Raw genomic sequence first — 54,301 nt, 5'->3', positions numbered from 1 at the left:
AGCACCGCGACCGGCACATCCAACGGGTCCGGCAGGAACGTTCCCAACCAGCGCACCGTCACCAGTTGTAGGCCGTACCCGAGTTTCGAATAGTCACTGCGGCGCCGACTGATCAGCTCCAGATCGGCGTCATCCAGAAAGGCGAATCGGTCCAGGTCCTCACGGGTCGGAATCCCGGTGAACCGCCCAAACGCCCGCGCCTGTTCATCGGATAGGAACTCCACCGGCACAGCCGCACACCGTACGCCCAGCAATCAGGTCCTGGCGTGACTTTTCGTTCCGTTGTTCCTCACGGGCCGCGATACGGTGTTATCGCTTTTCTTGAGCATGCCCATCACGAAGACGTTGGGGTTGTCCCAGCCTTCCCGAAGGGCGGAGTGGGAAAAGATGAAGCGAACCGGCTCGGCCAGCGATAACAACCGCTCCTTGTCCTTGAGGATCAGGTCGTAGGCGTCGACGTCCTTGGATTGGCCCTTTTCGTCACCTGTCGTGTGCACTGGCCCGTCGACCGCATGCCTGGTCTTCTTGTCGATCGAGAAGTAGCCCTCGTGCACGGCATGCACGTTGTCGCGGCGAAGATACGCCCGGTATGCCGCGGATGCGACGTCGAACTCGAGCTCGCCGAGAGTCTCATCGACGATCGCGGCGTACTCCTCCTCGAAGGTCCGGGCATAGTCGCCGAGCGTGTCCTCGCGGTCGTAATCGCGGTACTTCGCCACCTCGTCAATGAAGAACAGCGATAGCACCTTAACGCCTTGGGTGAACAGCTCCCGTTCCTTATCGAGGTGCGCCCGAATCACCTCACGGATCTGAATGCGGCGCTTGGCTTCTTCGGTGACGTCACGGTCAGAGAGCTGTCCAGCGATGACGACATCACCGTTGCTGAGTTCGATGACGTCGCGGTTGGCGTCGATGTCGGTGATGAAGAGGCCCTTGTACGCCTCGATGCCATTGGAGATGTCATGGAGGTTGGTACGCACATCAAGGCGCTTAACCTGGCGCGCGATCGGCCCACCTTTGGTCTGTACCTCGATCTCCACGCGGGCCCGCGGTTTTGCGCCCTTGGCGATCTCGATGGCATCGAGGTACAGGTAAGCCGTCGTGCCGGCCAATCCCTTCACAGTGATGCCTCGCACCGCAATCTTCTTGACCAACTTCTGGTTGTAGGCATCGAGCGCGTCGAGGCGGTGAACTTTGGTGTGCTCGACCTTGTGAGTTGCCGAGTAGCGCAGCACCATGAGTGCATTGAATCGCGACAGTGCTTCCAATGACTTTGGTGCACTGATCTTTTGCGGTTCGTCGATGATCACGATGGGACGGTTTGCGCTGATGACATCGATGGGACGCCGCGACTGGAAGTCGTCGAGTTCGTCGTAGATGCGGCGGTTATCCTTGCTCGTCGAATTGAACGCCTGAATGTTGATGATCATCACCTGCACCCCGGCGTCCGAGCTGAACCGCTCCAACTCATGCAGCTGGGCAGAGTTGTAGATGAACGACCGAGGCTTACTGCCGTACGTCTGCTGGAAGTGCTCGGCCGTCAAATCGATTGACTTCTTCACCCCCTCGCGAATTGCGACCGACGGGACGACGATGATGAATTTCGACCAGCCGTACCGCTTGTGCAGTTCCATGATCGTTTTGATGTAGACGTAGGTCTTACCGGTACCGGTTTCCATCTCGACGTCGAGATTAGGAGCACCCGGAGCGGCTTTGCTGTCCACCAGCTTGTCCGACAGCGGCAGGTTTCGCGACCGTTGAACGTGCTGAACGTTCTCTAGCCGCTGCGTTGGTGTCAACGCGATCTCGGCATTTCGCAGACCCGAGTCCGAAGTCGCACTCGGGTCAAAAAGCATCGGAGCCGTGGCCGGCTTCGCCCTGCCCGGATCGATCCGATAGGAAACACCATCATGTTTCGGCTGTCCGGCGAAGACCTCGACAACCGCGTCCACGGCATCGGTCTGATACTGCTGAATCTTGAACTGAAGCTTCATCAGTGTCAGATGGCCTTCACATCCGTCGCCGGGGAGATCTCATGGAAGATCTGTTCCGCATTGATCCGAGCGTCGTCGGAGGCGAAACCGGAGTCGCGGAATACCGCCCGCAGCGGCTCACGCTTCGCGATCGCCCGCACCAGCTCCGGGCTCACTTCCGAATCGAAACAGGCGACGAGAGCGTCGTCCTCGACGAGGTAGACCTCATGGCCCTCGAGCTTCTCCACGCTGATGGGCATCGTCAGTTCGAGACCCCAGTCGAGCAACACCTGGAACAGCAGATCCTCACCCGAGCGGTCCGGCTTCACGCTGTCCCCTAAGCCGGAAAGGGTCTGTTGCTCAGTCTCGTCGGGAGTACGCAGCACGTCCGTCAAGTTTGTTGTGTCCACCTTGAGAACTCGAAACCCTGGAGCGACAGAGTCCGCGAGAATCCCGGCCTCGTCGACGAGCTTGGCCCCCGCCCGCCGCAGTCGTTCCTTCGCTACTTCCGCAATCGTCGTGTATCCGGCCTGGGCTGCACCTGAGCTCTCTGCCACCGATTCATCAAGCTGAACCAGGATGAAACGCCGGTGTCCCCCATCGAGGGCATTCAGCGCCATCACCGCGTGCCCTGTGGAACCGGAACCTCCAAAGAAGTCGAGGACCATAGCGTCCTTCTTGCCTTGAGTTACGGCGTTAATCCACTTGCACAGCACGCCGATGTCCTTGGGGTTGTCAAAGACGTCGGCGCCCATCAGATCGATCAAAGCTCCCGTCGCACTCGCACGCTCCTGTACGACGAGCGAACGAATCGCCTGATCTTCCTGCTCGTCCAGATACATCTTGCGGCGCGGTGTCGTCGTCTCGTCAGGACCGAAGATGATTCGTCCTTCTGCCAGCATCTGATCCATCGTTTCCCGCGAGTAGCGCCAGCCATTCTCGTGCATCGGAACAGGCCGTCCTGTAACTGGATGGAGTAGCTCGTACTGGAGATTCGCCCGGGGGTTCGGACTCGCGAGTGGTCCACGGAGGAATGCGCGACCAGATTCATCGATCTCGGTGTACGACTGGAGCCCCTTTTCAGTCTCCGGCTTGGACTTCCACCACTCACGCAGAATTGCCGTAGCCCTCGCAGCGTCCTCGCCCGAACGCGCCCACGCATCACGCACTGCCGCGACGACCAGCCCATAGCCGCTTTTCGGTTCCTTCCAGCGCACGTCGTCGGCAATTAGTCGATTCCGGTCACGACCGTAGACGAGCATGTAGTCCAAGCCGCCCCCAGCAAAGCGCGCGTCATTCTTCGCTCGGCCCTGCCAAACGATATTCGCGAGGAAGTTCTGAGCGCCAAAGACCTGATCGAGTAATTGCTTGAGCCCAGAGTGCTCACGATCATCGATCGCGGCGATGAGCACGCCAGTCTCCGAAAGTAGGTTGCGCGCCAGCTTCAATCGGGGATACATCATGCTCAGCCAGTCGGAGTGAAATCTCCCGTTCGCTTCGGTATTCGCGACTAGCCGAGCCCCGCGCCCATCCACTTGGCCCGAGCGCAGCAGATACTCGGCCGCCGTCTCAGCGAAGTCGTCGGCGTAGACCCAATCAGCGCCGGAGTTGTAGGGCGGATCAACGTAGATCACATCCGCTCTTCCGAGATACGACTCCTGGAGGAGTTTGAGCGCATCGAGGCTATCGCCCTCAATGAACAGGTTATGCGCATCGTCGAAGTCGACCGACTCCTCACGCGCGGGCCGAAGAGTCTTCGCAATGGGTGCGTTAGCGATGAACAACGCTGCGCGCTTGCCGGGCCAGTCGAGTTGGTAACGTTCCTGCGGGCCTTCGACAACATGATCTGACAGTTCCTGGCGCAGCAGGTCGAAGTCGACGGCCTTCTTGGGATTCCCCTCGGCGTCGAGCTTCTCGGTGATGACGTTGGGGAACAGCTCGGCGAGCTTGTCAATATTGGCCTCGGTCATGTCGGGCGATGTCATGCGAAGTTTCTCCACCTGCTACCTCTGCTGTTCCAGTTCTGCTTGCTTCGTTTTCAGGGCGCGCCGAAGCTCCACCTTGCGGTTGAGTTGCGGCTCGGCGCGGAGTTTGCGCTCAAGGGAGGCGACCTCGCGTTCGAGCTTGCGCACGGCCTGGAGTCTGGCAGCAACGTCTGACAATTCCTCTCCTGGCCGTGCTGATACCGGGGTCAGCGGCGTAAGGAGTGCGGTGTACAGGGACGGCAGGCTGATCGCTGTGGGTAGTGGCTGTCGCTCTGCGTCCTGGGGTTGCCAGTCGGTCGTGTAGTAGGCGCCGAGCTTCGGCGTAGCGGGGCCGGCCTGTTTGTGCGATGCAGCCATCCGGACTCGCTGGTCGTCGCCTTCGCCCGTGACTATCTCGAAGATGATGGGGGTCTTGACCGCTTTGTCGATGGCGGCGAGCACGGACTCGCCAACATCGTCGCCCTTTGTATCGATCTGGAAGACTTGGATTTCGGGGACGTCTGCGTTGCCGGGCAGGTTGATGGTGGATTGGGCGAGCTTGTAGGCCCAGGTGATGCGCTGGACCTCGGTGACGAATTTGTCACGCACCGCACTGGGGACGGTGCCGTGTTCGTAGAACTTGGTCTTCGGGACGGTACGACCGAATTTGGCGGCGACGGGCCAGCGGTAGAGCAGGGCCGTCATGTGGTTCCTTCGGTGGTGTCGACGATCGCGATGAATGCGGTGAGTTCGAAGTCGTCGAGGCCGGCGATTGCCTGGGTGAGCGCGGTCGTGTGTCCTCCGCTGAAGAGGCTGTCGATGTCGCGTTCTTCGGTGACGTCGATCATGGATCGGATTGCTGCGGTGAGCAATTCGGAGTACTTGCCCATCTCTGCACCTTCGTGCGTGGCCGCGTTGAAGACGCGGGTGACCTCGGTGACGGGTTCCTCATGGGGCCGGCATCCTGTGCGAATCAGGTCGAGCAGGTGTTTGGCCTCTGTGTGGTCGGCGATGACGTTGCCGTTGTCGTCGAGGTAGACCAGGTAGTGCGGGTGAAGCCGGTTGCCCCGATTGATGTTCTCGTTGGCGTCGACGTTGCGCAGCGCGAACAGCACACCGGGGTGGAGGCCTCTTGAGGGGTCTGCGGGGAGCACGGCGTGAAGTCCCTTCGGCGCGGTGGCCAGATCGCCGGACTCCTTGAGGTATCCCAGCAGGTCCATGCGGAAGTCGTTGAGACCGAGATCGGTGATGGACACACCGGTGCGGACATCTTCGAGTTCGATGACTTCGTCTTGGAGTTTGCGGAGCTGCTCCTTCCGGAACGCGGCATCGCTGCCTTCAAGGGTGAGGACATTGTCGTCGGCGGTGCCGGCGAGGTCGGCGATGACCATGCGGTTCTCGACGCGTTCCTTTAGGTTGATGTATTCGTCGAGGGAGATGTCGGGCCAGAAGTTCACGAGCTGGATCTGGGCGTTGGTCGAGCCGATGCGGTCGATGCGGCCGAATCGTTGGATGATCCGTACCGGGTTCCAATGAATGTCGTAGTTGACGAGATAGTCACAGTCCTGGAGGTTTTGGCCTTCGCTGATGACGTCGGTGCCGATCAGCACATCGAGTTCGCCGGTGTCTTTGGGCATGGTGAGGTGGCGTTGTTTGGACTTCGGCGAGAACAACGTCAGGACCTGCTGGAAGTCGTAGCCGGTCCCCAGCGTTGTTTTCGCGGCGTGGGCGCCGCCAGTGACGAGCGCGGTGTGTAACCCGGAGTCGCTCAATGCCGGCGCGAGCTGTTTGTAGAGGTACTCGGCGGTGTCGGCGAACGCCGAGAAGATCAGTGCCTTGCGATTCAACGGGTTGAGGGGGTTGGCGGCCTTGTCCTCGATGAGTCGTTTGAGCTCCCGCAGCTTGAGGTCGTGATCCGGTGTGACCCTGCGCATCTCGTCGAGTAATTCACGGAGGGTCTCGCGGTCGTTCCAGAGATCGCGCTGCCAGGATTCTACGTCGATGTCGTCGAGGTCGATCTTTATCTTCTCGCCAAACGAGAGGGCCTCGACGTTGGCGTCATCCTCGTCGTCGACATCGAGGTCCAGGCCGGAGAAATCGACGCTGAGGTCGTTCAAGGATCCCGTTCTTGACTTGAGCCGGATCAGAGTGTTGTCGACTGCCCCTTCAATTTTGGCGAGGGTGAGCCGGAACGCCTCGACCGAACTCTCCAAACGCTTGAGCAGGTTGACCGTCATGAGCTTTTTCAAGCCCTGCTCACGGCCGAGCTGCCCGATATTGGAGCGCGCAGTGCCGCCCTTGACGTTGTAGAGATCTTCGTACTTACCGATCCGGCTTGGGAATACGTAGGCCAGCGGCGTGTAGACCGCCAGGGTGAGCACCTGAAGCTGTCCGAAGATTTCGTTGAATGCGGGCACATCGGGGAGGTCGGAGAGCGGCTCACGAATCGACCGCGGCGGGAGCCGTTGTGGGAAAGTGCCGATCTCGGTGGTGTCGTAGAACGCCTGAATGTGCTTGCGGGACCGTGCGATGGTGACCGAGTCGAGCAGTTCGAAGAAGTCGAAGTCGAGCATCTGCAAGATACGGTCGGTGGTGCGCGCCTCGGGGTCGAGCTTGGACCACTCGTTGAAGACGCGCTGCGCGTCGCTGAACACTTTCTCGACCGTCGTCGAGATGTTGAGATGCTGGCTTAGGTTCTCCGACCTTCCTTCGTAGGCAAGCTGGAGTTGGTTCTTCAGGTCGTTGAAGCGGTTGTTGACCGGTGTGGCCGACAGCATCAGCACTTTGGTCTTCACGCCCTCGCGGATGACTTGACGCATCAGCCGCTGGTAGCGCGACTCTTTTTCTTCTGCGTAGTCGGCGTTGCGGAAGTTGTGGGACTCGTCGATAACGACGAGGTCGTAGTTGCCCCAATTGATTCGGTCGAGCCGCAGCCCCAACGATTCACCTCTGGTGCGGGAAAGATCGGTGTGAGCAAGGACGTCGTAGTTGAACCGGTCGCGAGCGAAAATATTGGTGGTCAGATTGGCGTTGTAGTTGGTCCAGTTCTCCGCAAGCTTCTTCGGTGCAAGCACCAGGACAGACTTGTTGCGCAGCTCGTAGTACTTGATCACTGCAAGCGCGGTGAAGGTCTTCCCGAGTCCCACGCTGTCAGCGAGGATGCAGCCGTTGTAGGTCTCCAGTTTGTTGATGATTCCCGTCGCCGCGTCCCGCTGGAAGTTGTACAGGCTCTGCCAGACCTGCGTTTCCTGGTAGCCGGTGCGATCATTCGGCAGGACGTCCTCGCTGACGTCTTCGAGAAACTCCGAGAACAGGTTGTACAGGATCAGGAAATAGATTCGCGCCGGTGAGTTTTCGGCGTACACGCTCGCGATGTGGTCGTACACCGCTTGGGTGACATCTTCGAGCTGCGTGGGGTTGTTCCAGATCTGATCGAACAGGGCGGCGTATTGCCGTGCCATGGGAGCTTCGTCGAGCTTGGTCACGACGTTCGACACCGCGTTCCCACGCTCGTAACCAAGGTCGGCAGACGTGAACCCCTGGATCGGCTGGTAGGCGACCTTGTCATCCACAACGGCGAACTGCTGCATCGGTGCACCAGTCCGGTTCGACCGGAAGCGAACCTTTCGGCGCACCCACTCCGCACATTCACGCGCGATAGCCCGCTGCGTCAGCTTGTTGCGCAGACGGATCTCGAACTGAGAACCGTAGAGCGACGACTCCCCGTTGGACCCCGGCGGAATGAAGAACTGTCGGCGTTCCTTGGGCAGCTGATCGGTAGCCGCCGCGGCGACAAACGACGGCGAGGTGAAGACGAACTCGAGCTCTTCGACTCGCTCCAACTCCTTGCGCAGCGCCTCAAACGCGAAGATGGAAAATGTCGATGCAGCGATACGCAGCTTCGACCCAACCTGCACCTCAGCCTTGAGATCGTCGCCGAGGAGATCGTTGACGTTGTCGATGATGTGCACGTTCAGTCCTCCGCGGCCGTAGCCCCGTTACGACGAACCCAATCGTCGACCTCGGCTGCCTGGAACTTCCACAGGCGCCCCAGCTTGTGAGCCGGCATGCCCTTCTCGGCGATCCAGGCGTACACGGTGTCCTTGGTGACGCCAAGGTGGGTAGCAATGTCGTCGGCTGACAGCCACGGCTCGGGCACGGGCGAACCTCCTGGCTGACAGCTAATCGACACCTCGGTGCATGGGCGAGATGAGCTTATCGGGAAGAGAGCCATTTGGACCGGTTTTGACCGGGTATAGCGGGTGAAGCCCGTTGCGCGCCGGGCTTGGGTTGGCGAACGCCGGCGAGGAGACGGAGGAGAAGTGGGCAGTCGTTATCGTCGGTCCAGCAGAACGCTGAGGTTGGCCGATAATCACCTTCGTCTGCGTGCTGCACGGTCCCGTATAGGCGTGACGGTGCCAATCGGAGTCTCGCCCCGACTGGCCTGAAGCTGTGCGTTGAGCTCTGCGATCACGGTGACGGCGGCCCGGTTTCTGCGTTCGAGGTCGCTGTTGTGTTCGCGCAGCCTCGCGACGCTCTTCTTGAGTTCAGTGACCGTGGCCTGTAGTCCAACGAGCTCGGCGTCACGAGGAGCGGGTTCCTTGCCGACGCTGGCGTTCCAGTCTGCGATTACCTCAGTGGCACGGTTCATGGTTGCGCGGCTGACGCCGGCTTCGATGTGCAAGTTGGCTTTCGTGAGCCGGCCGTCGGTCCGATTGGACTTGCCCGCCAGCAGGCGCTCCATTGCGTCGCGGAGCTTCTTCTCGGTTGCCGGACTGACGCTGGTCACTTCGGCTCCTGGTGGGTGATTTTGCGGACGTCGGCGAGCTGGGTTTCGAGGCGCTGGCGGTGGACGGGTGCCATTCTCTTGTCCTTGAGCTTGTCGACGAGGTCGGATTCCTCGCGCAGCCAGATGGGCAGGTGTTGGTCGGTGATGACCGAGTTTCGGCAGGTGGCGGGTTGACACATGCTCGGGATCGGGCCGCCGGCTTTCACGGCTGCGGATGCGCCTTCCAGGCATAGCGCTTTGGCGGGGTCACCGAGGCAGTGGTTGAGGGTGCCGAGTCGGATGGTGGCGAATTCGTCGCGTAGCAGGGCTCGGAGCATGCGTTCGTTGCCGATGGCGACGGTGGTCTTGGCGCGGTCGGTGATGTCGGCGAGGCCGTTGGCGAAGGTTGTTGCGCCGGGGCCGCGCAGAGCGTGGTCGCCTTGGGCGTGACGTGCCCAGTCAGCGACGAGTTCCCCGGCGGCCGCTTCCTTGGCGTGGTGTTCGAATTCTTTGGCCCATTCAGGCGTGGGCGCCGCGTATCCACTCGTTGTGGCGTTGGCAAGTGCGCGAACGGCATTGTGTTTGAGCGTGATTCCTAACGCGATTTCGCCGTCGGGCTCGTTGGCGGTGATCACGGCCATGGTGCGGCGAAACATGTGAGGCGCCAGCGGAGTCGCGGGAATGCGCTCCAAACCGTTCTGGGGTGAATGGTCGTTGACCCACGCGACGAACGATCGGATCTGTTCGTATTGGTCGAATCCTGTCAAGTCGCGGTGCACGCTTTCGCGCACAGCGCCGAAGAGTCGGTTCTCGTCGAGGGTGATTTGTTCAGCGACTTTTAACGCCGTCACGACTGGTTCGCTTACCCACCAGCGTTGTGGTGTTCCACCGTGTGGTTGCATCTTGTGCAGTGTGCTGGTGACGGCGGGGGCGCCGTAATGTGTTCCGATGGCCCCGGTGGCGAGGCTTTGAACTTCGCTGTCACGCATCATCGTCATGATCGCGACGAAAATGTATGCGGCGTTGCGCAGTTGGGTGAGTTCCTTGCTGACGATGATGCGGTCGAAGCCGCTTATCCAGGGTCCGTGTGTGCTGTCGGGCCGTTCAACAGCCGCGGGTTGGACCGAGCTGTAGCCGTATCGAGTGGGCACGCCTTGGCCGATCGCCTGACGGACGCGAAGTTGCCGAGCAGGTCCGCGGTTGCCGTAGAAGTTGGTGCCGCTCAATCCAGGTGTCGTGCAGAGACCCAGGCCGTCCCAGTTGATGTCTCCCGCCCGTGCGCGTCCCAAGGTGTAGATGTGCAGGGGAACAAAGGCTTCAGGTGATGACAGCCAGGCGTCAAGCGCGTCGTCGATATCCCGTGTTGAGGGACGGACCTCCCGATACTTGGGCCCACGCGTATCGAGGAGCGTAATTTCATCGCGAGCAGCAGTGATGTCGGCGGCGAAAGTGTCGATGTAGGTCCAGCAGGCGCGTACCAGTGGCCAGAAGGTCTCCGGCGGGATGACGGGCGTCTTGACTTCGCCGCTGGATCTCGCAGCCCACGGGCTGACCTGGACGGAGAGTCCGCCGTTGGGCAGGAGTCCCCGGAAATCACCGAGGTGGCGCAGGAGGTCGTTGGCGCTACGGCCGGCAGAGAAGGATCGAGCCTTTCGCGAGGCGAGGTAGGCCTCACCGTCAGCGTGAGTCCATGCTGAAAGCTCCTCGCTGAGTCCGGCCGTGGCGGCCCATTCCGCGAGGTATCTCAATTCGGTGAGGACATGTCGGATCGACTTCAATTTGTAGGGCCGATTGGAGCGATAGATTCCGGCTTGTCTGACAACGGGGTGGACCGGTTGCAGCATGGCCATCGCGAGGGTCTTGGCGACCGGCACCCACCCGTCGGGATACACATCGAAACGCAAATGTGCCTGTGCAGCATTGAGGTTCGGTGCGAGACCGCTAGCGGTGAGATCCCAGCGCGGGAGGTCCCCGAATCGGGGGTCAGGCCCGTCGGTCACGCGGCGGTCAGCAGGTAACACTGGCTCGTCGGGGTCGAAGCCTGTCAGTGCCGGCCAAGTCTGCGGCTGGGGTGGATTGGTCATTGTTCGGCCCTTTGTCCAAGCGGGCGGTGCAGATGGATGTCCGCCTGGCGGGCAGCCTCGATCTGCTCGGGTAAGAACTCGGCGACGATGGCGTCGATGTTGACTCTCTGCTGGCCGTAGATCTCGCTGAACACCCTCGGTGGCGTGTTGTTCTCGATGGCGTCCAGTGCCTCTCGGTAGGCGATCAGGCGCGGCAGGTGATCGCGGAACACGATGGCGTTACGGCATTGCAAGCACATCGACGGTGAGGCATGGCATAGCGAGCCCTGATCCATGAACGGTGCGTCATAGGGATCTCGGCAAGCAGCGATCGTCAGTTCCTGCTCAGGGGGCGTCTCCGCGGCGACGGTGGCGGCAATTTCGGCGAGCTCGGGATCTGTCGGTGATTCGGCGACCTCGGCTGCCGTCGCGGCCACGAATGTTGGTCCCTGTGAGGCGCGTTGCAGGACCTTCTGCTGCGCACGCAGCACCGTCTGGGCGGCGATCGTGTGAACGGTCGTGGTTTGCGCGTAGTGGTCGCGGAAGACCTCGACGGTGTGGTCGTCGCCGGCAGCGCCGGCGAGGGTGCCCAGCAGAGCCGCGCGTGCGCTCTTGACCGTCTTACGGAGCCGGCGCATGTCGTGGGGTTGGCTGATCGAGAGGCTGTGGCGCTCAATCAGATTCTTCAGCGTGTTGAGTTTTCCGAAGTGGTGCTCCCGGATCACGTAATGGGGATACTCGTGGTCGAGCCGATCACGGACAGACCGGCATCCGGTCACCCAGAACAGCGGTTGATCCGGCGTCAGCGCGTGGGCGTGGCGCATGGCATGGGCAGCTCGCCGCAGAAGGTCGCCGGCCTTCCACCCCCACGGCTGGTCCCGCGGCGAGGCCAGAGTGTGCCATCGGATCCGTTGGGCACGCGCCTTTGTCGCCCGAACCCGCACGGACTCCACGCCGAACTCGATGTCCTCGCGGCAGAGTCGAGCGCTCTCTTCGGGCGACCATCCGGTCTGCAGATGCAGTAACACCCGGATGGCCAGGAGGTACTCGGCATCGGGAGCCAGGAATGCGCCGACGGCTGTCAGCAGTGGTGGGGCCTTGATTCGCGCGGCGGCGCGCCAGACTCCGGACATGCGGTCGATCTCTAGCGGATCCAGTTGGCGTCGTGATCCGGCGAGATGGATGTGGAACTCATCCTTATAGGGCACGTTGCGTAAAGCCCACAGCACGTTCTCCACGCTGTTCCACCCGTGGATCCGCGGATCGTGGCCGCCGCGAAGTAGGGCGTCGCCGCGCGTCAGACGGTCCTCTGTGTCGCGCACGATCTGCCGGCAGGTCTGCTCGAGTTGGAGGCGCTCGTCGTTGCTGAATTCGTCGAGAGGGAGTTCCTGCCATGGCCGTCCGTCTAACACCTGGCCGTTCGCCCAGTCCGCCAGCACACCTCCGGGGATCCCGTTGGACTGCAGGTAGCGGGCGACCTGATTGCGAAGTTCCATGCCCAGGTCTTTGGCTCGGACGCTGGGCGGGGGGAACTCGGCGACCATCGCCGATTCCCAATCATGTAGCCGCCGGGCCACGTCCGCGCCGTCGCCGGACAATGTCAGGAATCTGTCCGCGTCGGCGGTAAGGAAGTTCCCGACACTACGAACCACGCTGGATTGGCGGGACACTGTGCCAGGTGATAGCGATGCGGTCTCGGCGCATTCCTTCCATGCGTCAGCCAGTTCAGCCACGAGCCTTGTCGCTACATACCGGCGTGGATCAATTCGAGATTGTTTCAGCGGACCACCCGGCGGAAACGTCACAATACGCGGCTGGCGGTCGGAATCGTTCACGGCCGTTGTGCCTCGATTTGCGCGAGAACGTAACTGGCGTAGTCACGTTCGTTGTCGCTCCACGACTCGAAGGCACGTTGAATGAGCTCGTCTGACTCATCGACATAACGCAGATAAACCATCGTCGTGGACGGGCTGGCATGCCCGAGCAGACGCTGCAAAGTCAACAAAGGGTTGTGAATGATGTGCTCGCTGATAGTGCCGAACCCGTGCTTGGGACGCGATCGTTCGAGCTGCGCAGCACGCGCCTGCAAGCTACGCAACATCACCACGGCAAACGTATGGCGCAAGTCATGTGGCGTGACCGCCACCGACATCATCGGAACCTGGCCCTCGAAGTTCGCCAGCCGGTCGTTGGCCTCCTCAAAGTATTGGTGCCACCGCCGCTGCGATGGCGGCACGCCGCCTCGACCGACGAACAGCGACAGTGGCTCGATCCCGCCAGGAGTCACCTTCACCAGTACGCGTCGCGTCTCTGGCGGAATCGTCGCGAACTCGTCGCGCCGCTCGTCACCATTAAGCGTGTAGACCAGCTTGCCCGCCGGCAGGTCAACGTCGTGGACCACCGCCATATTCGGCAGTTTCCGGCGCAAGCTCGCCTGGGCCTTCCGCACCAGCGATTTCCGTTCCGTGTTTCGGTACAGCTCAACTGTCTGGACGGTGGATGCCGGAACATAAACTCGGCGTCGACGGCCGTTCTTCGCGCATGCCTCCAGCACGAGTGAAGTGCCAGCCCCCTCCGATCGGACCTCGACGTCCAGCAGGGTGCTCCATTCGGTGAGCCTCATCCCCGTGGTCAGTGCCAGCTCGGCGGCGCACGCGTTTCGGACCGTAGACCTGCCGCGGTAGGAGCGATCCAGCTCTCCCGTGGGCAACTCCCCGCCGAACCCAACATCGCGCAACGCGACCCACTGCGCGTGAGAAAGCGCCCGAACATCCATCTCAGTCCGAGGAATCCGCGGAGTCACCACCGACCGGCTACCGACCTGAATCCACGGCAAACTGTCTCTGCGCCCGGTTTCGTACAAGTACGTGAAGAGAGCTCGAATCACCACCAATTGCCGAGCCCACGAACGCGGCGAGACCCCGGAAGCGAATCGGTCCGCCCGGTAGGCCACCAGGTCGGACTCCGAGACATCTAGCACCCCAACGCCTCTCGTCTCTAGGAAGCGGCCGAATTCGAGCGCGTCGCGGGCGTAGGAGACAACAGAGTTCCGACGTAGATTTTGCGAGTACAGCCCCAGGAATGTGCACCAAGGTTCCACCGGGCGCATCGAATTGTCCACCAATACCGGAGTCCCGTCGGGCACTCGTGGCGTCGAGATGGCGTCGGAGCCGACCGCCTTCAACCTGTCCGGCCGCGACACCAGCGACCAGTCAGCGAAGTACAAATCCACCGGAAGCGTCCCCCTCAACGGCCCTTCTGTAGTCAGGGTTGCGGGCACTGTAACGGGGTGGCGCATGGATCCGAGTGAGACACGCCCAAATACAGCGCATAACGTTCACCGGGACTGGGACCTTCATGACCCGACTGCTGCAATCCGGACTGATCAATCCGGAAGATCTGGCACGCAAGTACGCGAACGAGTTGCACTGCAACGAGATCATGCTCCTCGCGTACTACATCGCCGCCGTCAACATCGAGACGACCTACCACGCGTTGACGGGCGAGGACTACTCGCCGTTCGAAGGAATCGTGCTCGCCGACACGTTCCAGATCACCGAAGACGGCGACACCTTGGACACCGTCATGTTCCCGCAGAACAACGACCGGATCGTCAAGCAGATGGGGATCCCGATCAATGTGGTGATCGGGAACCCGCCCTATTCGGTGGGGCAGACCAGCGCGAACGACATGAACGCAAACCTCGCCTACCCGACATTGGATGGCCGAATCGCGGCAACGTACGCGAAGCGGTCGACGGCGACAAACAAGAACAGCCTCTACGACTCCTACCTGCGGGCATTCCGCTGGGCAACCGACCGGATCGACGAACGCGGAGTCGTCGCGTTCGTGTCCAACGGCGGCTGGCTCGACGGCAACACCGCCGACGGCATCCGCCTGTCACTGACCGACGAATACGCCCGAATCTACGTCTACAACCTGCGCGGCAACCAGCGCACTGCAGGCGAACTGTCACGCAAGGAAGGCGGCAAGGTCTTCGGGTCCGGCTCACGGAACACCGTCGCAATCTTCATCGGAGTGAAGGACTCGACGCACACGGGGCCGTGCGAGGTGTACTACCGCGACATCGGCGACTACCTCTCCCGAGAAGAGAAGCTCGCAATCGTCGACCGCGGAACGATCGGCACGGTCGATTGGCAGACGATCACACCAAACACACACGGCGACTGGGTGAATCAGCGTGACGAGACGTACCTAGCGTGGCCGATCATCGGAGACAAGACAGGCGGGGTACGAGTGTTCGAGAGCTACTCGGCTGGTCTGAAGTCGAACCGCGACACCTGGGTCTACAACTACTCACACACTGCGGTCGAATCGAACGTGCGCCGAATGATCGACTTCTACAACACCCAGGTCGATGGCTTCATCACGCACTGCGAGCAGAACCGGATCACCGAACGGAAGGGCGCGGTCGACGAGTTCATTAACGCCGACTCGTCGAAGATTAGTTGGGGCGGCAGCATCAAAGACTCCCTTTCTCGCGGCAAGCGGTTCGCGTTCAATGCGGCGACGATCGCGCCTAGCGCGTACCGACCATTCCAGACTCAACACGTCTACTTCGACCCGCAACTCAACGAGCGGCGGTACCAACTCCCGTCGATGTTTCCGACGCCGCACCACAAGAACCTCGGCATCGTTCTCACCGGCCCAGCGTCCCACTTCACGTTCACGCCGTTCATGACGGATCTGCTGCCGAACCTGCACATCCTGGACACCGCCCAGTTCTTTTCCCGCTACACCTACTCCAAGAGCGAGTCCTCCGACGGTGGCTTCGACTTCAGCGACGGCGCGGACGCCGACGAGTACGGCTACCAGCGCCACGACAACATCACCGACGCGATCCACAAGCTGTACAGCGACGCGATCGGCGAAGTCACCAAGGACGAGATCTTCTACTACGTCTATGGCCTACTTCACGACCCCGCGTACCGCGAGAAGTACGCAGCCGACTTGAAGAAGATGCTCCCGCACATCCCGACGCCGGCCGACCGCGGCCGGTTCGATCAGCTGAGTGAAGCGGGCCGACAGCTCGCTGAACTTCACGTCAACTACGAGGCCGTCGAGCCGTACCCGCTCGATGTCCAGATCAAGGGCGACCCGGCCGACCGCGAGACCTGGCGTGTCACGAAGATGAAGTGGAAGACGAAGGGCGACTTCACGACCATCGTCTACAGCCCGAAGATCACCATCGGAGGCATCCCACCCGAGGCCGAGCGCTACCAGCTCGGCAGCCGCTCCGCGCTCGGCTGGATCATCGACCGATACCAAGTCAAGACCGACAAGGCATCCGGCATCGTCAACGACCCCAACGACTGGTGTGACGAGCACGACAATCCGCGCTACATTGTCGACCTGATCAAACTGGTAACCACCGTCGCTATCGAGACGACGAGGATCGTCGGTTCCTTGGAAGTCTGATCCGAAGCAAATTGGTCGCGTACACCCCCATTCCGGCGTGTCTGGAACGCCGTCCGTTCGGGGACCGGCTAACGGACACTCGACAGCCTCGGCCACCAGCACACGGCGACGTGCGGGAATGGCGAATCGACGGTGTCTCAATAGGGTGGTCCGCAAATATTCTCACAGAACCCTGGCTATCCGTTACAGTCGAACCATGGCCGCCACGCTCGTCGGCTACTGCCGATGCTCCACCGACTCCCAGGACCTCACCGCACAACGCGAACGGCTTCGTGAACTCGGTGTCGCCGAGGACCGGGTCTACCTCGATCACGGGCTCACCGGCACCAACCGCGCACGTCCAGGCTTGGACCAGGCGCTCGCCGCTCTCCGCGAGGGCGACACCCTCGTCGTCCCGAAGCTCGACCGCCTGGCGCGGTCGGTTCCCGACGCCCGAGCCATCGGTGACGACCTCGCGCGACGCGGAATCAGACTTTCCCTCGGCGGCCAGGTCTACGACCCCACCGACCCGATGGGAAAGATGTTCTTCAACATCCTCGCCACCTTCGCCGAGTTCGAGGTCGACCTGCTCCGCATGCGCACCCGCGAAGGCATGGCCGTCGCACGGGCCAAAGGCCGGCTCAAGGGGCGAAAACCGAAACTGACCACCAAGCAGTGTGCCGAGCTCCGCCGGATGCACAGTACGGGCGACTACACCATCACCGACCTCGCCGAGCTGTTCCGGATCTCCCGGCCGACCGTCTACCGCACCATCAACCGCGACCGAAGCGCGAACGAGAAGGAGAAGGCATCGTGACCGCGGAACCCCTGCCGCTGCAACCGGATCCGGACGATCCCGCCCAAATCCTCGCCCTGTTACCGAACCGGTGGCACAGCCAGTTCCTCGCCGAGTACCGGTCCGGGCTCGACGCCGCCCGCGAGGTCGGGCAATGGCCCCAGTTGCGTGCCCTGCTGCACCGATGGCGACTGCGCGCGACCGCATACGCCGATCCCGGATTCGACGCCGCAGCACGAGCCGCACGCAACCCCCACCCCGAGGACCTTGTCCCGTTACCGGGGTGGACCGACAGGCAGTGAGCTACCGGCCGAGACTGATCGGACGCGCGCAACACCAGTTCGTCGACCTGATCGACAACGACACTGCCTACGACGCCTTCATGGAGCGGATCATCCGGCTCGTCGACGCCCCATGGGATGCCTGGCCGGTCTATCCCGACGGTGAACTGTTATACCGAGAAACCCAGTTCGGCGAGCACGGCCTCCTATCCTTCCGCGTCGACGACACCGCCGAACTTCTGATCATCTTCAACATCCTCTGGATCGGATAACGCTCTCGGCAGGTTTGGGAGGTCCCCGTCGGCGCTACCACGTTCGGTCCGTTCGAGGTATGGACCGCGAGCGCATGTGCGGATCAGGCTCGTTACCGTTGGATTTTCCGCGATTACTACCGCGACCCCCAGTTCGTCGATGTCGAGCGCGTTGGCGACGATCGTGGCGTGTGTTTCACGATCATCGGAGGGGCGCTCGATGTGCTCGTTGCGGTCCATGCCCGCACAGTACGACGGCACCCGGACAGTTCGTTCGCCGCCGGAACTCCCGTCGCGGTGCACAACTGGCCCGTCTCATGCGACAAGCTGCACTTCCGCCTCTGCCCTCTCGCCCCCTGAAACCTTGCTCTGACCTGCGTGGAGAACGTCAGCCCAGGGGTTCGCGGTGTCGTTCCGGCGACACCGCCGGAAATCACGTTCGTACCGTTGTCGCCAGTTCGTCAACACGAGAGAAGAGGAATGCTGATGGAGCTGGCACAGCGCAACTACGAGGACCTGGTGTTCGTGATGCAGCGGGATCGTGACCGTTGGGCGGCATCGCCGGTGAACGGCGACGGTGGCCGAGTGCTCGACGATGATCTCGAGGCCGCAATCCTGTCCCTGACGAGGCTCGGTCTCGACCGGCAATTGCTGCTCGCGATCGCGGCGGGCCGTATTCGGGTCTTCGACCCTCGATGGCCCGGCGCCGAATTCCGGCGGATGGTGGTGGAACGCTTCGTACGACGTCGTCGCTAGGGTGGTGGCGGATGCCTGTCGCCGGGGTGGTCGAGTGGTTCCGATCTCGTTCGCGCCTCGATCCAGGTCGGTGGCGGCCGCCACCCATCCGGGCGCGGCGCTACGGCGGCGGCGGGCAGCCACGTCACGATGTCGAGGCCCTGGCCGCCGCCACCCATATGGTGGAGCCGGAATCGAACCCGGATGAGGTAGGTCCCGTTGTCCAGCCGCAGCCATTCCAGTGCTTGACCGGGGTGTGGAGGGTCGATCCGGAAACCGCTGGATCTCTCGCCGGTTCAGAACTGTTGCCCTGGCGTTCGGAAACTAGGTCGCATAGTGGTCGGGTGGGCGGATCGCACGTGCCGGCACCCACTGTTCGAGCATGATCGTGGTCCGGCCAATTTCAGCGCGGACATGGACGCGGGCGAGCCATTGGCCATCGATCAGCCGGATCCATGCCACTTGCTCGCCAGGCATCGAACCGCCCAGGCGTAGGCCGAGTGTCCGGACGACCAGTGGGACCTCGTCTGCTCTTTTGCCGTCGAATGACAGTGGCAGCGCGCGGCCGAAGTCGACGACGACCGGTCGGGGTGGGTTGAACTTCCGCCACACGCGCTCGTACATGCGTTCGATACTGCCACTCTTGTTTGCTCCGCGCGACGGCCGAACGCGATGTGACCGAACGTCACGCGGAACCCGGGCGAGCGTTGCTCGACCCCGCGGCCCCCGGGCGTTACCGCTTGCGTGCGATAACGATGAGGTATTCGGCGTCGTACCGGGTCCGGCCGGGTTGCTCGGCGCGATTCCATTCGTTCAGGAAGTCGAGGAAGTCACGGTCGAGATCGGCGACGCGGTCCGGGTCGGCGGCGTTGTGCCGGTAGACGGCGATCGTGGGGCCGTAGTTGCGCTTCCAGAACTCACGGAACTCGGCGGGGTCGGCAAAGCGGTCGATAGCCACCGTTCGGTAGCGGAACTCGAGAGCTGCGACGCGATCTCCGAACAAATCTCGAACGTGCTGCTCGTCACCCCACAAGGGGGCTGGGGACGCGCCGGGCGGGGCCGGCGGTGCGTATGGCGCCATCGTCTTGAACAGGTTTCCGATCAGGCCGCGCGGTGTCCAATTGATCATCGCGATCGTGCCGCCGGGCCTGGTGACGCGCAGCATTTCGTCGGCGGTCAGTTGATGGTGTGGAGCGAACATTGCCCCGACGACCGACAGGACGGCGTCGAAACTGTTGTCGTCGAACGGCAGATCCTCGGCGTCGGCCTCGACCCAATCGAACTCGACGCCACGGGCAGCGGCGAGTCGACGCCCGGCGACGAACAACTCGGGTGTCAGATCCGACGCGGTCACGACGGCCTTCCGCTCCGCGGCCGGAATTGCGGCGTTCCCGCTGCCCGCCGCCACGTCGAGCACCCGTTGGCCGGCATGGATACCGGCCGCCTCGACGAGCTCCGCGCCGAGGGTCGGAATCAATTGTGCCGCTACCGCCGGATAGTCACCGGAAGCCCACAATGCGCGGTGTCGTGCCTTGAGCGCACGGTCGGTGTCTGCTGGGGGATGGATCGTCGTCATGTCGATGTCCTCACGCTCGGGTGCTGATGCCACGTCCGGCACACCAGTAACGACGAGACCTGGGAGGAAAGGACGCACCCAGCCGGAGCAAGCAGAGCAGTGCGTCCATTCGGAGGTACGTGCGTCGGTACCTACGTCAGCAACTGCACATGGAGGCATCATGACTCACCAGATCAGCACCTTGCCCGAGGACTGGACGCGAGCAATGGCAATCGTCGCTCATCCCGACGATCTCGAGTACGGCGCGGCGAGCGCGATCGCCCGCTGGACCGCAGCAGGGAAATCGATCGCGTACGTGATCGCCACCGACGGGGAGGCCGGCATCGACGGCCTCACACCAGCGGAAGCCGGCCCGCTACGGCAGAAGGAGCAACTCGCCAGCGCCGCCCTGGTCGGGGTGGACGATGTGACGTTTCTCGGACACCGCGACGGCGTGGTCGAGGCCGGAATCGGCCTGCGCAGCGATATCGCCCGCCAGATCCGGCGATTTCGTCCCGAGGTGCTGATCACCGCGACCTACGAGCTCACCTACGGAATGACGGCCGGGCAGCGCATTGTGAACCAGGCCGATCACCGCGCTGTGGCGGTCGCGGTATTGGATGCGGCACGAGATGCAGGCAACCGCTGGATCTTTCCCGAATTGCTCGACGAAGGCCTCGAGCCCTGGGCTGGTGTCCGCCACGTCTATCTGATGGGGGCGAACCAGCCTTCCCACGCTGTCGACGTCACCGATCATCTCGATGCCGGCATCGCATCGTTGCGCGCCCACGCCGCTTACCTCCAAGGGCTCGGTCGAGACTTCGACCCCGCACAATTCCTCCGCACGATGACGGCCGCAGCCGGCACCAGCATCGGCGCGCGGCACGCGGTCGCGATGGCGCAGATCCAGTTGCAGGGCGTGTGAGGTCGCAAACGAGGTGCGTCCGTCGGGCTCGGGCGTCGTCTGTATCGGTGTCAGCAAGTTCAACGAATTGAGGAGTGTCGTGATGGAGAGTGTCGAGAAGGAAGCAGTGTCGGGGGCCCCGGCCTCGGGGAGCGCGTCGTCGTGTTGCACGGTTGCGCGTCAGGCGACGTGTTGCGACAGCAGCGCGAAACCGACCTGTTGTGGCCCGCAGGCCACGACGGGTGGTGGGTGCGGCTGCCAGTAGCAGCGCATGACGGGACATGACAGCGGCGCGGGCCAGATGGCCCGCGCCGCATCGTCTTTCACAGGAGTGTGGCCCCGGCCTGCCGTGCACCGGGACGGCGTAGGTGCCCGGTCAGTTGGTGCCGGTGCAGGCGCAGGAGTCGTTGCGGGGTTGGTAGTCGTGGACGTGGCCGCGGGTGTCTTGGTCGATGTGGCAGCAGGCGGCGAGCTGCCGGCGTAACGCGGCCCGGCCGCGTTGAACGCGGGACTTCATGCCGGACACCGAGATTCCCGCGCTGGCCGCGGCGGTGACGTGGGTTTGCGCCTCGAGGTCGACCATCCGGACGGCGTCGGCTTGCTCGTCGGGCAGCGTGGCGAGCATCGGCTGCAGGCAGGCGGACAGTTCGCGTTGCGCGGCGTCGGCGCCGTCCGGGCTGTCGGCAACATGGTCGGGAACGGTGTCGACGGCGAGTTCGCGGCGGTGCGGCGCGGCGCGGTAGTAGTCGGTGATCGCGTTGCGGGTGATGGAGAACATCCAGCCCAGGATCCGGTCACGGTCGCGGAGTTCGTCGAGTCCTTTGGCCATACGCAGGAATACGATCTGCAGGATGTCGTCGGCGTCCTCGGGGGTGGCGACACGGCGGACGATGAACGCACGCAGGTCGCGGGAAAAGTCCCGCCAGAGCTCATCGAGGCTGGTGGCTTCGATTGCCGGTGTGGTGGCGAGGGTTGTCGATTCCGTCATTGTTCGTGTCCTCCGGTGTCCAGCATCCTCGGGACGGCCGGCGTTGACCATCCCCGCGTGGGTTCTTTCTCTACCGACGATGCCGGGCGGGTATGGACGCATCCTGCGTCTCTTCGACGGTTGCGACGTCTGTCCGGGTGTGACGGTTTCCGGATCGATCCTCGGCTTTCACCCCCGCCGGGGTGTCGATTTCGGCCTTCGGTTTCGTCGTATCGGTAGGCGACCGTGGTGAGGAGGTGAGCAGGATGTTGTCGACGCATTTGTTGTCGGGTCTGACCAGTGACGAGGTCGATCTGATCGTGGCCGAGGAACTCGATCTGCTCGACGCCGCGGCATGAGGCGTGTCCTCCGCAGCGATCCGACCACCGACGGTTGACATCCCCGCCGGCCCCCCGGGCGAATTCGTTTCGTCCGGGGATTCTTGTGTCCGAAAACTGTTGCCGAACAGTCGGTTTCGAAGCGGCTCGACCCGGCGCATCCAGACGCCGCTTCCCCGCCTCACCCGATCGGGATGAAGCGGGGAACCAGGGTGCGCGTGCTGGTCAGCGGATGCCGCGCAGCTTTGCGAGTGCCGGTGTCGCGACGACCGCCGTCCAGAGCAGGACGGCGGCGAGGAGAGCAGCGGCGGTGTCGGCGAGGGTGGCGGTGCCCAGGACGTGTCCGCGCAGGGCGTCGGTGGCATGGGCGACAGGGTTCAGGTCGGCGGCGGTCTGCATCCACCCGGGCATGGTGTCGATCGGCGCGAACGCGCTGGAGACGAACATGAACGGCATCATCACCATCATCCCGGCGAACTGAACGACATCGGGGCGGCGCATCCGCTCCCCGATCATCCCGAACAAGGCGCTCATCGCCGCCGCCAGGACGACCAACACGACGACCGCTGCAAGGGCGTCGACCGCATCCCCGTGGAACCGGAACCCGAGCAGGACCGCGGCGATCCCGAGGATCGCGGCGCGGGCGAGGGTGAACACGGCCTCGTTGATGGTGCGCGCCAAACCCGGCAACGCGGAGCGCATCGGAAGAGCGGCGAACCGGTCGTGGAGCCCGTTGGTGTGGTCGATCGCGGCGGACACCCCGGCGTTGGTGCCGGCCATGACGGTTGAGACGGCGAGCATCGCCGGGGTGAGGAAGTCGATATAGCTGACACCGGCCGGGAAGGTGGGGCTGTCGGCGACGCTGCGGAACACCTGACTGAACAGGACCAGCATCGCCATCGGCATGGTGAGCGAGAACATCAGCAACTGCGGGACACGGGCACTGGTCCGGAGATTCCGGACCACCAGCGCAGCGAGCTGGTCGAGCATCGGCTGACGTCGGTCGGTGATCGTGATCATCGGTGGGCTCCGGTCAGTGCGAGGTGGGTGAAGACGTCGTCGAGGCTCGGTGAAGTGACATCGAGGTCGGTGACCGGGATCCCGGCGCGGTCGAGCCGCGACACGATCGCGGTGGCGGTGGTGGCGTCGTCGACGGTGACCGTGACCCGAGCGGTGTCACCGTGCCGGTCGGGGTCGGTGTCGGGCCGGAACGGCAGGTCGACGAGGTGATGGGTCGGGACGGTCGCGGTGACGCGTTTGCCGCCGACTATGCCTTTCAGCTGTGTGGCTGTGCCGCGGGCCGCGACGCGGCCGTGGTCGAGGACGACGATGTGATCGGCGAGCCGGTCGGCTTCCTCGAGGTATTGGGTAGTGAGCACGACAGTGGTGCCGGTGCCGGTGAGTTCGGCGACGACGTCCCAGAGTCCGCTGCGCGCAATCGGATCCAGGCCGGTGGTGGGTTCGTCGAGGAACAACACCGACGGGGAACCGACGAGGCTGGCAGCGAGATCGACCCGGCGGCGGGACCCGCCGGACAATTCGCCGACGCGACGGGCGGCGAGCGCGTGCAGGTCGAGCCGGTCGATGAGGGCGTCGGCACGGTCGCGTGAGCGGCCGCCGAGCCCGGTGAGGCGCCCGATCAGTTCCAGGTTCTCGCGCGCGGTGAGGAAGTCGTCGAGGCCGGCGTATTGGCCGGTGACCCCGATCCGCCGCCGAACCGTGGGAGCGTGGGTGACGACGTCGAGGCCGTCGATCAGGACCCGCCCGGTGGTGGGCCGCACCAGTGTCGTCAGCGTCCGGATCAGGGTGGTCTTGCCGGCGCCGTTGTGGCCGAGCACCCCAAGAGTGGTGCCGGGCGCGGCGGCGAGGTCGACCCCGTCCAGCGCCCAGGTGGTGCCGTAGGCGACGTGCAGGTCCTCGACGAGGACCGCGACCGGGCCGCTCACTTCCCGGCCCTGCCGCGTCGATACCCGCGAATACTGTTGTGGTTCATCGGAGTTTCCTTTCAGATCACGCATCCGGCCCGGGTGTCGGACTGGTGCTGTCTGTTCAGACGACTCACTCCGACGATGGACGCACCCCGCGGCGGGTGGGGATGCTCGCCAGTCCGGCGAGGGCGGCGGCACCGGCGATTGCGGCGAGGATCAGGTAGGCGTTGGTGTAGCTGCCGGTGAGGTCGGACAGCACGGTCCCGGCCCAGGGGGCGAGTGCCATGACGATGACGACGGGGGCGGACAGGAGTCCATTGAGGCGTCCGTAATGTGTTGCACCCCAACGATCGGTGACGGCGGTGGCGTGGATGAGGGTGAAGATCCCGCGGATCAGCCCGGCACCGATCGCGACCCCGATCAACGCGACGACCGTGTCTGCGGCGCCGAGCAGTGCGGTGCTGACGGCGGTGAGGGCGAGAATCACGACGATCCGCGTTCGTGGCGTGCTGCGGGCGGCGATCGTGAGGTAGCCGAGCCGCCCCAAGACTTGCCCCGCGCCACCGAGTCCGAGGGTCCACGCCGCCAGCGACGGCGAGAAACCCTTCTCCACCAGCAGCGGGACGAGGTTGAACACCCCTGCGAACGCTGCGAACGCCCCGAGCGACAACGCAACCACCAACGCGAGGAAGGCGCGACTACGAGTGGCGTCACGGTGATCGACCGGATGCCCGTCCATCGGCGTGGGCGGGTGCGGCCAGGGGCCGCGCAGCCCGAACCAGTGCGCGGGCACGGTGATCACCGCGAGCACGACAGCGAGGGTGAGATAGGTTGTGCGCCAATCGGTGTGCGCGGCCAGTGTGGCGGTGATCGGGGCGAACACGGTGCTCGCCAACCCGGCCGCGAGGGTGAGGATCATCAGTGCGGTGACGTAGCGGGTGCCGTACCAGCGGGTCAACGCGGCGAACGCGGGCGGGTAGAGCACCGCGCCCATCGCGATCCCGGCGGTGATCCAGCCGGCGTAGAACACGAGCAGGGTGGGGGCGGTCGCGACGACCATCAGCGCCGGCACTGCGAGGACGGATCCGGCGGTCATGATCGCCCGCGGCCCGATCCGGTCGATGACCCGTCCGACCGGGATCCCGGTGAGCGCGGCAGCGAACTGGGACAGTGAGAACGCGGCGGTCAGCACCGGCAGCGACCAGCCGGTATCACCGGCCATGTCGACCGCGAGGACCGGGAAGGCGTAGTACAGGATGCCCCAACTGGTGATCTCTGTGACGCAAAGGACCGCGAGCACCCGCCGCAGACCGGCCTCGCTCAACGCGGGACCGGTCTGCGACATGGTGGTGGTGACTCCGGTCATCGGGGTCAGCGCACCGACAGGGTGATCAATTGCGGCTCGATCGCGGCGGGAGCGGAGCCTCCGCAGCAACCGCCGCCTGACGCGGCGGGGTCGGTGGCGGCGTTCGGGTCGTCGAACACTCCGGCGCCGCCGCAGACCCCGGTCTCGGGCAGCGTCAGCTCGACGCGCGCGGCGGCCTCGTGGTCCCCGGCGAGGGCGGCGGCGATGCTGCGGACCTGTTCGTAGCCGGTCATCGCCAGGAACGTCGGGGCCCGGCCGTAGCTTTTCATCCCGGCCAGATAGAGGTTCGGTTCCGGATGGGTGAGTTCGGCGACGCCGTGGGGGTAGACGGTGCCGCAGGAGTGCACGTTCGGGTCGATCAGCGGCGCGAGCTGCACGGGTGCCTGCAGGACCGGGTCCAGGCCGAGGCGCACTTCCGACAGCCAGGACAGGTCGGGCCGGAAACCGGTCGACACGACGACCCGGTCCACGTCTTCGAGGCGTGCGCCGGTGTCGGAGATCAACGCGACGCGACCGTTGTCGGTGGGTTCGATTCTGGTGGTGCGGAAGCCGGTGACGACCTGCAGCAGTCCGGCGTCCACGGCGGTCTTGGCGCGTTGCCCGAGTGCACCGCGGGCAGGGAGTTGGTCGGCGTCACCGCCGCCGTAGGTGGCGCCAACCTCGCCGCGGCGCAACACCCAGGTGATGCGGGTTCCCGGTGCGTCTTCGGCGAGTCCGGCGAGCGCGACGATCGCGGTCAACGCGGAATGCCCGCTGCCGGCGATGACGGTGTGTCGTCCGGCGTAGGTGGCGCGGACGTGCGGGTCGTCGAGGTCGGGGACGCGGTAGGCGATCCGGTCGGCGAAGGTGTGTTCGCCGACCGCGGGCAGTCCGTCGGCGCCGAGCGGGTTCGGGCCGGTCCAGGTCCCGGAGGCGTCGATCACCGCACGCGCCAGGATCCGCTCCTCGTTCCCGTCGCCGCGACGCAGGTGCACCGTGAACGGTTCGTCGCCGCGGCCGGCGTCGACGACGAGGTCGCGGCCGCGGCGCGCGACACCGACGACCTCGGTGTCGAGGGCCACGATGTCGCCGAGCGCGGTCGCGAGCGGCTGGAGGTACTCACCGGCCCAGTCGCGGCCGGTCGGGTAGGTGTGCTCGTCCGGCGCGGTCCAGCCCGTCGTGTCGAGTAGGCGGCGCGCGGCGGGGTCGATCAACTCGACCCACCGGGAGAACAGGCGCACGTGATTCCATTGTCCCACTGCATGTCCCGCGACAGGGCCACGTTCGAACACCACCACCGGCAGGTCCCGCTCCCGTAGCTGCGCTGCTGCCGCCAACCCGATCGGTCCGGCTCCCACCACGACCACTGGCAACCCGTTCATCCCGTCACTCCTATCCATCGATGCTCATCGATATTGCTCACTCGTGACGATATCGATGTCCGTCGATATATGCAACCATCGATGTCTGTCGATAGACTAGTGCGATGACGTCGTTGCCGATGCCCGTCCTGCGGGACGAGGAGGATCTCTCGCTGGCGGTCGAGGATGCTGCGACCTATGCGGGCTGGTTCGCGTGTCTGGCGGATCCGTCGCGGGTGCGGCTGCTGCATCAGGTGGCGTCGCGACCGGGTGGGATCACGGTCGGGGAACTCGCGGAGGCGCTGGGGATCGGGCAGCCGACGGTGTCGCATCATGTGCGGAAGCTGACCGAGGTCGGGTTCGTCACCGTCCGCAAGGACGGCACCAGCACGGTGGTGGCGGTGAACCCGGCCTGTTGCACCGGCCTGCCGCATGCGGCGGATGCGGTGATGGGGGTCCTGACGCCGCGGCCGTGTTGCCCGTCGGATGTGCCCGCCGATGTCGCGGTGCGGCAAATGTCCGATGCGGATTGGGTGGTGGTGCGGCGGATCTATGCCGAGGGGATCGCCACGCGCACAGCCACGTTCGCCACCGAGGTGCCGACTCGGACTGCGTTGGACGGGCGGTGGCTGCCCGGGCAGCGGTGGGTTGCCGAGATCGACGGTGACGTGGTCGGCTGGGCGGCGTTGACGCCGGTGTCGAGCCGGGACTGCTACGGGGGTGTGGTCGAGAATTCGGTGTATGTCGGCGACGGGTTCCGCGGCCGGGGTGTCGGGAAGGCGTTGCTGCGCACTCAGGTGATGGCTGCCGACGAGGCCGGGTTGTGGACGTTGCAGACCTCGATCTTCCCGGAGAACCGTGCCAGCATCGCGCTGCATCATTCCGCCGGATTCCGGACCATCGGGGTCCGGGAACGGATCGCGCAACTCGATGGGGTGTGGCGTGACACGGTCCTGCTGGAGCGCCGCAGCCCGGTCGCTGGGTGACCGTACTCGGCCCGATCCGTCGTCAGGGCAATCGTCGGTCGATCGACCGCAAGACAGTGCCGAGGCGTCCGCGTTCGTGCCAGCCGCGGCTGATCACCCGATCCCGGACGGTATCGAGGGCGTGACGGAGCTGCCCGGCTGGTGTGGGGTGCTGTTCGTCGCGTCGGGTGCGGGCACGCCGCCCCACCCACCGGGCGCAGTCGAGGCAGACACCGACTTCCGGATGCGCGCCGAGGCGCACCAGATCGTGTTCGGCCTGGTCGGCGCCGCAGCACCAACACGAGGGATCGGTGTGCGCGATCGGGGCGTCGGCGTCGGGCATCATCGGACCTGCCGTTCGTCGTGGTCGGTGGGTCGGTCGCGGTTCATGGCGGCACGGATCGCCCGCACGACGGCGTCGGGTGTGGGCAGGTCGAGTCGGCAGGCGTCACCGGTGGCCGGCCCGGCATCTGGGCTCATCACGTCGATGCCATCGACGAGCACTGTCGGAGATCGGAAACGCCCGACTTGGTCGAGGATCGGCGTGTCGATTCCCAAGGTGGTCAACGCTTCGGTGATCACGCGCCGGGCGGGATCGGCGTTGGGGCATCCGGGCGAGGTGAGTAGCTCGATGCGCATGCCTCGATCTTCCTCTGGTTCGCCCCCAGATCACTGGGAGCCGTCCGCGGCAACCCGGCTGCTGGGCTGTGACGATCGCACCGGAGGCGACGGCGTGTGCCGGCGGGCGAGTTCGTCGTTGACCTGTAGGAGCCGGGTGCGGGTGATGCGGGCGGCGACCGGGTCACCGGCGAGGAGCTGCTCCCGCGCAGCTTTCGACAGCTGCTGGATCTGCTCGAGCAGCTCGACGTCGGTGAGCGATCGCAGGGGCATCAGGGTTCGGCTGTCTGTCGTGCGGGTGGTGTCGGTGGAATCGCTGCGGTGGCCGACGATGTTTCCCAACGCGTCGGCCACCGCAGAGCTGGTTCGTCGGGTCAGTGCTGTCGTAGCGCGGTGCGGTGCCGGTCGAGGTGGTGTTCGCGCACCCAGGTTTGGGTGGCGACCTGGGTTGCGTCCCAGGGTGAACCGAGGGGCGGGGTGTAGGAGAGGTCGAGTTCGCTGAACGCGTCGACGGTCGTGCCATGAAACAGGGCGGTGGCGTAGGTGTCGACCCGTTTGCTGACCTCGGCCGACCGGTGCCCGACCAACTGCGCGCCGAGCAGCACCCCGGACTGCTGGTCGCCGGTGATGCGGATGGTGATCGGGGTGGCGCCCGGGTAGTAGGCCTTGTGGTCGTCGGGGGTCGCGGTGCTCGACACCGGCACCCAACCTCGATCGGCGGCAACGGCTTCGCCGTCTTTCAATCCGGTGCGTGCGGCGACCAGGTCGAAGATCTTCACCACCTGCGTGCCGAGACTGCCCGCGAACCGAGCCGATCCGCCGAGCGCGTTCTCCCCGGCGACGCGGCCTTGTTTGTGGGCGGTGGTGCCCAACGGCAGCCACGTGGTGCCGAGGAGCCGATGGTGGGTGTGCACGCAGTCCCCGGCCGCGAACACGTCGGGGAGGTTGGTGCGCATCTGCTCGTCGACCACGATCGAACCTTTGACACCGAGTTCGGCTCCGGCGTTGGCGGCGAGTGCGACGTCGGGTTTCACCCCGACCACGACGAGCACGAAATCGACTGTCCTGGACAGGGTTTCCCCGTCGCGGGCGGCGGTGACCGTCAGCGCACCCGACGGCTCCCGGGTGACGGCGGTGACGAGGGTGTCGGTGAGGACCTCGACCTTGTTGCGTTCCAACTCGGCGTGCACGAGGGCACCGAGTTCCGAATCCACGGTCGGCAGCACTTCCGGAAGCGCTTCGATCTGAGTGACCTGAATACCACGCATGGTGAGGCCCTCGGCCATCTCGAGCCCGATGTAGCCGGCACCGATGATGACCGCGGTCTTCGGGTCCCTATCCCGGAGACTGTCCATCACCGTGAACGTGTCACCCATCGAATGCAGCAGGTGCACCCCCTCCGCGGCGCCGAGCCGGTCGAGCCCGGTGATCGGGGGGCGGACCGAGGTTGCGCCGGTGCCGACGACGAGCGCGTCGTAGGACAGCACCTGCTCGGTGCCCGAAGCGTCGCGGACGGTGAGCGTGTGTGCGCTGGGGTCGATGCGGGTGGCGGTGGTGTCGGTGAGGACCCGCATTCCGGTGGCGGCGAGGTCGGCGGCGGTGCGGTGGGCGAGGTTGGACCAGTGGGTGACTTCCCCGGACACGTAGTACGGGATGCCGCAGATGGAGAAGTTCGGGTAGTTGTCGGCGACGACGACGGTGACCTCGGTCGCGGGGTCGAGTTCACGAGCGCGGAGGGCGGCGCTGATACCGGCGTCGCTGCCACCGATCGCGATCAACTGACGTGCAGTGGGCATGACGAAGACTCCTCCCTGACCGGCCGGGGCGGACAGCCGGGCCGGTGGGGCTGGTGTGTGGGTTGTCGGGTTGAGGTGGTCGCGTGTCGACGTGGGTGGGGTCAGGCGTCGACGGGGATGGCGAGTTCGCCGAGCAGGGCACGGATCCGGTTCTCGATGTCGTCGCGGATCGGGCGGACCGCGTCGATGCCCTTGCCTGCGGGGTCCGGGAGTTGCCAGTCGCGGTAGTCGACACCCGGGAATACCGGGCAGGCGTCGCCGCAGCCCATGGTGATCACCAGGTCGGAGGATTCGACAGCCTCGAAGGTGAGTTTCTTCGGGACCTGGGTGGAGATGTCGATCCCGACCTCGGCCATCGCGGCGACCGCGGCCGCGTTCACCCGGTCGGCGGGGTCGCTGCCCGCCGACCGCACGGTCACGGCGTCACCGCCGAGCGCGGTCAGGAAACCGGCGGCCATCTGGGAACGGCCGGCGTTGTGGATGCACACGAACAACACCGACGGTGTGGTGGCGGAAGCCATGGAACACAACCTCTTTCGAACAACAGTAGTAGCGCGAATGGGGGACAGAGGACCTGGCGGGTGGTCAGGTGGTGGGGATGTCGAGTTCGGTGAGCAGGACACGGACGCGGCGTTCGATCTCGTCGCGGATCGGGCGGACCGCTTCGACCGTCTGGCCGGCGGGGTCGTCGAGGACCCATTCCTCGTAGCGGCGGCCGGGGAACACCGGGCAGGCGTCGCCGCAGCCCATGGTGATGACGACGTCGGCGGCTTGCACGATCTCGTCGGTCCACGGTTTGGGGAATTCGCCGGTGATGTCGATCCCGCGTTCTTTCATGGCAGCGACCGCGGCCGGGTTGATCTCGGTGCCGGGTTCGCTGCCGCCGGACCAGGCGACGCCGTGGTCACCGGCCAGGTGGGAGAAGAACCCGAGTGCCATCTGGGAGCGGCCCGCGTTGTGGGTGCACAGGAACAACACAGTCGGGGTCCCGGTCAGGGCTTTGCCTTCGACGCGGGCAAGGGCGCGCAGGCGTTGCCGGGCGAACCGTTCGGCCAGCAGCGGCAGGAAGTTGGGGACGGTAGCGCGGCCGGCGAACTGGTCGTAGCTGGAATGCAGGAACCGTTCGATGGTTTCGACCCCGAACATGTCGGTGAAATCGGTCTGCAACCGGGTCGCCGCGGTCCGCAGGGCGAGTTGCTGATCGATGGACAGGTCTTTACGCACGTGCGACGCGAGGGCGGCGGGGCTGTCGGTCATGACGGACTCCGATGATCGGCGGGACGGTGATCGAGAGGAGCAGAGCGGGTGGTGGTGTCGTGGTGGGGGACGACGGCGTCGTCCGCCGTGGCCGCGGCGTCGGGATAGAGGGCGGTCACCAGGGCGAGCCCGACCAGGCCACCGACGAGTTGGGCGGCGATGAACCCGGTCACCGACCCCGGCGCGATCCCAGCGAAGGTGTCGGAGAAGACGCGCCCGATCGTGACCGCCGGGTTGGCGAACGACGTCGAGGAGGTGAACCAGTAGGCGGCACCGATATAGGCGCCGACCGACGCCGCCGAGAGGGCGGCGCGGCCAGTGCGGGCGAGAGCGAAGATCAGGGCGACCAGGCCGGCGGTGGCGACGATCTCCCCGACCAGATGCCCGGTCGTGATTCGGTCCTTGCTCGAGATCTGGAACGCCGCCAGGTCGAACATGATGTTCGACAGGACCGCGCCGACGACACCGCCGGCGATCTGCGCGACCGTGTAGGCAGCGACATCGGTTGCCGGGAGGCCTGTCCCGGCGCGGCGGCCGAGCAGCCAATCCGCCGCCGACACAACAGGATTGAAGTGTGCGCCGGACACGGGACCGAACAGCAGGATCAACACCGCGAGCCCGAACACGGTCGCGGTCGAGTTCTCCAGCAACTGCAGCCCGACATTGTCGGGGGACAGTGCGGCGGCGGCGATGCCGGATCCGACGACGACGGTCACCAGCAGTGCGGTGCCGACGAACTCGGCGAGCAACCGCCGCGGCAGCGGGATCGTGGTCACCTGCTGCCCGCCAGGGTGTCGGTGCCGAACAGCTGAGCGAGTTCTTGCAAGGCCTGCGGGACGACCCGGTAATAGACCCACGACGCACGGCGCTCCGATTCCAGCAGCCCGGCGGTCCGCAGCACCTTCAGGTGATGGGAGATCGTCGGCTGCGACAAGTCGATCCCGGCGGACAGGTCACACACGCATGCTTCGCCGCCGGCGTGGCTCGCGATCTGCGACAACAACCGCAGCCGCACCGGATCGGCGAGCGCCTTCAACATCACCACCAGATCCGCGGCGGCTTCGGCGGTCAACGGTTCCCGCGCCAACGGTGTGACCGCGCAGGTTGAAACGTCGGTCAACGACAACTCCCGATTCGACATGCGTCGATATTGACGTATGTCGATGTGGTAGTGCAAACGAACAGTCGGTGAACAGCCGCCGAGACCGGAACTACCGCTGAGAGCCGGGCGACGAATCGTGCTGTGCTGATGATCGGGGCGGATACTCCGGTCGGGCAGGCACGGGGAGGTTGCATGGCCTACCGCAATCGGTGTACCGGATTTTGTGTCGCGGAGCTGGAGATCGCTGACCGTCGGACCCGCTCGAGTTCGGTCGCCAATTCGTGGATGAGTTGCGCGTATGCGCTGAGTTGGCTGCGGAGCGCAGTGTTTTCCGCGTGGAGGCGGCGATTGCGGTTTTCGGCGTCGCGAGCGCGCTGCTGCAGGGGTTGGAAGGCTGTCGGTGTAGGACCGGTTCGGCGGGCGCGGTCCCGGAATTGCGCCGCGAGATCGGTGTGTTTGTGGGTGAGGACCCACCGTTTGACACCGGCTTCGGCCGCGAGCTGCATGATGGTCAGCCTTCCGGTGGATTGTTGCGGTGTTCCGTCGAGGAGTCGTTGCATCGCGGCCTGGATGGCTGCTCGTTCGTCGGTCGGGTCAACCATGAGCTGGTCCTCGGCACCGATGATGTCCGGCGATGATGGTGTCGAGCCGATCGAGCTCGGCACGTTCTCGTGCTGTGCGCAGCGGAGGGGCGAGTGGGTCGTCGACGACGGTTCGGAGCCGGTCGGCCGTGCTTGTGAGGTGGGAGATGTCGCGGTCGGTGCGGGCAATGTTGCCGCAGGCCGGGCGGCAGTCGGACAGATCGACTTCATCGCGGCCCTCCCGGGCTCACCGAAGACGGATACATCGCCATGGTTCGCTATCAGCCCGCCACAACGATCAACGTTCTATAACGCTATCATCGACTAATAGCGATGGATAGGGGGGTTTGGGGTGGGCCGGTTATCGGGATGGTCTTGGCCTAGTCGTTGACCTCCCAGGTTCCCGCTCTCACCTTTCTTGCCGGTAGTGGGTTCGTCGTGGCCGCAGCCACCCGTGTCGCTCATGCACGCACTCGCACCTCTGCAGTGATATCGGTCGTGGTAATGGCGTCGGTGCCGTAGTTCGGGCACAGCGCGTTGCCGGTCGCGGCCAGCAGGGTCTTCGCCGAAGACAGCAGGTCGAGCAGTTCCGGTCGGGCGAGCGAGTAGAACACCTGCCGGCCCTCGGGACGGCCGGTGACCAGGCCGCAGTCACGCAGGCACGCCACGTGCACCGACACCGTCGACTGCGCCAACCCTAGCCCTGCCATCAGGTCCGACACCCAGGCCTCTCCGCACGCCAGCCGGCGCACGATCGCCAAGCGCGTGGCATCGGAGAGGCTGTGGAACAACGCCACCGCCGGATCAACTCTGCGATCAGATCGGAAGCACGACATTGCTGACGAATTCATCTCGAATCCAGGCGACGAACACGTCCCATGCCCCGGTGAGTAGTGCCGCTCCGACCGCGATGAGCATGATGCCGCCGAAGATCTGGATGGCGCGGGAGTTGCGCCGGAGCCATCCGATTCCGCGCAGTGCCTTCGTCGACCCGAAGGCGAGCACGATGAAGGGCAACCCGAGGCCGAAGCAGTAGGCAACGATCAGCAGCACCCCTCGCGCTGCTGTGGTGCCTTCCGTCCCTGCGGCGACCGAGAGTACGCCGGCCAATGTCGGTCCCAGGCACGGCGTCCAGCCCAGTCCGAAGACGCCGCCCAGCAGGGGGGCGCCCGCGAGCGAGGAGTAACGGCGCGGGGCAAGTCGAGTGTCCCGCTGAAGGATTGGGATCAACCCCACGAACGCGAGCCCCATCACGATGGTGACCACCCCGCCGATGCGTTGGAGCAGTTCACGGTTGAGTTGGAGGACACCGATCAGTCCGAACACCGACGCCGTCGTGAGCACGAACACCACCGTGAATCCGGCGACAAACAATGTCGCAGCGCCCGTCACACGCCACCTGTCCCGAGTGGCCGTGCGGGTCTTGGTCGAGGCCGCAGAGGCGTCGACGCCGGAGATTCCGGCCAGATAGGACAGGTAGCCGGGCACGAGCGGCACCACACACGGTGAGGCGAAGGAGACCATGCCGGCGAGGAGGCAGGCGGCCAGCGCCAGCAGCAACGGCCCGGTGGCAGCCGCAGCCTGGAAGCTGGTCCCGATGCCTTCTGCGAGAACAGTCACTTCTCGGCCGCGATTCGTTCGATGACCGGTTGCAGGTCTTCGGTCAGCAAGGCGCGCAGGAAGACCGCAGCGACGCGGTGCTGCCGGTCGAGAACCAAGGTAGATGGGATGACACTGGTCGGGTACTTGCCACCAAGGGCGACGAGAGTTCGCATCGGCGGGTCGTAGATCGACGGGTAGGACACCTTGTTGTCGATGACAAAGTCCTTGGCCTTGTCGCGTTGGATGTCGCGGACGTTGATGCCGACAAACTGGACTCCGAGGTCTTTGGTGGCCTCATAGGCTCGCTCGAGGTCGTCCGCTTCCCCGCGGCAGGGTCCGCACCATTGCCCCCAGAGATTGATCACCACGACCTGACCGGAGTAGTCCGACACTGCAAGAGTGTCGTCGGTCATCAGATCCGGCCCCGACAGCGCGCCGATCGCTCCCCGTGTCGCGGGCGGGTCATAGAGGATGTCCGTTTGACCTCCCGGGGCGACGAAGTCGAACGTGCCACCCTGAGCGACGGAGTCCGACCCGGTTGCACATCCGGAGACCCCAAACGCGAGTGCCACACTCACCGCGAGAATCCGGACGGAGCGGTGTGAGCGGCGCCGATAGGACTGCGCGGACGCAACACGCACGGCGATACGTCGGCGCCCTTTGACGTCGGACGGTGGAGTCATCGAATCAGTCCTCTGACCGCGTCACGGACTTGTGAGGGTTCTCCGAACACTGCTGGTGTCGCAATTCGGTCGACGGATCCGTCGCGCTGCACGAGAAAGCTCAGCGGCAGCACCGGGGGTGCGGGCAAGGCTTTCTTGACCGCGCCGGTGTCATCGAACGACGGGTAGCGTGCTCCCAACTCGGCGAGAAGTTGCAGCGCAGCAGCCGGTTTGTCCTGGACGTTGATGCCGACCACTCTGATCGAATCAGGCTCGTTTGCGTAGGCGTCGAGCACGGGAATCTCCTCTCGGCATGGCCCGCACCACGATGCCCACAGGTTGATCAGCGTCGGCTCGCCGGCCAGGGTCGCTCCGAGATCGACGGGCTCAGTCGAGCCCAGGCACCGCACCATGACCCCCGCGAGCACTGCCTCGGGGATGCCGAGCGCCGTCGATTGGGGGCAGGGTTGCAGATTGCCCCGTGCGGACAGGTCGGTCCGCTCCGCTGAAGTGCCGGGTTCGTCTGACGTGGTGTTGGGTTGGAAGCCCTGCGGTGTGTCGACGCCTGATCGTGGCCACATCGCGACGATGAGCACGCCGATCGTCGCGAGAATGGGTATAAGCCAACGGGTTCCGGTAGGCATCGGTACCTCAACCTTCTGTACGTCGATACCCGGGAGGAACAACCGGGGTTAACTACTACATTCAATAGTAGTTAACCGAGGGCTGAGCCCCTGCTCGGGGTGGCCACCTCAGGTTCGCGCCCCGAATCGCCAGGTATCGATCGCCCGCCCTCGGTTCGGTGCCGCGATCACCGCGTAAACCAGGCTGGCCATCCCAACGGTGGGCAGGAGAGCATCCCTTACCAACGCTGCACTACCGAACGAAGATCACTTCGACAAGGACGAAAGCAGCCACCGCGAAGATCAGGTAGGCGAACCACTTCTGCAGTCGGGCGGTGTCGACCTTCTTCCCGTAGCGCCCCGCAACGAGCGATCCGCCGATGGCGGTCGCGGTGAACACAACGACGAGCCCCCAGTCGAGGCTGAGGTTGCCGAGGTATGCGAGGAGACCGGATCCGGAATTGGCAGTGACGATCACCAGAGAGGTGCCCACGGCCACGGACATCTCGATGCCGAGCAGCAAGACCAGGGCGGGGATAATGAGGAATCCTCCCCCGACCCCGAACAGCCCGGTCAGGAATCCGACGCCGAGGCCGGCCGGAACGGCACGGGAGGTGCATCGGCGCCAGTTGACGGCGGAGCCCTCCGCGCGGCAGGCGGTGCCGGTGCCCTCCGTGCTTGAGAGCATCCGGATTCCTGATGCGATCATCACCGCGGCAAATCCTGCCAGGGTGACTGCTGGGGGCAGAAGTCGATTCACTGCGCTGCCGGCGAACGCAGCCAGGAATCCGGTGACGGCGAACACGCCCGCAACGCGCCATTGGACCTGGTGGGCCCGGATTTTGGGGACGGCGCCGAACAGTGAGGCGATGCCGACCACCAGCAGCGACATCGGCACTGCCTGCTCGAGCGGGATCCCGAGTCCGTAGACCAACCCGGGAACGGCGAGGATCGACCCGCCGCCGCCGAGGAGGCCGAGCAGGATTCCGATGACAGTACCCAATACCAGGGTGACGAGAATCGTCATCGATGTCTCCTGTGGCCTCGAGTCGCTATGTTCGGTTGCGTTTCCTCGGTCGACGAGCGTCTCAGAGTTGGGCGGCGAGGGTGTCGATCGCGGACTGCAAGCGTCGGCCGGCGTCCTCAGCGACGGCTTCGAGTCCGGGTTCGCCGGTGACCTGCACCATCAACTGCGGGTTCATCGCTTCCACCACGACGGAGCCCTCAGTGGTCGGGTCCTCACGCACGATGACGTTGCAGGGCAGGAGCAGTCCGATCTGACGGTTCACCTCCACGGCCCGATGGGCGAGCGGTGGATTGCAGGCACCGAGAATGAGGTAGCGCTCCATGTCCTCGCCGAGCTTGGCCTTCAGAGTGGCCTGCATGTCGATCTCGGTGAGTACGCCGAATCCTTGTTCTTGCAATGCCGCGCGGGTGCGGGTGACGGCGTCACCGAATGAGGTCTCCAGTGTGGTGGACAGTGCCAAGTTCATCGGTGGGTCTCCGTTCTCGTTGGTCGAGGTTTCCAAGGTGTCTAGTTGACGGCCGTCGGGATACGGCAGCTGGCGCGCTCGAGTCCGGCCCTTTCCATGATCAGGCTGGCGGGGCACCATCCGGCCGCCGAGTAGAAGACGAGGTTGGCGCCCACGAACCCCGTGAGCAGCAGCCACAACGGTGTGAAGGTCAGGGTCAGGGCCACACTCAGGAGCACAATCACGCCGGCCATCAGCGGGACAACGCGTTCGACGGTCCAGCCCTGGTGGCGGGGAAGGTTCTTCATGGGTCTCCCTTTCAGTGCGGATTTGTCAGGCGAGTGTGAGGAAGAGCTTCTCCAGCTCGGCTTCGCTCATTGGTTCCTTGCCGTCTTCGGATTCCCCGGTCAGGCATTCGCGCAGGCCGCTGGCGACGATCTTGAATCCGGCTTTGTCCAGCGCGCGCGAGACCGCGGCGAGCTGTGTCACCACGTCCTTGCAGTCGCGTCCGTTCTCGATCATCGAGATCACACCGGCGAGCTGCCCGTGTGCGCGGCGCAATCGGTTGAGCACCAGCGCGATACTTTCGTCGTTTCCGACCATGGCGATTCCTTTCAATGAACCTGGCCCCATCATACCCTAGGGGGTATGCGTGATGGGGTGATCCCCACCACGCATACCCAACACATCAGCCGTGTGAAAAGCTGATGTTCGGCAGGATCCGTCGCAGCCAGGCCGGCGACCACCAGGCAGCATGGCCGGTCAGGCGCAACAGAACCGGCAGGAGAACGAGCCGGATGAGTACAGCGTCGAGCAGCACCGCGACCCCGAGGATGATGCCCATCTCCTTCGGCGGAAGCGGATCGGCGAGCGCGAAGGTGAAGAACACCGCCACCATCACCGCGGCCGCGGCGGCGATGACGCGGCCCGAGTGCGCGAGCCCCATGACGTGTGCCACCTTTGGGTCGCCCGATTCCTCGTAGTGTTCCTTGGCGGTCGAGAGCAGGAATACCGTGTAGTCCATCGCGATGGCGAAGATCATTGCGAAGAAGAACACCGGTCCCCAGCCGTCGAGGAATCCCTGCGGGGTGAAGCCGAGCAGTCCGGAGCCGTGTCCGTCCTGGAAGATCAGCTTGGCGACTCCGAACGCAGCGGCGGTCGAGAGCAGGCTCACCACCGTGCCCAGGAGGGCGATCAGCGGCGCCTGCAGTGCGACCAGCAGCAGCAGGAAGCCGAGGACCAGGATTATGCCGACGATCAGGGGTAGGTAGTCGTTCAGTGCCTGCTGTAGGTCGAGGTTCTCGGCAGGCGCGCCGCCGACCAGTGCCGGCTCGGGTAGGTCCGAACGCAGTTGGGTGAGGATCGAGCCCATCGCCTCGTCGGAGGGGTCGACGTTCGGCATCGCCTGCAGCATCACGTAATCCGAGCCGTCCATGGCGGGCATCGGCGGGATGACCATGGCGATCCCGTCGGTCGCCGCGGCGGCCGACGCGGTCGCCTCGGCCTCGGCAGTAGGGGCGACGATCTGGAGCATGCCCGGCGCGCCCTCGCCCATCTGTGCCTGGACGAGTTCGTAACCCTGCCGGACCGGTGCGTCGGTGGGGACCACCTCGATCGACGGCATCGCCACCTTCAAGCCGAGCACCGGCAGGGACAGCGCGACCAAGACCAGGAGCGAGCCGATGGCGAACGGCCACGGGTGCTTGTGCAGCAGGTTGCCCCAGGACTCGAACCGCGGGGAGCGGTGCTGCTGCCGCTTGGCGTAGGGCAGCGAACCGGCGTTGACCTTCGGTCCGAGCTTGCCGAGCACCGCGGGGAGCAGGGTCAGGGTGGCGGCCAGGACGAACGTCACCGCAAGCATGATGCCGACGGCCATGGTCCGCACCGCCGGGGCGGGAACGAGCAGGACGGCGGACAGGCTCACGAGCACGGTCAGGCCCGAGAGGACGACGGCCTTGCCCGCGGTGTCCATCGTCTCCGCGACCGCGGCGCGGGCGTCTCCTGTCTTGCTCAGCGCGTCACGGAACCGCGCGACGATGAACAGGGCGTAGTCGATGCCGAGTGCGAGGGCGAACATCATCGCGAAGTTCATCGCCCACACCGAGATCGGTGTGACGGCGTTGAGCAGAACAAGCCCGCCCGCCGATGCAACCAGGCCGGCCAGGGTGAGCAGCAGCGGCAGGCCCGCCGCGACGAGCGAGCCGAACGCGAGCACCATGATCGCCAGGGTCACCGGCCAGGAGAACATCTCCGCCTTGATCATCGCGTCGTGGTTGGCCTTGTTGAAGTCGCTCCACAGTGCGGACGCGCCGGTGGGGTAGACCTCGACACCGTCCCTCGACAGCGCTGTCAACTGGCCCTTGAGTTCGTCGACGGCCTTGACCATCTCGTCGGTGCTCGCGTTCGCACCGGCGATCAGGATGCCGGTGTGCCCGTCCGGGCTGATGGACATGCCGGGCTGGGGCGCAATCACCTCACCGAATCGGTCGTCGCCCCGGAAGATGGTGGTGGCCTCGGCGAGCACCTGCTGCACCGCGGGATCGGAGACCTCCTTGGTGTCCGAGTGCATGACCACCTGCACCGCGGCAGAGGAGTTCCCGCCGAAGTGTTGCTGGGCCAGCTCGCGAACCTGCACCGATTCCGAGCCGTTGGCCTGCCAGCCGGCACCGGCCAGCGAACCGAACACGCTCGGTGCCGCGGCCCCGAGTGCGACCAGGGCGATCAACCACGCGCCGAAAACCCACCTCGCGTGAGTTGCCATGACCACGCCCATGCGAGCCAGCCCGCCCTGCATCGTTGGCGGGGCGGCGCCGGGATCCTGCTTCGTCGTTGCCGGCGACTGATCGCCGGCAACAGCGTTCTTGCTGCTCATTCCGAGGTCTCCTTATACGGGTGGGGGTATATAAAAGGGCGCACTGCGCCGCCCGGGGGGATTCACGAGGGGCCATCGCGAACAGTCGGCACTGCTGGATGCCGGTCCGAAATATATACCCCTGAGGGTAATTTGTATACCCCATGGGGTACCTAGGTGCTATCGCAGCGTCCGGTTGCGCGAAGACGGTGACCCTCACGGCGAGTCGCAGTCCGCCGACGGCCGCGCTCACCCCGACCGCGACGAGCGCGTGCGGCAGCCCGTTGCCGTTGCTGCAAGCCCAGTCCGACGATCCATCCACTCGGCCGCGCGGCCGCAGCCCGCCCAGCGTTCTGGGCTACGGGCTCAGCGGCCGAGGAGTCGGCTAAAGAACCCGGACCTACCGGCGGGCCCGGAATCCTTCTTGCATTCGCAGCGACGGGACGCGGGAACGGACTTCATGACGCTATCGACGTGCGCCCCGCAGCCGCCCCAGGTCGTCTTCTTGCAGGTCGAGCAGGTGACGGGGTAGCACATAGGTTCCTCCTTCGGATTGGAAATCAGGGTCCACTATACCCATGGGGGTATTTAGCGTCGAGGTGTGAGTGGTCACACGAATTCTGATCGGTTCTTTCGAGCAGGATCGGAAAAAGTCGCCCAGGTAAGGCCGTCGTCCGGAGGCGGGGCGCGCGCGATCGAGGCGTCAGCGCTCATCGGGCGCGCCCCGCTCCCTCGGGCGACCGGATCGCAGCCATGCACCCGTGCCGCTGGCGACCGAGATCGCGCACGGGCCTGCGGCCGCGAGGATGTCGGCACCGAACAGACTGCGATTACCGGACGCACGGATCACGGACGCGGTCTCCGCCTTCGGGACCTCGGCCAGCCAGGAACGAAGCTCGCCGAGTGGAATCCAGAGGGCCCCGGGCGCGTGCGCCTGCTCGTACTCGTAACCCTCCCGCACGTCGACCGCCGGCGCGCCCGTCTTCCACGCGTCGCTGAAAGCTTCGATATCAACTTCCCTCACTATTCATTTCTCGATCTCGTGTCGACTTAGCGTTTCCCTGGCGCGGGCTGGTATACCCCTAGGGGTACTTGCATACCCTATGGGGTATCTGGCACCCTGTTTACATCGGGCAAAGAAGAGCCCTGCCGCCCCGACCGGAGGAAGCGCAATGATTCTCGAGCAGTACTACATCGAATGCCTGTCCCATGCCTCGTACCTGATCGGTGACGAGAGCACCGGCCGGGCGATCGTCGTCGATCCGCGCCGCGACATCACCGAGTACCTCGACGACGCTCGCCGGCACGGACTGACGATCGAAGGGGTGATCAACACCCATTTCCATGCGGACTTCGTCTCCGGTCACCTCGAGCTGCTCGCGGCGACCGGCGCGTGGATCGGTTTCGGCGAAGCCGCCGAAACCGACTACCCGATTCGTCGCCTCGCGCACGGTGAGCACGTCTCCCTCGGGGAGGTCGACCTCGAAGTGCTGTCCACCCCGGGTCACACCTGGGAGTCGATCAGCCTATTGGTGCGGGAAACCCCGCAAGCCCGCCCGACAGCCGTGCTCACCGGCGACTCGCTGTTCATCGGAGACGTCGGTCGACCCGACCTGGTCAACCTCGGCGACGGCTCAAACACCGATCTCGCTCGCGCCATGTATCGCACCATCCACCAGACGCTGTTGGAACTGCCGGATGCGGTGACGGTGATGCCCGCGCACGGCGCCGGCTCATCGTGTGGAAAGAACCTGTCCGCGGAGCTGACCTCGACGATCGGTGAGCAGCGGCGGACCAATCCGTCGGTGCAGCCGATGAGTGAGGATTCGTTCGTCGCCTTGATCACCGACGGTCAGCCTGCGGTCCCGGAGTACTTCCACGTCAATGCCGCCCTGAACAAGGGCAGTCGGGCGGTGCTCGATCAGGACCGCAGCATCCCGGCGGTCACCGCGGAGCAGTTGCGCGCCGAGCTGGCTGCAGGAACCCGGGTCCTCGACGCCCGCACCCCCGACGACTTCGCCGCCGAACATCTGCGTGGGTCGGTAAACGTCGGATTCGACGGCCGGTTCGCCGAGACCGGTGGCATGGTCGCCGAGATTGGCGACCGGATCGTGCTGATCACCTACCCCGGCGAGGAGCAGGAGGCTGCGATGCGGTTGGCCCGTATCGGCTCGGATGAAGCGGTCGGGTACTTCAACGTCGACAGCGACGGCACCTTCACCGCTGAACTGGCAGAGCTGCTGCAGGCGGCACCGAGGACTACGGTCGAGGAACTCGATCGGCTGCTCGCCGACGACGCGGTCACTCTCGTCGACATCCGCAATCCCGGCGAACGCGAGTTCGGTGTCATCTCAGGATCGTTGCCGATCCCGTTGGCACAGTTACGTTCCCGAATCGACGAACTGCCCATCGACAGGCCGATTGTCGTGCACTGCGCCGGCGGATGGCGCTCGAGCGTCGCCGCGTCACTGCTCCGCGCCCACGGCATCGAGCAGGTCAGCGACCTGATCGGCGGCTACAACGAGTGGATTGACCACAACGCGACGGCTTGATCTGCGTGCCGGATGTGGCGCTGGTGCGCTCGAACATAGTGCGATGATCTGCTCTGGGACTACGACGTGACGGCAAGCATTGAGCTGGTCGTGTGCCTCGGATGCGCCGATGTCGCTTGTCCGGAAAGGCATGGCTGTCGTCTACGGAGCCTCCTGCTTGTATGGCATGGCGACAGGTGTTCCAACTGATGGGTTCGTTGTTGCTGGGAAATCGTCGTTGGTTAGATTCGCCGCGGCGCATGAGGTAGGGATTTTGCATCGGCCCGACCAGCGCCTACTTTTCGCTCGACTATCGCGCCTTTCCTGGCGAGCCCCTGGGCCATCGCCCCACTTCAGAATCAGCACCATTTTACGCTATCATCGCCTAATGGCGATGATAGAAAAGTGGGGACGTGCTGCCGCAACGGCATCGTTCGCTGGTCCGGCGGAGTCGGTATTGCCTTGCTCGTTGACGGGCGAGGCGCGAGTTATGTTCCGGGCCAAGGGTTTCGACGTCCCTCTCCGGGAGTATGCGAAGTGATCGGTACCGTCCTCGCGGCCGTCGCGATGTTTGCGGGTACCAATGTCGATGACATCGTGGTTCTGACCGTACTGTTCGTGGCCTCGACCCGTGGCCGACCGCGGCCATGGCAGATCGTCGCCGGCCAGTACCTCGGGTTCAGTGCGCTCGTCTTGATCAGCGTGATTGCGGCGCTGGGCCTGGTGATCGTCCCCGACGAATGGGTCGGTCTGCTCGGCCTCCTTCCCCTCGCCCTCGGCGTCCGCGGCCTGATCGCCAGCCGCAACGGCGACGGCGAGTCCGCCGTGGTCGCCACCGGCCTGCTCGGCGTCGCCGGCATCACCATCGCCAACGGTGCCGACAACATCTCCGTCTACACGCCCGTGTTCCGCACCCTCGCACCCGCACAGACCGCGGTGACGATCGCGGTCTTCATGGTCTGCGTCGCCATCTGGTGCGGCGCGGGCCGACTCCTCGGTACCCACGAGAGGGTCACTGAGACCCTCGAGAAGGTCGACCACTGGCTCGTACCGTTGGTGTTCATCGTTCTCGGCGCGGTCATCCTGCTCGAATCCGGCGTCATCCCAAGGCTATTCACGGCCCTGACATGACGGAGGGTGTGTGGCGGGGATCCGCTCTGATTCGCCCGGGGATCCTGGCGTTCAGTGGGTCGATCGGCCGCACCGACACACACGCCCACCACGCCGTGCAGATCATGACCGCCAACACGCCGCTGACCGTGGTCGATGAGCGCGGCGACCGGCAGCGCGGCACCCACGTCATTGTTCCCGCCGACACCCAGCACTGGATCGAGGTCGGGGCGGGCGTGGGCACCGTGGTGTTCCTCGATCCCGACACCGCAGCGGGCCGCGCCGCCCACCAGCGGTGTCGCGACGTCGGCTGGACCGGCGGACCACCCCTGGTCGGGCCCGATCATCCGTACCGGTCGCTGGCTGTGGTCATCACCAACCTGTTCCTGATCCTCCTGCCCGGCGAGCAAATCGCCGATAGGCAGGCAAAGCACCCCGCAGTAGCGGCGGCACAGGATCTGCTGCCGGGACTGGTTGCGCAGGGCCCGGTCCGCACCAGTGACCTCGCCCATCGGGTCGGGATCTCGGTGAGCAGGCTGACCCACCTGTTCAGCGATCAGGTCGGGCTTCCGGTGCGCCGCTACGTGCTCTGGATCCGCCTATCGACTGCGATCACCCGGGTGGCGGCGGGGGATGATCTCACCGCTGCCGCGCACGCGGCCGGTTTCGCCGACAGCGCGCACCTGACCCGGACCTGCCGGGAGATCTTTGGTCTCCCGCCGTCCGCGCTGAGCCGACATGTGCACTGGGACATCGATCCGGCGTTGTAGCCGAATCGTTCAAGCCCCCAGCGGGTGGGCGGATCAGGCTTGAAGGCATGGATACCACCATCACTCGCACGCCCGTCCAGCGGCTCGCCCGCTACGGGTATGTGCCGTTCATGCTGCTCGGGCTCAACGGTGTCGCCGTCGCGCTCGCCGCCGCCGGGGCCCCGAAGTACTGGCTCCTGCTGGTCTTGGCCGTCGCGGTCGCGGCATCGTTCCTGGTGGAACGGGTCATCCCGTACGAGGCGGCATGGAACCATGACCAGGGTGACAGTAGGCGGGACCGCATCCACGCCGCCGTAAACGAAACCCTGATCCTGGTCAGCGTCGCCGCCATCCCGCTACTGGCCGCGATCGTCCCCGCGCCAGGGATCTGGCCGCGTAGCTGGCCTTTCCTACTGCAGGTAATGGCCGCGATCCTGATCGCCGACCTCGGTATCACCGTCGTGCACCTCGCCAGCCACAAGATCGGCGGGCTGTGGCGCTTCCATGCCGTCCACCACAGCGTCACCCGGTTCTACGGCCTCAACGGGCTGATGAAGCATCCCCTGCACCAGACCATCGAGATGGCCGCGGGCGTCGCGCCGCTGATCCTGATCGGCCTGCCCGTCGACGTCGCCTCTGCGCTCGCCCTCGCCGTCGCGATCCAGCTGCTCCTGCAGCACTCGAACGCCGACTACCGCGTCGGCCCGGCGAAGTACCTTCTGGCCCTGAACGAGGGGCACCGCTTCCATCACCTCAAGTGGGCCGGGATCGGTGACGTCAACTTCGGACTGTTCACCCTGATCTGGGACCACCTGTTCCGCACCTTTTCCTACGACCCGAACCGGCGCTTCGCCTCCGAACACCTCGGCATGGCAGCCAAACCCAACTACCCGAAGGGCTACGTCGACCAGCTGGCCTATCCGTTCACGACCTCCGGCGGATGCGACACCGCACCCCAGCCGCGCGATCTGGCCGAATCCGAACCAATCGGTCGCCCTGCGGGTTAGCTCCAAGAGAGCCCCGCTCCTGTCGCCAACGGTGCGGCACGGCACCGAAGGCGGCAGGAGCGGGTTCACGGCCGGAGCGGCACGCGATCTAGCAGCAGTCCATCATCGGCGTGCACGCGCACATCTCGCACGTTCCGTTCGCCATCATCACCTGACAGGCCCACCACGCCTGCAGATTCGTCAGCCAGTTCTCCATGTCCTCACCTCTGATCTCGCAGCCCCCTCCCAATATCGTAGATCACCGGTTATCATCGCCGTATGACGATTGATAGTGCGGATGGTTGCCTGGCATCGAGAGGCACCGGCTCGAACCTCGACGCGGCGGTGGCGTTGTTCCACAGCCTCTCCGATGGAACCCGGTTGGCAATCGTGCGCCGCCTCGCCGACGGCGAGGCCCGGGTGGCGGACCTGATCGGCGAGCTCGGCTTGGCGCAGTCGACGGTCTCGGCGCACGTGGCGTGCCTGCGGGACTGCGGACTGGTCACCGGCCGCCCGGAAGGGAGGCAGGTGTTCTACTCCCTCGCCAGGCCAGAACTGCTCGACCTGCTGGCCTCGGCCGAAACCCTGCTCGCCGCAACGGGCAACGCGGTCGCGTTGTGTCCGAACTACGGCACCGACACCGCCGCGGGGGTGACGGCATGAGCGATGCATGCGGCTGCGGCCACGACGAACCCACCGTCAATGAGGACGGCGAGGAGCGCGAACCCGAGAAGCTGTGGCAGATCACCGAGATCCGGGCCGCCGCGGCCGCCGGTGTGCTGCTGGTCGCGGCGCTGATCGTCGGCTGGAGCGGCGGACCTCACGCGGCGAAGCTGACCCTCGAAGCGGTCGCCCTCATCGTTGCCGGCTACACCTTCGTCCCGAACACCCTGAAACGGTTGGCCAAGGGCAAGATCGGCGTCGGCACCCTGATGACGATCGCCGCGATCGGCGCCGTCGTGCTCGGCGAGGTCGGCGAGGCCGCGATGCTCGCGTTCCTGTTCGCGATCAGCGAGGGCCTCGAGGAGTACGCGGTCACCCGCACCCGCCGAGGCCTGCGCGCGCTGCTGTCCCTGGTCCCGGACACCGCCACCGTCAAACGTGACGGCCTCGAACAGACCGTCGCACCTACCGAACTGCGCCTCGGCGAGATCATGATCGTCAAACCCGGTGAGCGGATCGCCACCGACGGCACCATCACCGCCGGCCGCACAGCTCTGGACACCTCGGCTATCACCGGAGAATCCGTCCCAGTCGAGGCCGGGCCGGGCGACGAGGTGTTCGCCGGGTCGATCAACGGCACCGGCGTCCTCGAGGTCGAGGTCACCGCGTCCGCGCAGGACAACTCTTTGGCCAAGATCGTCCGGATTGTCGAGGCCGAACAGTCCCGCAAGGGCGAGGCCCAGCGCCTCGCCGACAAGATCGCCAAACCCCTCGTCCCGGCGATCATGTTCGCGGCCGCGGTCATCGCCGCGGTGGGCAGCCTGCTCGGTGATCCGCGGGTGTGGATCGAACGCGCCCTGGTGGTGCTCGTCGCCGCGTCTCCGTGCGCGCTCGCGATCGCCGTCCCGGTGACCGTGGTCGCCGCCATCGGCGCCGCCAGCAAACTCGGCGTCCTCGTCAAGGGCGGCGCCGCCCTCGAAGCCCTCGGCCGCATCCGCGGCATCGCCCTCGACAAGACCGGCACCCTCACCCGCAACAAGCCTGTCGTTATCGAGGTCGCCACCACCGACGGTGCGTCCCGCGAAGAGGTGTTGGCGGTGGCTGCCGCGCTGGAGGCACGCAGCGAGCACCCCCTCGCCAAGGCGATCCTCGCCGCCGTCGAGGACGTCACGCCTGCCGAGGACGTCGAGGCCGTCACCGGAGCGGGACTGACCGGGCGGTTCGACGGCGCCGCGGCCCGACTGGGTCGGCCGGGGTGGATCGATGCCGGTGACCTCTCGTCCGAGGTGGAGCGGATGCAGCACGCCGGGGCGACCGCGGTGGTGATCGAACGCGACGGCGCTGTGATCGGTGCGATCGCCGTCCGCGACGAGCTGCGCCCCGAAGCACTCGAAGTGGTCTCCGGGCTGCGCCGCCACGGATACCACGTCGCGATGCTCACCGGCGACAACGAGCGCACCGCCCGCGCCCTGGCCGAAGACGTCGGGATCGAGGAGGTGCACGCCGACCTGCGGCCCGAGGACAAGGCCCGCATCATCGCCGACCTGCAAAGCCAGCGGTCAATGGCGATGGTCGGCGACGGCGTCAACGACGCCCCCGCCCTCGCGACCGCGGATCTCGGCATCGCGATGGGCGCGATGGGCACCGACGTCGCCATCGAAACCGCCGACGTCGCACTGATGGGTGAGGACCTGCGCCACCTGCCGCAGGCGCTGGCCCACGCACGCCGGTCCCGGCGGATCATGCTGCAGAACGTCGGCCTGTCGTTGGCGATCATCACCATCTTGATGCCGCTGGCATTGTTCGGGGTCCTCGGCCTCGCCGCGGTCGTCTTAGTGCATGAGGTCGCCGAGATCGTGGTCATCGCCAACGGTGTCCGCGCCGGCCGAGCCTCGGCACTGACCGCCACGACAACGCCCGACGCTGCGCTGCCGACGCCGGTCGAGGCCCGAACATGAGCGTCACCGCGGCCGACCCCACTCGGACACAGCGCCTGCGGCGGGTCTTCGTGCTCGTCGGGATTGCCCTCGCTGCTGTGGCACTGCTTGTCGAACCCGTTGCGCGCCGTCAGCTTTCGGATGGCCGCAGCGTTGACCTTGGAGTTCTGCAGCTCAAGCTTGCGTACAACAGCGGGGTCGCGTTCAGCATGGGTGACCAACTGCCGACAGGGGTCGTGCTCACCATCACGGCGGCGATCACCGCGGGGATCGGTGTGTATGCCTGGCGCACCGCGTCCGCCAACTCAATGACGGCGATGATCGGGTTCTCACTGATGTTCGCCGGAGCGGCTGCGAATGTGATCGACCGCGGCCTCGACGGGAAGGTCACCGATTACTTCCACACCGGTTGGTGGCCCACCTTCAACCTCGCCGACACCTACCTCACCTGCGGTGTCGCGCTGCTCATCGCAGCACTGTTCTGGGAATCGACGCGTACACCGGCGAAGGCGAGTCCAGCATGATCATGTCCGACCGAATCCGGTCCGCGTACACCGCCGAGATGACGGCCGCCCACGACACAGACGACGATGCGCGCGGGTGGGTGCATCTCGAACGGGCACACATCATCTCCCAGCCCTACCCCTGGCCGCACACCCGCAACCACATCGCCATCCTCGCCCTCCCCCTGCGCCAACACGACCGCCGCGAGGCACTCGGGCAGATCCTGCGCATCATGGTCGCCGCACCCGGCTCACTGAGCGGCCGCTACCCCGAAGGCAACACCGGCCGCGTCGACGCGGAGCTGATGACCCCCATGCCGATCTCGGAAGACCTGGCCGACATGATCCGAGGCTAGGAAGCGGGCAGAGAAATCAGGATTGAGTTTCTACAGTTCGACGACTGCCGAACTGGCGGAGGACCCGCGATCGGTTGGTCGAGGCATTGGCTGTCGCCCACAGGCAAAGGAACCCTCGCCGCGGCGAGCCCGATCGGCGACCAAAGTGCCGCCACAATGCGCTGGAACTATCCCGCCACCATTCACTGAAGATCACAAACCAGACCCTAACTGGGCGTCTTTTCGTCGCCACTCCGACGTCGAGCTGGGGTGTACCTCATATCGACATCCGCACCCAGGTCGCCGAGGTGAGGTTGCGGTAGAGCCGCTCAGCCAGCAGGTCGAGCTCCCTACCTTGCGGCTCGGGCCATCTTCGGGAGTTCAGGGCCTTGTACGGATACGGATTGCGTGCCGGGCCCCGGCGGGTTACCAGCTCAGCCATGGTCGTGACGTCGCGCGGCCCGGGCGGGCCCGGCGAGTACGGTCCGCGCTTTTTGTCTCCTCCCCATACCGGTCGAGGTTACGCGGAGATAACGATCATCGGTTCGGGACCGTCCAAGCGGTGAGTGTGAATGGCACACTCTGTAGGTATGTCGTGGGGGATAGGTAGATCACCGTCAGTCGATAGTCGCGCGGTGCTGGCGTTTGCGGTCGTGGAGCTGCATTCGGCTCTGGTTGCGGCGAGTTCGGGTGGTGAACGCCATCCCGCCGCAGGCGACTGTGACGCCGACACGGTCGCTCGGGTGCGTGGCGCAGTCGCCGAGGTGACGAACGCCGCGGCAGGCTTCCCGCGCCGGGACCGTGAGGTCGTCGACCGATGGAAGCACGCGGCGATCATGCGGTATTGGCATCGGCGGGACGTATTTGCGGTGGCTGAGGAGTTCGGCCGGCGTCTTCTGATCGACCTCGACCGCCGACCTACCGGTGAGGATCTCTCCGATATGCGGGACGAGGTCGAGCACGCCGCCAGTGTTGACCTCGCGGCATTGGAAGCGACCGGGGACGAGCCGACGCCCCTGACCGGAACTCGGCGATCGACGGTGGGGCAGACTGAGTTGGTAAAGCGTATCCGCGGCGACCGTCGGCGGATCGCCGCCGCAGCCTTGCTGGGAGGGTCGGCGACGCAGCGGGTCGCGCATCGACGGCTCGTGCCGTGGCTGGTCGCTGCCGAAGCCGCGCTGGCGGACGCGCCGATCAGCAGGGAAGGGCTCGCCGACATCGCAGACCAGTGGCGTGTCTGGCGTGCTCCGTTCGCGAGCGAACTCAACGATTGGGCTGACGTGACGATCGTTGCTTAGCGACGCATTGGTCGGCGCGCTTTGATCGGGTGCTGGTCGTCGAGTCAGACGACCCTGGTGAACCCCGCAAGAGCGGTCATGGTGGCGCGGCTGATCGCGGATTTCGCGGTCTGGACACGTGGATCACGGGTCGTTGCGATGTTCGCGCCGATCGTGGGGAACACCCAAATGTCCTGGCCGTGCATGTGCCACCGCTCCGGACCGGTCATGGTGGCTTCGACGTCCCGCAGGCACGCGGTGCGTATATTGCCCGCCTTGGTGACACAGACACCGTTGTCACGGTGACGGCAGTGCCCGGGCCGTCCACCATTGCCGGTAGCGACCTGGGCGTAGACCGCGAGGAATGCCTCGTGGGCGGACTCGATCGTGTTCATGGGCTCTACCTTTCAACGTCGGGAATCGCGGAACTCCGTGTGCGGTGTGCGCGTACGCGGCACGCACCGGAGCAGTAGCGGCGACGACGGCCGGTCGCAGGTTGCCGGATCACGCGGTCGCAGTCCTCACACCGAGTTTCGTTACATTCGGCGGGGTCGGTGGGTGTTTCGTTACGCTCGTCGGTCAGTCCGGTTTCCGGGAGGGCGAGGGTTCGTAGTGGTCGGTTGGACCACAGGACTTCGGTTTTCGGTTGCCAGGTGCCGCCTTGTGCGGTGGCGGCGTTGAGGGTGATGCGGTACCAGTCTCGGTAGAGGTCCGTGTCGTAGAGGTCGGAGGCGTAGCCGCTGAGTACGACGGTGGCGGTGCAGTCGTGCAGCGCCGCGGCGAGGGACCGATGGTCGTCTTCGCTGCCCATCTCGTTGCGGTAGTTGCGGTTTCGTGTGCTACCGAGATAGGGCGGGTCGACGTAGAGCAGTGTGCGGCGACCGTGACCGTAGGCGGTGACGACGTCGAGGGCGTGACGGCATTCGAGGGAGACACCCCGCAGTCGGTGGACGACGGCGTCCATGCGGCGCACGTAGCTGTCGAGCCGGTTGGGCATCGCGACGTTGACGAAATCGGCTGTGTCGAAGCGCCATCCGGTCCGGCGGAGGGTGCCGGTGCGTCCTTCGGCCAGGCACACCCAAATGCGGCGGGCCCGCTCGACGTCGTCCAGGTCCTCCGGGCGATCGAGCCCAAGTTCCCGTTCGGCACGCGAATGCGGGGTGAGCGCGCAGACGCGTGCGAGTTCCTTCGGTTGCTCGCGCAGGATCCGCCAGAAGTGCATCAGGTCGCCGTCGAGGTCGTTGACCGTCTCCAGTCGTGTCGGTTGCTTCGCCAGCAGGACCGCCAGCCCGCCGGCGAACGGCTCGACGTAGTGCGTGTGCGGCGGGAGCATCGCGGCGATCGTCGGGCCGAGTCGCTGCTTGCCGCCGAAGTACGCGAACGGCGGACGGATCACGCTCTTGGTGGTCGCACCAGCGGTCATGACTAACGCTCCTCGGTTGCCGCGGCATCTGGGAAGCGGTCGGGCGCGAGGAACGCGTCGCAGTAGCCCGCGACGTAATGCGGTCGCGTCGATTGGAGGTTGTCGAACGTGACGCGCATGTACCACTGCGCATCGGCGTGATCGTTGCAGCGGTTTCGGTCCGTCGTCCCGGCGGTTGCTCCGTCGAGATACTCGCGATGGTGTCGCTCGACCAGTGATACCGGAGGTGTCTTCACGCCTTGCTCCTCGATGTTCGCTCGTCAGCGTGCGGTGGGTTTCACGGGGGACAACGTTCTCTCACAGGCGCGGCGGGCGACATCTGTCCTCGTCCGCCAGGGCCTGGATGTCACCGGGGGTGCGGCGGTCGTACCCGCGTACCCGCAGACCCTCGGTCTGGTGATGGTGCTCGAGTAGGTCGGAGGGCACGGGCGTCCCGTCAGCGTCGAGCCACGCCACCAGCTCGGGCTGACCGTCCTTGTCGGTGCGACGTTCCCACTGAAGCACCTTCATCATCCGGTACGTCACCGGTGAGTTCGTCGCTATGGACGCGGCGTCCAGTGATACCCGCGCCCACCATGCCTCACCGTCACGGATAACTATGTCCGATGCCATTCCAGTGCTTCCTCTCTCGTCTTCGACTCGTGTGGGTCTGCGGAAATCGGTTGTGCACCAACTAGTGACGATGAAACTCGCGCAAGATGGCGAAGGCGGCAGCAACATCGTGTTCGGTCGGGTGCGGTTCCTCGCGAATGCTGTCGGTGTGGACGACTATCGGCGTGAAGCGCATGCCGTCACCGAATTCCAGGTCCGGTCGATGCTCGAACACTCGGGTACGACCCTCGCCCCAGTCCTCGCGACGGCCGTCGACAACGTAGCGTCGCGCGGCGAGGGGGTTGCCGTGCCGATCATGCCCGCACGGGGTCGCGGTGATGGTCGTGGTCGAGTTCGTGGTCATCCGAACCTCTCTCGTGCTCGATTCTGGTCGATATGAGCTGATCACTTGGTGCTCCTCGGCGGCGTTTGGCGGCGAGTCACGGCGTCGAGTGCGGACTGGCTGGCGTCGAGGGACGCGCGCAGCGTGGCCACCCGTTCTTCGGCGTCATGTCGGACGTGCTCGAGTTCGGCGGCGTGTGCTGCGTCGCGCCGCTCCAGGTCCTGACGCGTGGCCACCCGCTCGCGGGCGAGGTCTTCGCGCGCGTCCGCCCGAGTGGTCCGCAGTTCCTCTTGCAGCGCAGCGATATTCGATTCGAGAGCCGCCGCTCGGTCTCGTGCGGTCTGTGCCTCGGTCTCGGCGCGGGTCGCTGCCAGCGTCGCGGCCTGGACGCGTGCCTCGGCGGCATTCACCCGTCCTGTGGCGTCCTCCCGGACCTGCGCGACTTCGGCACGCGCCGCCTGCTCGGCGCTGGTCACCCGCGCCACGGCGTCTTCCCGAGCCTGGTCGATCTCTCGCCGCGCGGACTGTTCGGCAGCGTGAACCTCTTGTCGTGCTTGCTCTTTCGCCGCTTCGATGGCGGCGACGCATTCGGCGCGGACCCGCGCGATCTCGTCGGCGGCCGCACGCTCGGCCTCGGCTCGCGCGTCCTCGGACCGACGGCGTGCCTCCTCGGCGGACCGGGCCTGCTCGGCAGCTTCGGCAGCGGCGGCGGTCGCGGTCGTCGCCTCGTCGAGCGCGGCCCGGGCGGCATCGTCGGCTTCGGCCCTATCGGCTTCGGCTTCCCGCGCACGGCGCTCAGCGAGGGAGCGGAGCCGTTCGGCTTCGGCCGTCTCGGCGAGCTTGTCCGCGTTCACCTGGTCGACCTCGGCAGCGATCGCCTCGACGTCACGGGTGGTCGCAAGGTTGCGCTCCAGGTCCGCCAGAAATCCCGTCAGGGCGGCGAGACGGGCTGGTAGCTCGTCGAGCTGGTCTTGCAGGGTCAACCGCGCCATCGACACCGGACGCGCCGCCTGCGGGCCTTCCGTCGCTGTGTCGCTGTGACATTTCGTCCGCGTTGCGCCTTGTGCCGCGCCTTCCATGCGTTCGCGGCAGTGTGCAGCGGGCCGTCCGGGTCGGCCTGTTCGCAGTACTGCGTCGGTCGACCGGTGGCCGGTGTCGGGCGTGGCGGTCGGGTGCAGCCGGGGAACCGGCAGGTCGGAGCCTTCTCGCCGTCGGTCGGGGCGGCGACAGGATCGGGAGAGGTTGTCATGACGACATACTATCATATCTTTGTTTGTTTAGTTACTTTTATTGACATAATATCTGTTATCGGTAATGATTATCGTTTTAGTCGGGCGATGGCTTGAGGTTGGGCATATGCCAACTGTATTGCCATATGCCCATGCTGTTGGCTACTATCGGCGCATGGACACCGCTTCGCTTGGCGCGGGACTGTCGGCCGAGGGTCTGGCCGATCTCTCGCTGGAAGACTTGATCGCCGCGCATGGGCGGCTCGCCGCCGCCGAAGAATCGGTGAGAGCCGCGATGTACGAGCGCATCTCGAACGAACTGGAGTTCGCCGGCCACGGACGGCTAAGCGAACTCGCGCGAATCACCGGGCTGTCGCGCGAGAAGCTGCGTCAGCTCCGCCGCCCGTACTACCGCTCCATCGTCCGTCGAGACGGTGAGAGTGCCGCC

At 65.3% G+C, this 54,301-nt stretch carries 59 protein-coding genes and 3 pseudogenes (1 of these 62 only partly in view); 17 read left to right on the top strand and 45 right to left on the bottom strand.

Features of this window, described 5'->3' with window-relative positions; genetic code table 11:
* The 11 genes and pseudogenes from FOS14_RS19975 to FOS14_RS25320 form a co-directional block, all read right to left on the bottom strand.
* The coding region (locus tag FOS14_RS19975; protein WP_185981854.1) for a DUF4158 domain-containing protein at positions 1–230 on the bottom strand (230 nt) is incomplete at its 3' end.
* 66 nt (positions 231–296) lie between these two features.
* Positions 297–1,994 (bottom strand): annotated as a pseudogene (locus FOS14_RS19970) (DEAD/DEAH box helicase family protein); the annotation flags it as partial.
* Between the two features lie 5 nt (positions 1,995–1,999).
* Entirely contained in the window at positions 2,000–3,958 is a 1,959-nt protein-coding gene (locus tag FOS14_RS19965; protein ID WP_143772581.1) for a site-specific DNA-methyltransferase, read from the bottom strand.
* Between the two features lie 18 nt (positions 3,959–3,976).
* Positions 3,977–4,642, bottom strand: a complete 666-nt coding sequence (locus FOS14_RS19960) for a DUF4391 domain-containing protein (protein WP_143772580.1) — start codon at positions 4,640–4,642, stop codon at positions 3,977–3,979.
* Complete coding sequence (locus tag FOS14_RS19955; protein ID WP_143772579.1) at positions 4,639–7,908, bottom strand: helicase-related protein; 3,270 nt, start codon at positions 7,906–7,908, stop codon at positions 4,639–4,641. Before FOS14_RS19955 ends, FOS14_RS19960 begins: the two co-directional genes overlap by 4 nt.
* A gap of 2 nt (positions 7,909–7,910) precedes the next feature.
* Positions 7,911–8,096, bottom strand: coding sequence for a helix-turn-helix domain-containing protein (locus FOS14_RS19950; protein ID WP_052525842.1), 186 nt, complete (start codon positions 8,094–8,096; stop codon positions 7,911–7,913).
* Positions 8,097–8,309: 213 nt separating this feature from the next.
* Positions 8,310–8,726 (bottom strand): hypothetical protein, encoded by a 417-nt coding sequence (locus tag FOS14_RS19945; RefSeq protein WP_143772578.1) that lies wholly within the window; start codon positions 8,724–8,726, stop codon positions 8,310–8,312.
* A complete protein-coding gene (locus tag FOS14_RS19940) occupies positions 8,723–10,789 on the bottom strand; it encodes a hypothetical protein (protein ID WP_143772577.1) in 2,067 nt (688 codons plus the stop codon). Before FOS14_RS19940 ends, FOS14_RS19945 begins: the two co-directional genes overlap by 4 nt.
* On the bottom strand, positions 10,786–12,501 hold the full coding sequence (locus tag FOS14_RS19935; protein WP_143772576.1) for a hypothetical protein: 1,716 nt from the start codon (positions 12,499–12,501) through the stop codon (positions 10,786–10,788). The genes FOS14_RS19940 and FOS14_RS19935 overlap by 4 nt, the downstream gene beginning before the upstream one ends.
* 98 nt (positions 12,502–12,599) lie before the next feature.
* Positions 12,600–13,544: a site-specific integrase gene (locus FOS14_RS19930; RefSeq protein WP_255450468.1), complete on the bottom strand. Its 945-nt coding sequence runs from the start codon at positions 13,542–13,544 to the stop codon at positions 12,600–12,602.
* 90 nt (positions 13,545–13,634) lie between these two features.
* Positions 13,635–13,877 (bottom strand): annotated as a pseudogene (locus tag FOS14_RS25320) (site-specific integrase); the annotation flags it as partial.
* Positions 13,878–14,104: 227 nt separating this feature from the next.
* Here FOS14_RS25320 and FOS14_RS19925 point away from each other — a divergent pair.
* The 5 genes and pseudogenes from FOS14_RS19925 to FOS14_RS19905 all read left to right on the top strand — a co-directional run.
* Positions 14,105–16,207 (top strand): annotated as a pseudogene (locus FOS14_RS19925) (type ISP restriction/modification enzyme); the annotation flags it as partial.
* Between the two features lie 196 nt (positions 16,208–16,403).
* Complete coding sequence (locus FOS14_RS19920; RefSeq protein WP_143772574.1) at positions 16,404–17,003, top strand: recombinase family protein; 600 nt, start codon at positions 16,404–16,406, stop codon at positions 17,001–17,003.
* A complete protein-coding gene (locus FOS14_RS19915; RefSeq protein WP_221936745.1) occupies positions 17,000–17,284 on the top strand; it encodes a DUF6247 family protein in 285 nt (94 codons plus the stop codon). The genes FOS14_RS19920 and FOS14_RS19915 overlap by 4 nt, the downstream gene beginning before the upstream one ends.
* Positions 17,266–17,535, top strand: a complete 270-nt coding sequence (locus tag FOS14_RS19910) for a hypothetical protein (protein WP_143772573.1) — start codon at positions 17,266–17,268, stop codon at positions 17,533–17,535. Before FOS14_RS19915 ends, FOS14_RS19910 begins: the two co-directional genes overlap by 19 nt.
* A 465-nt stretch (positions 17,536–18,000) precedes the next feature.
* Positions 18,001–18,270, top strand: a complete 270-nt coding sequence (locus FOS14_RS19905; protein ID WP_143772572.1) for a hypothetical protein — start codon at positions 18,001–18,003, stop codon at positions 18,268–18,270.
* Positions 18,271–18,573: 303 nt separating this feature from the next.
* On the opposite strand, the gene FOS14_RS19900 is transcribed toward FOS14_RS19905, so the two are convergent.
* Both FOS14_RS19900 and FOS14_RS19895 read right to left on the bottom strand, forming a co-directional pair.
* Positions 18,574–18,873: a hypothetical protein gene (locus FOS14_RS19900; RefSeq protein WP_143772571.1), complete on the bottom strand. Its 300-nt coding sequence runs from the start codon at positions 18,871–18,873 to the stop codon at positions 18,574–18,576.
* 109 nt (positions 18,874–18,982) lie between these two features.
* Positions 18,983–19,825 (bottom strand): class I SAM-dependent methyltransferase, encoded by an 843-nt coding sequence (locus tag FOS14_RS19895; protein ID WP_143772588.1) that lies wholly within the window; start codon positions 19,823–19,825, stop codon positions 18,983–18,985.
* Between the two features lie 160 nt (positions 19,826–19,985).
* Between FOS14_RS19895 and FOS14_RS19890 the strand changes: the two genes are divergently transcribed.
* Positions 19,986–20,729, top strand: coding sequence for a PIG-L deacetylase family protein (locus FOS14_RS19890; protein WP_143772570.1), 744 nt, complete (start codon positions 19,986–19,988; stop codon positions 20,727–20,729).
* A gap of 355 nt (positions 20,730–21,084) precedes the next feature.
* On the opposite strand, the gene FOS14_RS19885 is transcribed toward FOS14_RS19890, so the two are convergent.
* The 5 genes from FOS14_RS19885 to FOS14_RS19865 form a co-directional block, all read right to left on the bottom strand.
* Positions 21,085–21,696, bottom strand: coding sequence for a sigma-70 family RNA polymerase sigma factor (locus FOS14_RS19885; protein WP_143772569.1), 612 nt, complete (start codon positions 21,694–21,696; stop codon positions 21,085–21,087).
* Between the two features lie 542 nt (positions 21,697–22,238).
* Positions 22,239–23,033: an ABC transporter permease gene (locus FOS14_RS19880; RefSeq protein WP_143772568.1), complete on the bottom strand. Its 795-nt coding sequence runs from the start codon at positions 23,031–23,033 to the stop codon at positions 22,239–22,241.
* Entirely contained in the window at positions 23,030–23,959 is a 930-nt protein-coding gene (locus FOS14_RS19875; protein WP_143772587.1) for an ATP-binding cassette domain-containing protein, read from the bottom strand. Before FOS14_RS19875 ends, FOS14_RS19880 begins: the two co-directional genes overlap by 4 nt.
* Positions 23,960–24,071: 112 nt before the next feature.
* The gene (locus FOS14_RS19870) at positions 24,072–25,307 is read right to left on the bottom strand and encodes an MFS transporter (protein ID WP_143772567.1); all 1,236 of its coding nucleotides are present in this window, start codon (positions 25,305–25,307) and stop codon (positions 24,072–24,074) included.
* Between the two features lie 5 nt (positions 25,308–25,312).
* Positions 25,313–26,668, bottom strand: coding sequence for an NAD(P)-binding domain-containing protein (locus tag FOS14_RS19865; protein WP_143772566.1), 1,356 nt, complete (start codon positions 26,666–26,668; stop codon positions 25,313–25,315).
* Positions 26,669–26,772: 104 nt separating this feature from the next.
* On the opposite strand from FOS14_RS19865, the gene FOS14_RS19860 reads away from it, so the two are divergent.
* Positions 26,773–27,633, top strand: a complete 861-nt coding sequence (locus FOS14_RS19860) for a metalloregulator ArsR/SmtB family transcription factor (protein ID WP_143772565.1) — start codon at positions 26,773–26,775, stop codon at positions 27,631–27,633.
* A gap of 22 nt (positions 27,634–27,655) precedes the next feature.
* On the opposite strand, the gene FOS14_RS19855 is transcribed toward FOS14_RS19860, so the two are convergent.
* The 19 genes from FOS14_RS19855 to FOS14_RS19765 form a co-directional block, all read right to left on the bottom strand.
* Positions 27,656–27,955 carry a hypothetical protein gene (locus FOS14_RS19855; RefSeq protein ID WP_143772564.1) on the bottom strand — a complete coding sequence of 100 codons (300 nt, stop codon included), beginning with the start codon at positions 27,953–27,955 and terminating at the stop codon, positions 27,656–27,658.
* The gene (locus FOS14_RS19850; RefSeq protein ID WP_143772563.1) at positions 27,955–28,251 is read right to left on the bottom strand and encodes an alkylmercury lyase; all 297 of its coding nucleotides are present in this window, start codon (positions 28,249–28,251) and stop codon (positions 27,955–27,957) included. Before FOS14_RS19850 ends, FOS14_RS19855 begins: the two co-directional genes overlap by 1 nt.
* A 30-nt stretch (positions 28,252–28,281) precedes the next feature.
* Positions 28,282–28,584 carry a hypothetical protein gene (locus FOS14_RS19845; RefSeq protein ID WP_143772562.1) on the bottom strand — a complete coding sequence of 101 codons (303 nt, stop codon included), beginning with the start codon at positions 28,582–28,584 and terminating at the stop codon, positions 28,282–28,284.
* 20 nt (positions 28,585–28,604) lie between these two features.
* Complete coding sequence (locus FOS14_RS19840; protein WP_143772561.1) at positions 28,605–30,026, bottom strand: FAD-dependent oxidoreductase; 1,422 nt, start codon at positions 30,024–30,026, stop codon at positions 28,605–28,607.
* Between the two features lie 101 nt (positions 30,027–30,127).
* A complete protein-coding gene (locus FOS14_RS19835) occupies positions 30,128–30,547 on the bottom strand; it encodes an arsenate reductase ArsC (protein ID WP_143772560.1) in 420 nt (139 codons plus the stop codon).
* A gap of 64 nt (positions 30,548–30,611) precedes the next feature.
* Positions 30,612–31,283, bottom strand: coding sequence for an arsenate reductase ArsC (locus tag FOS14_RS19830; RefSeq protein ID WP_143772559.1), 672 nt, complete (start codon positions 31,281–31,283; stop codon positions 30,612–30,614).
* Entirely contained in the window at positions 31,280–32,059 is a 780-nt protein-coding gene (locus FOS14_RS19825; RefSeq protein ID WP_143772558.1) for an MIP/aquaporin family protein, read from the bottom strand. Before FOS14_RS19825 ends, FOS14_RS19830 begins: the two co-directional genes overlap by 4 nt.
* A complete protein-coding gene (locus tag FOS14_RS19820) occupies positions 32,056–32,424 on the bottom strand; it encodes a metalloregulator ArsR/SmtB family transcription factor (RefSeq protein ID WP_143772557.1) in 369 nt (122 codons plus the stop codon). The genes FOS14_RS19825 and FOS14_RS19820 overlap by 4 nt, the downstream gene beginning before the upstream one ends.
* A 158-nt stretch (positions 32,425–32,582) precedes the next feature.
* Positions 32,583–33,050 carry a hypothetical protein gene (locus tag FOS14_RS19815; RefSeq protein ID WP_221936744.1) on the bottom strand — a complete coding sequence of 156 codons (468 nt, stop codon included), beginning with the start codon at positions 33,048–33,050 and terminating at the stop codon, positions 32,583–32,585.
* Positions 33,051–33,427: 377 nt separating this feature from the next.
* Positions 33,428–33,817 (bottom strand): helix-turn-helix transcriptional regulator, encoded by a 390-nt coding sequence (locus FOS14_RS19810; protein WP_143772556.1) that lies wholly within the window; start codon positions 33,815–33,817, stop codon positions 33,428–33,430.
* Positions 33,783–34,586 carry a cytochrome c biogenesis CcdA family protein gene (locus tag FOS14_RS19805; RefSeq protein WP_143772555.1) on the bottom strand — a complete coding sequence of 268 codons (804 nt, stop codon included), beginning with the start codon at positions 34,584–34,586 and terminating at the stop codon, positions 33,783–33,785. The genes FOS14_RS19810 and FOS14_RS19805 overlap by 35 nt, the downstream gene beginning before the upstream one ends.
* Positions 34,583–35,251 (bottom strand): TlpA disulfide reductase family protein, encoded by a 669-nt coding sequence (locus tag FOS14_RS19800; protein ID WP_143772554.1) that lies wholly within the window; start codon positions 35,249–35,251, stop codon positions 34,583–34,585. The genes FOS14_RS19805 and FOS14_RS19800 overlap by 4 nt, the downstream gene beginning before the upstream one ends.
* Positions 35,248–35,874 (bottom strand): TlpA disulfide reductase family protein, encoded by a 627-nt coding sequence (locus FOS14_RS19795; protein WP_143772553.1) that lies wholly within the window; start codon positions 35,872–35,874, stop codon positions 35,248–35,250. The genes FOS14_RS19800 and FOS14_RS19795 overlap by 4 nt, the downstream gene beginning before the upstream one ends.
* A gap of 232 nt (positions 35,875–36,106) precedes the next feature.
* A complete protein-coding gene (locus FOS14_RS19790; protein WP_143772552.1) occupies positions 36,107–36,880 on the bottom strand; it encodes a sulfite exporter TauE/SafE family protein in 774 nt (257 codons plus the stop codon).
* Positions 36,881–36,941: 61 nt separating this feature from the next.
* Positions 36,942–37,346: a DUF302 domain-containing protein gene (locus FOS14_RS19785; RefSeq protein WP_143772551.1), complete on the bottom strand. Its 405-nt coding sequence runs from the start codon at positions 37,344–37,346 to the stop codon at positions 36,942–36,944.
* Between the two features lie 41 nt (positions 37,347–37,387).
* Complete coding sequence (locus FOS14_RS19780) at positions 37,388–37,633, bottom strand: DUF2892 domain-containing protein (RefSeq protein WP_143772550.1); 246 nt, start codon at positions 37,631–37,633, stop codon at positions 37,388–37,390.
* Between the two features lie 25 nt (positions 37,634–37,658).
* Positions 37,659–37,928: a metal-sensitive transcriptional regulator gene (locus tag FOS14_RS19775; protein WP_143772549.1), complete on the bottom strand. Its 270-nt coding sequence runs from the start codon at positions 37,926–37,928 to the stop codon at positions 37,659–37,661.
* Between the two features lie 85 nt (positions 37,929–38,013).
* Complete coding sequence (locus FOS14_RS19770; protein ID WP_143772548.1) at positions 38,014–40,197, bottom strand: MMPL family transporter; 2,184 nt, start codon at positions 40,195–40,197, stop codon at positions 38,014–38,016.
* A gap of 682 nt (positions 40,198–40,879) precedes the next feature.
* Positions 40,880–41,200, bottom strand: a complete 321-nt coding sequence (locus FOS14_RS19765; protein ID WP_143772547.1) for a rhodanese-like domain-containing protein — start codon at positions 41,198–41,200, stop codon at positions 40,880–40,882.
* Between the two features lie 148 nt (positions 41,201–41,348).
* Here FOS14_RS19765 and FOS14_RS19760 point away from each other — a divergent pair, with 148 nt between their 5' ends.
* The 8 genes from FOS14_RS19760 to FOS14_RS19725 all read left to right on the top strand — a co-directional run bounded on the left by FOS14_RS19760 (position 41,349) and on the right by FOS14_RS19725 (position 49,011).
* Positions 41,349–42,728 carry an MBL fold metallo-hydrolase gene (locus tag FOS14_RS19760; protein WP_143772546.1) on the top strand — a complete coding sequence of 460 codons (1,380 nt, stop codon included), beginning with the start codon at positions 41,349–41,351 and terminating at the stop codon, positions 42,726–42,728.
* Between the two features lie 516 nt (positions 42,729–43,244).
* Positions 43,245–43,838 (top strand): cadmium resistance transporter, encoded by a 594-nt coding sequence (locus FOS14_RS19755; RefSeq protein WP_143772545.1) that lies wholly within the window; start codon positions 43,245–43,247, stop codon positions 43,836–43,838.
* Positions 43,835–44,587 (top strand): AraC family transcriptional regulator, encoded by a 753-nt coding sequence (locus FOS14_RS19750; RefSeq protein ID WP_143772544.1) that lies wholly within the window; start codon positions 43,835–43,837, stop codon positions 44,585–44,587. The genes FOS14_RS19755 and FOS14_RS19750 overlap by 4 nt, the downstream gene beginning before the upstream one ends.
* Before the next feature lie 47 nt (positions 44,588–44,634).
* Positions 44,635–45,573 carry a sterol desaturase family protein gene (locus tag FOS14_RS19745; protein WP_143772543.1) on the top strand — a complete coding sequence of 313 codons (939 nt, stop codon included), beginning with the start codon at positions 44,635–44,637 and terminating at the stop codon, positions 45,571–45,573.
* 258 nt (positions 45,574–45,831) lie between these two features.
* On the top strand, positions 45,832–46,215 hold the full coding sequence (locus FOS14_RS19740) for a helix-turn-helix transcriptional regulator (protein ID WP_143772542.1): 384 nt from the start codon (positions 45,832–45,834) through the stop codon (positions 46,213–46,215).
* A complete protein-coding gene (locus FOS14_RS19735) occupies positions 46,212–48,173 on the top strand; it encodes a cation-translocating P-type ATPase (protein WP_143772541.1) in 1,962 nt (653 codons plus the stop codon). The genes FOS14_RS19740 and FOS14_RS19735 overlap by 4 nt, the downstream gene beginning before the upstream one ends.
* Entirely contained in the window at positions 48,170–48,676 is a 507-nt protein-coding gene (gene lspA, locus FOS14_RS19730; RefSeq protein ID WP_143772540.1) for a signal peptidase II, read from the top strand. Before FOS14_RS19735 ends, lspA begins: the two co-directional genes overlap by 4 nt.
* Positions 48,673–49,011, top strand: a complete 339-nt coding sequence (locus tag FOS14_RS19725; protein WP_370512268.1) for a DUF3703 domain-containing protein — start codon at positions 48,673–48,675, stop codon at positions 49,009–49,011. The genes lspA and FOS14_RS19725 overlap by 4 nt, the downstream gene beginning before the upstream one ends.
* A gap of 256 nt (positions 49,012–49,267) precedes the next feature.
* Here the strand turns inward: FOS14_RS19725 and FOS14_RS24835 are convergent, their stop codons facing one another.
* On the bottom strand, positions 49,268–49,432 hold the full coding sequence (locus FOS14_RS24835) for a hypothetical protein (RefSeq protein ID WP_185981853.1): 165 nt from the start codon (positions 49,430–49,432) through the stop codon (positions 49,268–49,270).
* 193 nt (positions 49,433–49,625) lie between these two features.
* Here FOS14_RS24835 and FOS14_RS19720 point away from each other — a divergent pair, with 193 nt between their 5' ends.
* Positions 49,626–50,288 carry a hypothetical protein gene (locus FOS14_RS19720; RefSeq protein ID WP_143772539.1) on the top strand — a complete coding sequence of 221 codons (663 nt, stop codon included), beginning with the start codon at positions 49,626–49,628 and terminating at the stop codon, positions 50,286–50,288.
* 44 nt (positions 50,289–50,332) lie between these two features.
* On the opposite strand, the gene FOS14_RS19715 is transcribed toward FOS14_RS19720, so the two are convergent.
* From FOS14_RS19715 to FOS14_RS19685, 7 genes are all read right to left on the bottom strand, one after another.
* Entirely contained in the window at positions 50,333–50,662 is a 330-nt protein-coding gene (locus FOS14_RS19715; protein ID WP_143772538.1) for a hypothetical protein, read from the bottom strand.
* A gap of 5 nt (positions 50,663–50,667) precedes the next feature.
* On the bottom strand, positions 50,668–51,690 hold the full coding sequence (locus tag FOS14_RS19710; RefSeq protein ID WP_143772537.1) for a DNA adenine methylase: 1,023 nt from the start codon (positions 51,688–51,690) through the stop codon (positions 50,668–50,670).
* Positions 51,691–51,692: 2 nt separating this feature from the next.
* Positions 51,693–51,926 (bottom strand): hypothetical protein, encoded by a 234-nt coding sequence (locus tag FOS14_RS19705; protein WP_143772536.1) that lies wholly within the window; start codon positions 51,924–51,926, stop codon positions 51,693–51,695.
* Between the two features lie 61 nt (positions 51,927–51,987).
* On the bottom strand, positions 51,988–52,302 hold the full coding sequence (locus FOS14_RS19700) for a hypothetical protein (protein WP_143772535.1): 315 nt from the start codon (positions 52,300–52,302) through the stop codon (positions 51,988–51,990).
* A gap of 61 nt (positions 52,303–52,363) precedes the next feature.
* On the bottom strand, positions 52,364–52,645 hold the full coding sequence (locus FOS14_RS19695) for a hypothetical protein (protein ID WP_143772534.1): 282 nt from the start codon (positions 52,643–52,645) through the stop codon (positions 52,364–52,366).
* 41 nt (positions 52,646–52,686) lie between these two features.
* Positions 52,687–53,616: a hypothetical protein gene (locus FOS14_RS19690; protein ID WP_143772533.1), complete on the bottom strand. Its 930-nt coding sequence runs from the start codon at positions 53,614–53,616 to the stop codon at positions 52,687–52,689.
* A complete protein-coding gene (locus tag FOS14_RS19685; protein ID WP_143772532.1) occupies positions 53,604–53,873 on the bottom strand; it encodes a hypothetical protein in 270 nt (89 codons plus the stop codon). The genes FOS14_RS19690 and FOS14_RS19685 overlap by 13 nt, the downstream gene beginning before the upstream one ends.
* A gap of 155 nt (positions 53,874–54,028) precedes the next feature.
* On the opposite strand from FOS14_RS19685, the gene FOS14_RS19680 reads away from it, so the two are divergent.
* Positions 54,029–54,301: the 5' portion of a hypothetical protein gene (locus FOS14_RS19680; protein ID WP_143772531.1), read on the top strand. The gene runs 219 nt beyond the window's last position; only the first 273 of its 492 coding nucleotides appear in the window; the start codon lies at positions 54,029–54,031; its stop codon lies beyond the right edge, outside the window.

It is taken from the genome of Skermania sp. ID1734 (assembly GCF_007489285.1).
Classification (GTDB): Bacteria; Actinomycetota; Actinomycetes; order Mycobacteriales; family Mycobacteriaceae; genus ID1734.
Note: the sequence above shows the minus strand (reverse complement) of the source record. Positions and strands in the feature narration are given on the sequence as shown.

Bases quoted from the DNA above. Each gene is read 5' to 3' on its own strand.
- FOS14_RS19960 (WP_143772580.1), bottom strand. From the start codon at position 4,642: ATGACGGCCCTGCTCTACCGCTGGCCCGTCGCCGCCAAATTCGGTCGT.
- FOS14_RS19810 (WP_143772556.1), bottom strand. From the start codon at position 33,817: ATGAATTCGTCAGCAATGTCGTGCTTCCGATCTGATCGCAGAGTTGAT.
- FOS14_RS19830 (WP_143772559.1), bottom strand. From the start codon at position 31,283: ATGACCGACAGCCCCGCCGCCCTCGCGTCGCACGTGCGTAAAGACCTG.
- FOS14_RS19895 (WP_143772588.1), bottom strand. From the start codon at position 19,825: ATGACGACGATCCATCCCCCAGCAGACACCGACCGTGCGCTCAAGGCA.
- FOS14_RS19905 (WP_143772572.1), top strand. From the start codon at position 18,001: ATGGAGCTGGCACAGCGCAACTACGAGGACCTGGTGTTCGTGATGCAG.
- FOS14_RS19690 (WP_143772533.1), bottom strand. From the start codon at position 53,616: ATGGCGCGGTTGACCCTGCAAGACCAGCTCGACGAGCTACCAGCCCGT.
- FOS14_RS19850 (WP_143772563.1), bottom strand. From the start codon at position 28,251: ATGCGCATCGAGCTACTCACCTCGCCCGGATGCCCCAACGCCGATCCC.
- FOS14_RS19700 (WP_143772535.1), bottom strand. From the start codon at position 52,302: ATGGCATCGGACATAGTTATCCGTGACGGTGAGGCATGGTGGGCGCGG.
- FOS14_RS19885 (WP_143772569.1), bottom strand. From the start codon at position 21,696: ATGACGGAATCGACAACCCTCGCCACCACACCGGCAATCGAAGCCACC.
- FOS14_RS19835 (WP_143772560.1), bottom strand. From the start codon at position 30,547: ATGGCTTCCGCCACCACACCGTCGGTGTTGTTCGTGTGCATCCACAAC.
- FOS14_RS19890 (WP_143772570.1), top strand. From the start codon at position 19,986: ATGACTCACCAGATCAGCACCTTGCCCGAGGACTGGACGCGAGCAATG.
- FOS14_RS19740 (WP_143772542.1), top strand. From the start codon at position 45,832: ATGACGATTGATAGTGCGGATGGTTGCCTGGCATCGAGAGGCACCGGC.
- FOS14_RS19785 (WP_143772551.1), bottom strand. From the start codon at position 37,346: ATGAACTTGGCACTGTCCACCACACTGGAGACCTCATTCGGTGACGCC.
- FOS14_RS19725 (WP_370512268.1), top strand. From the start codon at position 48,673: ATGATCATGTCCGACCGAATCCGGTCCGCGTACACCGCCGAGATGACG.
- FOS14_RS19855 (WP_143772564.1), bottom strand. From the start codon at position 27,955: ATGCCCGACGCCGACGCCCCGATCGCGCACACCGATCCCTCGTGTTGG.
- FOS14_RS19940 (WP_143772577.1), bottom strand. From the start codon at position 10,789: ATGACCAATCCACCCCAGCCGCAGACTTGGCCGGCACTGACAGGCTTC.
- FOS14_RS19775 (WP_143772549.1), bottom strand. From the start codon at position 37,928: ATGGTCGGAAACGACGAAAGTATCGCGCTGGTGCTCAACCGATTGCGC.
- FOS14_RS19820 (WP_143772557.1), bottom strand. From the start codon at position 32,424: ATGTCGAATCGGGAGTTGTCGTTGACCGACGTTTCAACCTGCGCGGTC.
- FOS14_RS19860 (WP_143772565.1), top strand. From the start codon at position 26,773: ATGACGTCGTTGCCGATGCCCGTCCTGCGGGACGAGGAGGATCTCTCG.
- FOS14_RS19920 (WP_143772574.1), top strand. From the start codon at position 16,404: ATGGCCGCCACGCTCGTCGGCTACTGCCGATGCTCCACCGACTCCCAG.
- FOS14_RS19750 (WP_143772544.1), top strand. From the start codon at position 43,835: ATGACGGAGGGTGTGTGGCGGGGATCCGCTCTGATTCGCCCGGGGATC.
- FOS14_RS19840 (WP_143772561.1), bottom strand. From the start codon at position 30,026: ATGCCCACTGCACGTCAGTTGATCGCGATCGGTGGCAGCGACGCCGGT.
- FOS14_RS19695 (WP_143772534.1), bottom strand. From the start codon at position 52,645: ATGACCACGAACTCGACCACGACCATCACCGCGACCCCGTGCGGGCAT.
- FOS14_RS19780 (WP_143772550.1), bottom strand. From the start codon at position 37,633: ATGAAGAACCTTCCCCGCCACCAGGGCTGGACCGTCGAACGCGTTGTC.
- FOS14_RS19930 (WP_255450468.1), bottom strand. From the start codon at position 13,544: ATGGATGTTCGGGCGCTTTCTCACGCGCAGTGGGTCGCGTTGCGCGAT.
- FOS14_RS19745 (WP_143772543.1), top strand. From the start codon at position 44,635: ATGGATACCACCATCACTCGCACGCCCGTCCAGCGGCTCGCCCGCTAC.
- FOS14_RS19880 (WP_143772568.1), bottom strand. From the start codon at position 23,033: ATGATCACGATCACCGACCGACGTCAGCCGATGCTCGACCAGCTCGCT.
- FOS14_RS19735 (WP_143772541.1), top strand. From the start codon at position 46,212: ATGAGCGATGCATGCGGCTGCGGCCACGACGAACCCACCGTCAATGAG.
- lspA (WP_143772540.1), top strand. From the start codon at position 48,170: ATGAGCGTCACCGCGGCCGACCCCACTCGGACACAGCGCCTGCGGCGG.
- FOS14_RS19965 (WP_143772581.1), bottom strand. From the start codon at position 3,958: ATGACATCGCCCGACATGACCGAGGCCAATATTGACAAGCTCGCCGAG.
- FOS14_RS19760 (WP_143772546.1), top strand. From the start codon at position 41,349: ATGATTCTCGAGCAGTACTACATCGAATGCCTGTCCCATGCCTCGTAC.
- FOS14_RS19865 (WP_143772566.1), bottom strand. From the start codon at position 26,668: ATGAACGGGTTGCCAGTGGTCGTGGTGGGAGCCGGACCGATCGGGTTG.
- FOS14_RS19870 (WP_143772567.1), bottom strand. From the start codon at position 25,307: ATGACCGGAGTCACCACCACCATGTCGCAGACCGGTCCCGCGTTGAGC.
- FOS14_RS19770 (WP_143772548.1), bottom strand. From the start codon at position 40,197: ATGAGCAGCAAGAACGCTGTTGCCGGCGATCAGTCGCCGGCAACGACG.
- FOS14_RS19715 (WP_143772538.1), bottom strand. From the start codon at position 50,662: ATGAACACGATCGAGTCCGCCCACGAGGCATTCCTCGCGGTCTACGCC.
- FOS14_RS24835 (WP_185981853.1), bottom strand. From the start codon at position 49,432: ATGGCTGAGCTGGTAACCCGCCGGGGCCCGGCACGCAATCCGTATCCG.
- FOS14_RS19685 (WP_143772532.1), bottom strand. From the start codon at position 53,873: ATGACAACCTCTCCCGATCCTGTCGCCGCCCCGACCGACGGCGAGAAG.
- FOS14_RS19900 (WP_143772571.1), bottom strand. From the start codon at position 18,873: ATGTACGAGCGCGTGTGGCGGAAGTTCAACCCACCCCGACCGGTCGTC.
- FOS14_RS19795 (WP_143772553.1), bottom strand. From the start codon at position 35,874: ATGCCTACCGGAACCCGTTGGCTTATACCCATTCTCGCGACGATCGGC.
- FOS14_RS19790 (WP_143772552.1), bottom strand. From the start codon at position 36,880: ATGACGATTCTCGTCACCCTGGTATTGGGTACTGTCATCGGAATCCTG.
- FOS14_RS19710 (WP_143772537.1), bottom strand. From the start codon at position 51,690: ATGACCGCTGGTGCGACCACCAAGAGCGTGATCCGTCCGCCGTTCGCG.
- FOS14_RS19800 (WP_143772554.1), bottom strand. From the start codon at position 35,251: ATGACTCCACCGTCCGACGTCAAAGGGCGCCGACGTATCGCCGTGCGT.